This is a genomic window from Enterococcus sp. DIV0174 (assembly GCF_050529065.1).
Taxonomy (GTDB): domain Bacteria; phylum Bacillota; class Bacilli; order Lactobacillales; family Enterococcaceae; genus Enterococcus_B; species Enterococcus_B thailandicus.
In genome coordinates this window covers 748,876-806,546 of record NZ_CP172881.1, presented here as the reverse complement: position 1 = coordinate 806,546, position 57,671 = coordinate 748,876, and the positions used below count along the sequence as shown (strand labels likewise).

The following is a 57,671-nucleotide window of genomic DNA, read 5'->3' as shown; positions in this document are numbered from 1 at the left end:
CTGCTCTCTGCACTTCATCCTATTCAATAACTATGAAACACTAAAGGTGCTGGATATGAACAAAATTATGTCTTATCTTTACTCAACGTATTAGCTTAATGAAAAAGATGAACGATGTTAACCTCCATCTTTTACTACTTTAGTATAGCTGTTTTACTGAATTGTTTTTATCATTTATTTAATTTATTTTTTAAATTGTTGACAAAAAAACACCTTGGAAACAGCTACTATTAACTTAGTCATTTCGTCACCCAAAGCTTGTCTATTTTCACGGAAACAATTACAATTAAGCAGTAATGTAGAATGCATAGAAGAGTGGTGAAACAGACAATGGAACTATTTAATTTGCTAGAAAAAAATGGCAAAATCCAAATTTCGATCATTCATTATTTGTTAGATAAAAATTTAACGGCAGATATTCCTAAGTTACTGATTGATTTAACCATTACTTCTTTTCTTTTTAATAACAATGTTGAAGAGTTGACTTTTATCCTGAACGACTTAGAACTTGATTTAAGTCTTGAAGTCGATCACGAACAAAATCAAGTCACTTTAAAAAAAAGCAATCAAACAAGCTTGGATAAACTTTACTATTATTACTTGCAAGAATCAATCAAGTATCAGATTCTAAGGCATCTCTATTATCATTCGTCCTATTCTATCTATGCGCTATCTCAAAAGTTTTTGATTAGCGAGGCCGCTGTTTACCGTCACATCACGGGACTAAATCAGTTGTTGGACGAATTTAATCTTAAAATTCGTCGAGGGAGAATAACTGGCGATGAATTACAAATTTGCTACTTTTTCTTTCAGTTGTTTTGGAACTCTGTCCCTTTAGAAGAGATACAAGGAAAAGAAAACGACCATAATAGTCTGTTGTTTGTCTCTTTTTTAGAGAAAAAATTAAAACAGCCATTTGGTAGCACAACTCGGCTGAAATTATATCTTTGGATTCGAATCTTAAAGAAACGAACAAAAAAATTAAATAATCCTCCTTCAGTTGAGTCAATGACCATGCTGAGTGATGATTATCTTGATGATCCTGTCTACCAATTAGTTCGTGAATCTTATTTTTTATCTGTTAGTCCGTCCGCTGAGTTTCAGTTTGAGTACAAAGCGACTTATCTCTACTTGTTTATTTCTTCTCTATTCGTTATAGAACGCAGTAATCGTTTCTTGCTTCAATCTGATGACTGGCCAACATTTAATACAAAAGTTATCGAGTTGAACAAAATGGTTGTTCAGCACGTAAAAACAGCTTATCAAATTGACTCGGCTGAAATTGATTCACGATTTATCCAAGAGTGGAAGTATTTCTTAACCCAGTTACACAGTACGATTGTTTATTTCAAAGGAAATATCACCTTTTTTGAAGAACAAATGCTATTTGATCGATTAGTTAATCAATCAATTTTTACGCCAAATTTTGAACTGGTTCAGCAAATTATTCAAGAAACCGAAGACATTCTCGGTTTTTCTCTGTTGGAAACGACAAAGCAATTAGTTACCCGAATTCACCTTTATTTTATCAATCAAATGCGACGCTTTTCTAAGTTGACGATTCAAATCGGTGTCTTTTGTAGTCGAGACAACTTACAAACAAATATCATGATGGAAAGTATCAAGAACGAGTTCGATACAAAATTTTACATCCATTGTGAAGAAGCTGAAGTTAAGAAAGACTACGACTTATTGATTTCAGACTCCGCTTTTGGAATACAACAATTTTCATTTAAAGATTTATATATCATCAATGATTTTAAAACCCAAGCGGATATCCAAGCTTTAACTCGTTTATTAAAAGACTATTCAAAGAAAGAAGGAATATAATTGAAGGTCATCGTTATCGGCGGCTCACACGCTGGGATTGCCGCTAGTAAATTTTTAAAAAAATTAGACCCAACAACTACAGTATGCCTAATCGAAAAATCAAACGTACTTGGCTTTATACCAAGCAGTATCAATTTAATTTTTAAAGGGTTGTTTTCAGCCGACGAAATGGAAAAAGGGGAAGTTGGTGACCAAGAGACCCTTGAACACTTAGGAATCCAGTTATTACTTGAAACGACCGTTACAAACATTGATTTGAAAAAGAAAGAAGTTTTTTATCAAGATAATGCAACTAAGCAAATTACTACAGAAACATTTGACAAACTGATTTTAGCCATGGGTTCCGATCGCTTTGCGCCATTGATTCCAGAATCAGAGGCGGTCCATTCAAGCATCATCACCTACAAAAGTCGCGCAAAAACCATTGAAGCTTATCAAAAAATCAACGACAGCAATCAAATAGCAATCGTTGGTGCTGGCTTAATTGGCCTGGAACTAGCTAGCAGTCTAGCTACAAAATCGACTAAAAAAATTACAATCATCGAGCAAATGAATCGCCCAGTATTTCGTTATTTTGATGAAGAAATCACTGATATTTTGCTACAACACATTCCTGAATCCATCGATTTACGATTATCAGAAAGTTTTAATCAATGTCAAACTGTCAAGATTGATGAACGTGAGCAATTAGAAGTTCAATTCTTCTCAGGACAAACCAAGCTGGTTGATGCTTGTGTCTTTGCCGTTAATCCCAAACCAGAAGTTGCCTTAGTTGAGGGTCTGGTGGATCTTGATTTCGATCAAACCATTTTAGTGAATGACTTTATGCAAACTTCTGATCCGGATGTCTATGCCATTGGTGATTTAATCAAACTGCCTTTTGGCTTCCATGGTGAACCAGCCTATCTCCCACTGATTGGTAATGCGCGAAAAACAGCACTTGTAGCTGCTAGTCATATTACTTTAGCAGATCCTAAGCCAATTCCAACCTCACAGCGATCGATTGGAACAGAAATTTTCGGCGTCTTTCTGGGTAGTTCTGGAATCACTCAAGACGAGGCTGATTTTTATGGATTAGAAACTTCGTCGATTACCAAAACTTATACGCACTTTTCGAACTATCATCCAGTCAAAGATTTCTTTGTAACCTTCAAAGTGCTGTACGATACGAAAACGAAACAGTTATTCGGTGCTCAACTGATAAGTAACCAAAAAGATATGTTGGACCTACTCAATGTTTTGACGCAAATGATTGTCGATCAAACCAAGGTGGACGACCTTGTGTTTTCTGAACTTTATTACAATCCAAAGCTGTCGCCTTCAACTAATTTTTTGGCTGACCTTGGTTTAGAATCTTTACTCAAGTAAAAAAAGCAGTAACCCTAATCATTTTGTTTGGGGTTGCTGCTTTTTTGACAAGGTAAAACCTCCAAATAATACGTAATTAAATGAATATTAAACCTTCTAATAAAAAATAAAATACTAAAAAAACTGCCAACAAAGTTCAGACATCTGACTGTCCAACTTCGTTTGCAGTTTTTTGTATAGAATCTTATTTCGTTTCTGTTTCCGATTCTTCCTCTTTTTTCCTTCTCTTAAGAAGAATAATCCAGAAAATTCCTAGCAGGATTACTGCAAGGAGAATTCCAAAGACTAGATAAATCCACATTGGAATAGTTGCTTTCTTACCGGCATCAATCGTTGCTTCGTTGATTTCTTTCGCTTGTTTATCTGAAATTGTGAAGTTTTCATCAAAAATCCATTCATTGTCTTTCGCATCTGTCACACGCAGATGCAAGCTGTATTCACCCGCTGTTAATGGTTCTTTTTCCCAGTCAATTGCAAAACGATAGTTTGAGTTTGGTGCTAATTGCATATCATTGTCATAAGTAACATGACGCACTTCTTTGTTCGTTTTACGATTTTTTACAGTTGCTTCATATTTTAAGTGACCATAAGCATCCATAGTTGGATTGTCTAAAATAGCTACTACACTCGTTTTTCCAAATGAAATAGCAGGTTCCACTTTTTTTAATGTTAACTTTCGTGGTACTTCTGTATCTGTTTCCGTTAATTTTAAACCTAAAATATAACCATAACTATTGACAATCCCTTTTTGGTCTTTAGCTGTTTCTTTCACTACTTGAATTGCTGCTAAAATTTGACCATCAAATTGGTCTTTTGGCATTGTCAAAGTAATCGGTACTTCTTTGCTACTCTTTTTAGGAACAGTTACTGTATCTGCTACTTTGGCAATCGAATCAATTGCGTAAGGATAATCATTTTTCTCTGATTCTTTTTTCTCATTGTAATCAATAAATCCTTGGCTATTTGTGTATGCTTGATTGATGTTGATTTTATACGTTGAATCCGCGTTGGAAGTATTGTTGATCTTCACGTGAATCGTTTGTTCTTGTGCTGGTTCCATTCGTAAATCAAAAAAGCTTTTTTCTTTGTCGATTTGGTTCTCTGGAATGACTGCTTGGATATCATAGCCGACTTCACCAGCATCTTCTTGTGCAAATGTTGGCAATGGTGCTGTCAAAAGCAAACTCAACAACAAAAGGAAACTACTTACTATCTTTCGCGACTTCTTTATTTGTTTGAACATTCTTGATTTCTCCTTATTTTAAACATTGAATAAAGAAGCCGCGCAAATGCGCAGCTCCTCGTCATTCGTTCATTTATTACTTGTTGTTACTAATTATTTTGCGTCTGCTGTGTTGTATAGTTGGTATTGGATGCTTCCAGCTAATGTATCACCTGCAACTAATACACGATCTGCATCAGTAAAACCGATTGACACATTGTCAACAGCTGTTTCAATCAAACCAGTGTTGTTTGCAGCTGTTTTAGTAGCTTCAGCTTTCGCTACGATTCCTTCAGCACCTGTTGCAGCAACTTCTGTTCCATTAATTTGGAATGAATCAACGGTAAATTCTTTTGAATCAGAAGAACGAGTTAATTTATTAGAAGCAACGTTGGCTTTAACAGACCATTCACGATCGATACGGTCATTGAAGACTTCGATTGTTTCATCTGTTAAATCAGCAGTCAAGTTATATGTTGCATTTTGTAGTTTTGATTCGAAGTTATAGGCAGCTGGTACTTTTTCCAAAGTTAACATTTTTTGATCTGGATCTGTTGGGTCAAGAGGATCTGTTGGATCGTCGTTATCAGTGATGACAACTTCTGTAGGTGTTTCACCTTTTTGATCGACTACTTCTTGTGCTTGAACACTTGTTGCTCCTAAAGTTGCTAATACCATTGCGCTTAATGTCATACTTACGATTTTTGTGTTTTTCATTTTAATAATCTCCTTTAAATTTGATTGTTATAAAAAATTAGTTATAAAAACTAATCTATTTCCGGTGTATTTAACAAAGTAACTAATTGTTTGCCAACAAACTCCCCAGTAGGTAAATCCGCTGGCAGTTCCAAATGAATCTTTTGTTTATCAATTTGATAATAGTACTCAGTTGATTGAGAAGAATAAGCTTCTAAGATTGTCCCAGCCTCATTTGGATCGGCAGCGATTTTCTGCGGTGTAGCCTGAACGACTTCACCGGATTGATTCGTGCTTAATTTTCCTCGTCCGAGTAATACTTTCACTTGGTATTCTTGACCGTTTGTAAATGTTGAAAGCTGATAGGTCAATTGCCAAGGGCTTTTTTTATTTTCCCGTTGGTCCCTGACAGCAATCAATAGGTCACTAGTTGCTTGAATCTCTTGTTCGTGAGCGGACTTTTGATAGGTTCCAAAAGTTGGCGCAGTCACTTTTTCTAACTTGATTGGGCTTTCCACAATCGTGACATTCATCGGTGTCTGATCTTCTTCTCCTAAAATTTCTTGAGCAAAAGCTGGAGTTGGGAGCAAAAGACAAAGTAGTAATCCGATGAAAAGAAACTCAATTCGTTTCTTCATCTTCGTCTCGCCTCCTTCTCAACCAGAAAACCAAGAACACCACTCCGATGAATAATGTGCCAATAAACGAAAGAATAAATACGCTAGTTTCGTTGGTCTTAGGCAGTAATGAATGATTATTATTTCCACCTATTTCTCCAGGTTGTTCATTTTTTTCATTGACGATCCGAAAAGTGACCTGCTGTTCATCCATATCAAAGTTAGGTTGTTCGCTAGCCATTGTGTTGGTACTGAAAAGAGCAAGACCAAATAAGATTGTTAAGCTTTGAATGATTTTTTTCTTCATCTACTCGCCCCCTACTCTGGTTCTTCCGTATCATACAGACGCCATTTCACCGTTGCTTTATTACTATAATCGCCGACACGCATATAATTATCACTTTGAAGTAAGACACCTTCTGATTCATTCCATGTTTTAGTCGTCATAAAGTCCGTTGGTGTCACGTCCCCTTTGCGCATAACAAGCACAGGGTCTGACATGATTGTTTGTTCGGCACTTGAGGCATCCTTTTTAAAGACGAAATCAAATGGTGCAGTAGCATCTGTCAACTCAGCCTGTACATATAATGACCAAGTTGAGGTATCTTCGCGACTGTCAAAGACACTGAGCGTCATTGGGTTCCCGCTATCCCTAGCCAAGGTTCCTTTTGATTCACTCGCTTTTCTTCCCGTCCAACTCAACATGTCTGGTGCAGTCTCAAAGGAAAGCTTTCCAGTAACATCTAATTTCAATTTCAACGTTTGAACTTCGTCGCCACGTTTCATGGTAATCGTATAATCGTTCACCCCTGGAACAATTTTATCTGCAGGAATATGCCAGCTATGGCTATTAAACTCGGTTGAACCTGTTGTGACAATTTGAGCGAACTCATTTGTTGCATCAGGATCATTTCGATTGATGGTGAAATTTAAAATATCACCATCATCTTCATCTTTCCAATAGAACGTTAAATCATAACCATCCGCTACTTCTGAGCGATCTTTTGTTTCTGTTTTTTCAGTCACTACATTAGGTGTTTCCCAAGATAAAACTGTTGGGTGTTCCGGTTGTGGTACAACCCAGTAGGCTACTTCATCACTACTAAAGTTAGTAGCTGTATTGTTCCCAATTTCTGTTCCAGAAATCTGACTATCATGATATGTTTTTGTAGGTTCACCTTTGTTCTTCAATTTTGTTGTATAAGATAAGTTTAATTTTTGTTCAATAGATGTGAGTGGCTTTGGTACATTCAGTCCTTTATCTGCAAATGTAACAACAACATTTCCATTCTCATCAACAGTTGCTGCCCCCGTAGTTGTTACACCATTGAACTCAGCTTTTACATTTGAAACGCCCTGACTAATGTCATATAAAGTCGGATCAATGAAAGAACTCCAAGTTTTAATGAAATAGCCTGCCTCAGTATCAGCTTTTAAAGTAAAGGTTGATTTCAAGGTTACTTCATTGCCGTAGTTAGCTGCGGGTAAATCTTTTGAATAGCTTTCACTATCGTTTTGATCGACTACGCTGGCACCTTCTGATTCAACATCATTAGTCACCTCTGCATCCATATCGACTGGAACTTGAGTAAAGACAAATTTTGTTTGACCACTAGATGCCCCATTTGCTGCGGTGAATCCCCAGTAAGCTTTGTTGTCATTATTTGCTAAATCTAATTCTTTTTTCATATCTGCAAAAGGAATGGTGGTTGGGGTTGTTTGCGCTCCTGTAACAGGATTTTTTAAATAATAAGAAAAGGTTTGAGCTTTTACATCAAAATCATAACGAAATTCGTACCATGTATTATCTCGAACATTATCCCCAACAACACCATTCAGTGTCTTTTTACCGCGATGATAGATATTTGCTGTATTTCCGCTCCCCCACCTTTCATCACTTAACCAGTTATTAGAACGATAACTATAAGCAAGATTGGAAGGAAACGCATATGCCATATGCGGTGTATCCGTATCCTTTCTATCATAAAATGAATCACCAGAGTTATTTGTATACAGGTCAAACTCCACTGCTACTGATTTTTTAATTGCAAATCTTTCAGGAGTTCTTAAAGTCAAACCTTCCAAATATGCATTTGTTCCGCCATAAACACCTAAGTTTTGTCCATCAGAATTTGCATTTGCTGTCGTTAGTGCCTGATCTTCTGCTGCATCATTATGCATGACAAAAGCAAAACCGTCTGCTTGTTCCGTTCCAAAGTTAACATAGGTTCTTCCGTGAAAATCTTGATTGAAGTCTAGGCGATATTTTTTTATTGACCAAACGCCTACAGCTCTTTGTGTTCCAGCAAGAGAAATTTCATCATAAGGCATCCCATTGTTCTGATCAGATGGGCCGGGTTTAACTATGTCACCTACGCTAAAATTCGGGTCGTAATGTCCATCCTTATCAGGTCGGCTCTTTCCAACGGTTGAAAAAATACCGTCTAATTGAATCGCACCTTTTGGAACAACTGGATTTCCGGTTCCTAATCCTGCTCGTGCTAAGCTACTTCTTGCCGCAACTGCCGGTGCACTTGCTTGCTTAGTCGTCGATGAACTTGTCGACTCTTTCGCTTTTACATTAGTTGATTTTGTTTCAGAGTTAGTTGAAGTTGTGCTTGTCGTTTCCGAAGAGACTGCACTTTCAGAAGATTCGGTTCCAGTTGTGGACGTTGTTTCCGTGCTTGTCGTGCTTTCTTCTGTTGTGTTCGTTTCCTCGCTACTTGTTTCTTCTGTTGCCGTAAAAGAAAAATCATACGTTTCTTTCTGGTTCAATAAAACTTGTTCTTCCCCCTCATTTATCACTGGGAAAATTTTCAACGTGTAATCGAATTGCTGGGGAATTTTTTTCGTTTGGATCTCGAGTTGCATTGTTTGAGCTTGCTGATTATTTTCACCAATTTGATAAATACCATTTTTATCTGGTTGTACTTGTTGCTCTTTATCTGGTTGGTAAACACTAAGCACATCAGTAGGTTCAGTAACAGTGAAAGTCATTTGTCGATTCATTTCAGACGATGATTTTTCAATCAATACAGTCCAAACAAGATTACCAGATTCGACTTGTTCAACTTTTTGGAGCGAAACATTGCCAACTTGGTTCTGATTTTCTTGCGCACTCTCTGTTGCCACAGCCTGAACGATTTCTGGCGAAGCCAACATTGTCGGTGCAATGAATAGTGAAACTGTTGCTTGTAAGACCAACATTTTCGTAAACTTTTTCACTTTTTCTCCTCCCTTCTGCTCATTTTACTGTTTTGATTTTGTGCATAAACGAATTAAGCACACAGAACATTGTTTTATTCTATATGCTTAGTATATTTATTTTTTCTGTAAATTTTTATCAGATTTTTTTCATTTTTTTAAAAAACGTGAGAATTTTATTAACAAAACGTTTCAAAACCAGCCTTAAAACGACTAATATAAAGTAAGAGAATGCTTCTTCCACTCATTGAAAATGAACGTATATCTGGTTTTTTTCACAAAAAAGGTCGTGTATCTAAATGAAAAGAAATACGCAAACAAAAGAAAAAATCAAAAAATCGTTTATCCAGCTCATTAACGAAAAGGTTTTGAATCAATGACAGTAAGTGACATTGCAAAGCAGTCTCAGATCAACAGAGGAACTTTTTATCTTCATTACGTCGATAAATATGATCTAATGGAAAAATTAGAAATGGAAGCTATTTATGACCTCAAACAAATTTTGTTATTAGATACAAACCCTAAAAATTTGGAAGATCCTATCCAATTGATTCCTTATGAATCTATTTTGCACGCACTTATCTACATAAAAAATGATTTTGAGTTTATTCAGGCTTTAGCTAGTGAAGGTGGCGATCCACATTTTATGCAGATGGTCAAAGATATTTTAAATGAACTGGTTCTTTCAAAATTAGATAAGTCCAAAAGTCTTCAATTTTCTCGTAAAAATTTACCCGACGATTACGCCAAAGAAATTTTATTATCCAGTATTGTCGGCGTTGTCAATTTATGGATCAAAAAAGGTGGAGAAGAAACACCAGAACAAATTGCGACTATTATTACCAAAGCAAAAGAAATCTCCCCTTATGAACTTTTACTTTAAAGCACAAGTCTCTTGAGAGTGAGATAAAACTGGAAAACCGGTCATTCTCAGCACATTTTTCAATTTAAAAAACGTCTAAAATCAACGTTTTCAAAATGAATTTTAGGCATTTTTTCTATTTTGGCTACTTTTTCCAGACTAAAGATACTCTTTGTAAAAGCAGAGTCCAATTTAATACAAAAAAAGAGTCCTTGCTTAAGCAAGGACTCAGATTTGTCGAATAATAAATTAACGACGGATTTCTTTGATACGAGCAGCTTTTCCGTGTAATGCACGTAAGTAGTACAATTTTGCACGACGTACTTTACCATAACGAACTACTTCGATTTGAGCAACACGTGGTGTGTGTACTGGGAATGTACGTTCAACGCCCACTCCGTTAGAAATTTTACGAACTGTGTAAGTTTCGCTGATTCCAGCACCACGGCGTTTGATTACAACACCTTCAAATAACTGGATACGTTCGCGTGAACCTTCGACAACTTTCGCGTGAACACGTACAGTGTCACCAGGGCGGAAAGCTGGGATGTCAGAACGTAGTTGTTCTTTTGTTAATTCTTCGATTAATGGATTCATGTTTTCTTCTCCTTATTCCAAACATTCTTATGAGTGAACTCACAGCGGAACATCGTAATAGTTAAGTGCTTTGCACTCACCATAAAATATTATCACACTATCAAATGAGTGTAAAGTAAATTTTCATGACAAACAGTATTTTACTGCTCTGCCTCTTCTTGCTGGATTTCAGCTAAAAATTTCGCCATCTGCGGTGTTAGTTCTAAGTCAGCTAGTAGATCCGGGCGTCGTTGAACGGTTCGACGTAACGATTCTTTTAATTGCCACTCTTCAATCAGCTTATGATTACCATTCGTTAATACATCAGGGACTTTCATTCCTTTAAATTCAGCAGGTCTTGTGTACTGCGGATGCTCAAGTAAGCCAGTAGAATATGAATCTGTTTGCGCAGAAGTTTGATTTCCTAACACATCGGGAAGTAAGCGAACAGTGGCATCAATCATAACCATCGCTCCAAGTTCTCCCCCAGTCAAAACGTAATCACCCAACGAAACTTCGTCTGTTACCAAGGTTCGGATTCGTTCATCATATCCTTCATAATGACCACAAATAAATACTAACTGCTCTTCTTGCGAAAATTCTTCTGCCATCGCTTGATTAAATTGTTTACCAGCTGGGTCTAACAAAATCACTCGCTTCTTGACAGTTGGATTTGCTTCATCAATTGCTTTTAAATTGTCATAGATTGGTTGAACTTTCAATAACATTCCAGCTCCACCACCATAAGGGTAGTCATCGACTGTTTGGTGTTTGTTATCAGAATACTCACGAAAATTAGACACATTGATGTCTAGCAATCCTTTATCAACAGCTTTCCCAATAATTGATTCACCCATAGGACCTTCAAACATTTTAGGAAATAGGGTCAATACATCAATTTTCATCATCAATCAACCCTTCTGGAATTTCCACATGGACTACTCCATTGGCTACATCCACTTCCTTTACGACTGATGCAATATAGGGAAGCAACAAATCTTTTTTCTTTTCACGTTGAACTACCCAAACATCATTTGCTCCAGGAGAAAGGATTTCTTTTACTTTTCCAAGTTTTTCGCCAGCCTCATCCAAGACCTCTAAGCCGATGATCTCATGGTAATAAAATTCATTTTCTTCTAGCGCTGAAATTTCTTCTTTTGACACCTTTAAAATGCCGTCACGATATTTTTCGACATCATTGATTGATGGGTGTCCTTCAAAACTCAACAAATCAAAATTTTTATGTTTACGATGACTTTTGATAGTCAATTCAACCGGTGCTTTTCCATCTTGGAACAAAGTTAGCTGTGCACCCTTTTGGTAACGTTCTTCAGGAAAGTCAGTCGTTGAAATAACACGAACTTCACCCTTTAAACCTTGAGTATTGACAATTTTTCCAACATTTAGATATTCAGTCACAATTTTTCCTCATTTCTTTTTTCTCTGCTTCATTTTAGCATGGGCGTTTAGTCAATTCTAGTTTTGTTTTTCAAAATGAATTCTTTTTTACTTTTATGTCAAAAAATAGAAAAATACGGGACATAGATTGAACTCATTTTGTGTTCTACCCACGTTTTACGTTTACGGTTGAATAAGGTAATCTTTGCGATAGAAACTTTTTAAGGACATCATTCTTTCGTAGAAAGCAAAAAAAACTGTTTCGAAAAAATTCGAAACAGTTTTTGATTATTCCTTATCATCAACGATATTTAAACGAACCTTTTTAGGCGCGTTAATTCGTACACCGTAAACGATAGTCCGAATTGCTTTGGCAACTCGTCCTTGTTTTCCAATGATACGACCAATATCTTCTGGTGCTACAGTTAGATTGTATTCATAAAAATCTTTCGATTCAACGACCTCTAACCGAACTTGATCAGGATGAGTGACTAACGGACGAACGATTGTTAAGACTAGCTCACTTAAATCTTTCATATCCGCTCACCTTATTTCTTTGAAAATTTAGCTTCGTGGTGTTTTTGCATAACGCCTTCTTTTGAAAGGATGTTACGAACTGTATCTGAAGGTTGTGCACCTTTTGATAACCAGTTAAGAACTAAGTCTTCTTTTAAAACTACTTCTGCAGGGTCTTTCAAAGGATTGTAAGTACCTACAGTTTCGATGAAACGTCCGTCACGAGGAGAACGTGAATCAGCTACTACAATACGGTAAAAAGGACTCTTTTTAGAACCCATACGTTTTAAACGAATTTTAACTGCCATTATTTATTTCCACCTCCATTGATTTATTCACAAGATGTAGTGTAACAGTTTTTTTTTACCCTGTAAAGCTTTTTTTCTTTACAGTCTCATAAATTCCTTTTTTTTATTGATTGTAGACACTTTTTTCGATTATTTTTTTGGATCTTTAAATAGCAAGTGTTTTTATTTGCTCGTTTTACTTATTTTTTGTAAGATAGTTATGAAAGATAATTATTAGGAGGTTCTATTTATGACAAAAAAAATTGGCTTTTTTATTGGAAGTTTAAGAGAAGATTCTTATAACAAAAAGGTTGCTGAAGCTTTCGCAAGCTTACTACCTGAAGGCTATGAAAGTGTCTTTGTTAAAATTGATGATCTTCCTTTTTATAATGAAGATCTTGAAACACCAGAAAATGCACCGGAAGCTTGGACTCGTTTCCGTAACGAAGTAAAAGATTTAGATGGTGTTATTTTTGTTTCACCTGAATACAATCGTTCAATTCCGGCAGTCTTGAAAAACGCACTAGACGTTGGTTCTCGTCCTTATGGTCAAAGCGTTTGGGATACAAAACCTGGTTTAGTTGTTACTGCTTCTCCTGGTGGAATCGGTGGATTTGGTGCTAACCATATTATCCGTCAATCTTTAGTCTTCTTAAATGTGCCAACACTTCAACAACCAGAAGCTTACATTGGTAATATTGCAAACTTGGTTGGTGAAGATGGAAAAATCATTGATGGTACGATGAAATTCTTTGAAACAATTGTGAATGCGTATATTGACTTCTTGGAAAAATTGACGAAGTAAAACAAAGGTTGTGAAAGAAGTGTACGGCTCCAATAAATAAGAATAAATTTTCAGAAATTGCTTCTCAAATTTTCGTGAAATTTATTCTTATTTTGAAGGAGTTACTTCTTGAACACCGTGGATAAAGGTTGTGGCTCAAAGCGCTTAGCTCCGACAAGATAGCGAGCAATCACTCAAAATAGCTCTTCATATTTTGAAGTGGATGCAAGCTATATCGAGGAGTTGCTTTGGGAGCACCGTCGTCGATAAAGGTTGTGGCTCAAAGCGCTTAGCTCCGACAAGATAGCGAGCAATCACTCAAAATAGCTCTTCATATTTTGAAGTGGATGCAAGCTATATCGAGGAGTTGCTTTGGGAGCACCGTCGTCGATATAGGTTGTGGCTCAAAGCGCTTAGCTCCGACAAGATAGCGAGCAGTCACTCAAAATAGCTCTTCATATTTTGAAGTGGATGCAAGCTATATCGAGGAGTTGCTTTGGGAGCACCGTGGATAAAGGTTGTCGCGCAAAGCGTTCAGCTTCAAGCAATTCAGCAAAAAAAGTTGTATGCCAAATAAAAATTTGGCATACAACTTTTTTATTTTTTTCGATAATGTAATTCAAGAAACTGACCAAATTGTTGTGCACCAACATATTTTAGTCTTTCTTCATAGTCACCGGGTTCAAATAAGCGAATTCCCTCACCGAGTAAGACTGGTGTGATTTGAATCCACCATTCATCAATCAACTGTTTTTCTAACAAAGGTTTAAGCAACGAGCCTCCACCAACAATCCAGATGTCCGAGCCAGATTCTTGTCGAAGGTTTTCTACAAACGAGGCAGGATCATCATTGATTACTGTCGCGTCTGGCAGAATCAATGATCGATTTCTCGAAAATACATAATTTTTCTTTTCCGGGTATAACAATTCTGTACCTAAAGATTTCTTAGCTTCCTCATATGTTTTCCGCCCCATAATCGTTGTATCAATTGTTTCATAAAATGCTTCATAAGTTGTTTCCTCACCTGCCGGCGTATCAAATAGCCATTGTAAATCATCTTCTTTTGTTGCCAGATAACCGTCCAAACTAATAGCTCCGTAAAAAACGATTTTTCGCATATGTCTCTCCTTCACTTCGGATTTTTATCAATCAATTGATTCGTCTTCTTGAATCGTTGATTGCTTTACTTCTGAATGTCTAAAGCAATCAATGACATGATCATTAATGATTCCAACTGCTTCTAAAAATGCATAAACCGTGGTACTACCGACAAATTTAAACCCCTGTTTCTTCAGTTCTTTAGTGATTTTATCAGATAGTTCACTCTTTGTCGGAATTTCTTCTTGTGTTTGATACATATGATTCACCACTTCACCATCAGAAAACGACCATAAAAAAGTAGCAAAGCTTCCGAATTCTTGTTGGATTTTTTGAACGGCCTTAGCATTATGAATAGCAGCTTCAACTTTTCTTCGATTACGAATAATTCCTTTATCTTGAAGCAAAGATTCTATTTTATTTTCGTCATATGCCGCCACTTTTTCTAAAGAAAAATGATCATACGCAGAATCAAAAGCTTCAGTTTTATTTAAAATCGTTTGCCAACTTAATCCTGCTTGGTTAATATCCAGCATTAGCTTGCGATAAAGTCGTTGATCATCATATTCCGGAACACCCCAAATCGTATCATGATACTCTTTCATTGATGCCGTGTTTTCTGCCCAAGAACATCGTTTCATTTTCCTTACCTCCACTTTCCTTCATTAACAAAAAAGCTATGACAACATTTCAATCAATCGTTTGTCATAGCTCAAATTCATTCAATTCAGCAATTGCTTATTTACGTTTTTTCTTTTTCTTCTTGTTTTTCTTAACCATGCGATTCATCGCCATTTTTCCAAGTTTTCCTTTGACTCCTGTACCAAACATTTGGTCCATTCCCGGAATATTCATGTCACCTTTCGACATTTGTTGCATCATTTTACGGGATTCCTTGAATTGTTTAATCATGCGGTTTACTTCTACTACACTATTTCCTGAACCAGCAGCGATACGACGACGACGGCTAGGGTTCAACAAATCAGGATTTTCTCGCTCGGCAGGTGTCATTGAGTAGACCATTGCTTTTTTCCGTTCTACATCTTTTGGATCAACTTTTACGTTTTCAATCCCTGGTACTTGATTCATTCCTGGAATCATTTTAATTAGATCTTCTAATGGCCCCATTCCCATTACTTGATCCAGTTGTTCAATAAAATCATTGAAGTCAAAAGAATTTTCCCGCATTTTTTGGGCAAGTTCTTCTGCTTTTTTCTCGTCATAATCTTGTTGCGCTTTTTCGATCAGCGTCAGCATGTCACCCATACCCAAGATTCGGCTGGCCATACGATCTGGATGGAAGACTTCAAGATCTGTTAATTTTTCACCTGACCCAATAAATTTGATTGGTGCACCAGTTACTGAACGAATAGATAACGCTGCCCCACCTCTGGTATCTCCATCAAGTTTTGTAATAACAACCCCAGTAATACCTAGTTGTTGATTAAAACTGTCAGCTACGTTGACCGCATCTTGTCCAGTCATTGCATCAACAACCAAGAGAATTTCATTTGGTTGTGCAATTTCTTTGATTTGCTTCAACTCATCCATTAAGAGTTCATCAATGTGTAAACGACCAGCCGTATCAATCAAGACATAGTCATTTTTCTTTTCTTTGGCAACTTCCATTCCTTGACGAACGATTTCAACTGGACTGACATCTGTTCCCATATCAAAGACAGGCACATTTAATTGTTGTCCCAAGACTTTTAATTGGTCAATCGCTGCAGGTCGGTACACGTCTCCTGCAATCATCAATGGTCGTGCTTTTTCATTTTTCTTCAAAAAGTTTGCTAATTTCCCAGCAAAGGTCGTTTTACCAGCCCCTTGTAACCCGACCATCATAATAACAGTTGGGACTTTTGGTGACTTGATTAGTTCTGCTGTTTCGGAACCCAAGGTAATCGTTAATTCCTCATCAACAATTTTGACGATTTGTTGTGCTGGTGACAAGCTTTCAAGAACTTCTACTCCAACAGCACGCTCCCGCACACGTTTCGTGAAGTCTTTGACTACTTGTAAATTGACATCGGCTTCCAATAAAGCCAAGCGGATTTCCCGCATCATTTCCTTGACGTCAGCTTCTGATACTTTTCCTTTTTTTCTTAATTTTCCCATCGCCTGTTGCAGACGTTCTGTTAAGCTTTCAAATGCCATTTTTCTTCATTCCTTTAATTAGTTTCTAGTTTGTTACTCTTCGATATCTTGAATTTGCTGGATAGAACCAATCAGTTCATTATCTTTTGGATAGTGCTCGGTGACATAAGTCATCAGTTGTTCCAAGGCTTGTTCACGCACGATGTAATTTGAAAAAAGATGCAGTTTTTTCTCGTAGTCTTCTAAAATTTTTCCAGTTCTCTTAATATTATCATAAACTGCTTGTCGACTGACTTGATATTCTTCTGCAATTTCTCCAAGTGAAAAATCATCAGCATAATACAGTTCCATATAATTCATTTGTTTTTCAGTCAATAAGGTCGAGTAAAATTCAAAAAGTGCGTTCATTCGATTTGTTTTTTCAATTTCCATTCAACTCACCTCATTTATCTTCGTAATTTCTTGCTGTTGTGCTAACCAATCTTCATCAGATAGAACGCTCATCTTCTGTTGTAAAAAATAGGCAGTTGCTACGCCTACACCCTCTGTTAATGTACCAGAAAATGTACCGTCATATATTTGACTACTACCACAAGAAGGACTTTTTGCCTTCAAAATGAGTTGATCAATCTGTTGTTCTTTTAATTTTTGCCAAGCAAGAATTGCACCTGCCTGATATTCTTTTGTCACATCGACACCTTTGGAAGTTATGACTCTTGCTTTCCCATTCCAAACGTCAAACCCATCTCCGCCGACAATTTCTGCTGGATCTCGGGGAATCGGTAAGCCACCCAAAACTTCTGGGCAAACCATGATGGCTTCGTGTTTTTCAACCAATGCGACAAGTTGCGAAACAGCTTTTGGCTGCCCATCATAACGACATAACACACCGCCTAAGCAAGCACTGATACCAATCATTTGAATCGCTTCCTTTCCTTCCAACAAAGTGCCTAATTATTATACCATTTATTGAGTTGGTTACATAGCCCCTCCCCTTGATTCTATGCTAAAATAGGAAAGCATGAATATGTTTTAAAGGAGCGCTTATGAAAAAAATCTTAGTTGTTGATGATGAACCTTCCATCGTCACTTTATTAACCTTTAACCTAGAAAAAGAAGGCTATCAAGTTACCAGTGCAACGGATGGACGCGAGGGATTAGAACTTGCTTTAGATCAAGCCTTTGATTTTATTATTTTAGATGTGATGCTTCCTTCAATGGATGGCATGGAAATTACACAGAAGCTTCGCCAAGAAAAAAATGATACACCCATTTTGATGCTAACCGCTAAAGATGATCAGATTGATCGAATTTTAGGCTTAGAAATTGGTGCCGATGATTACCTAATTAAACCATTTAGCCCACGCGAAGTATTAGCTCGAATGAAAGCCATCTTTCGTCGAATGGAACCTCGAAGCAAGCCTGCTGAGGAAGAAGAGCCAGAATATTTAACAGTTGGTCAAATCATCGCTAACTTAACTAATTTTCAAGTCACTGTTGACGGTCGTTTGATTGAACTGACTCCCAAAGAATTTGAATTGTTAGTTTACTTTATGAAACGAAAAGATCGCGTAATTGATCGAGACACCTTGCTCGAACGTATCTGGAATTTTGATTTTGCTGGTCAAAGTCGAATCGTCGATGTTCATGTCAGTCACCTGAGAGAAAAGATCGAACGTGATCCAAAACATCCTAAATATTTAGTAACTGTCCGTGGATTTGGGTACAAATTTCAGGAGCCTCGACTATGAAAAATTGGAAAATTTTCTCAAGACGTATCCTATTCTTGGTCGTTTTCCTAACAGTTTTTATTGGTAGTTGGCAACTGATTTCAAATTATTTTCAACAGCAAATTATTGAACAACAAGAAGAATACTTGACCAAGAAAGCACAACTATTAACGCGACAACTTACTTGGGCAAATCCTGACTCAATGGAAAACAAAGAAACCTTGACAGAATTTGTTCATCAATCTTCTGAACGAATCACGCTACTAGATGCTAATGGCAATGTTTTGTATGATACCAGTGATGATGACCTGACAGGTAGCCGTAACACTCGTCCCGAAATCAAAGCTGTCCTTGACGGTGGGCGATTGGGAAGTTCCTTACGTCAAAGTGTGACTTTAAATGAACAGCTTCTCTATGTCGCTTTACCGATTAAAGAAAATGGTCAATTAAAAGCCATGATCCGAATTGCCGAGCCAACAAGCGGATTTTTACCACGCACAGAAAATTTTCGTCGTTGGGTATTCTTGTTCTTTCTTCTTTTCTTTTGCATCCTTTCAGGAATGATCGCCTATTTTGCTTATCAGCGAAATGAACCTTTGCATACCGTACTACCTGTGTTGAAAAAAATGGTCAACGACCCCGAAGAAACAGAAGTCATTATGCAAACTTCAGATCAATGGGAAGAACTTTATCAAACAATCAACGCACTAAGCGAACAAATGAGTAATATGTATCGTGCTTACGCAACCACTGAAGAACAGTTGTACACGTTGCTGAACGAATTAATGATTGGCGTCTTTCTAATTGATTCCGAATCGCATTTACGTTTACTAAATCCTAAAATGCAGATGCATCTTGGGGTTACGACTTATCTGACCTCGCAACCTTATGCTGAGGTCATTCAAGAACCTCAGCTAATCCATTTGATTCATCAGGTTTCTGCTACGAATCCGTTAGTTCAGCAAGAAATCAAATTAAGTGAAGGCAATCAAACGTTGGACATCAGTTTACGTTACTTTATCAATGCAGATGGAACTGGACAAATTCTTGGCGTAGCTTATGATTTAACCAAAGTTCGTCGGCTCGAAAAAGTCCAGAAAGATTTTGTTGGAAATGTTTCTCATGAATTAAAAACGCCGGTTACTTCATTGATGGGCTTCACGGAAACACTTCTTGATGGTGCCAAAGATGATCCAGAAACATTAACTACTTTTTTAGAAATCATGCAAAAAGATGCTCGTCGTTTAGATCAGTTGATTCGCGAAATCATTCAGTTATCTAAAGATGGTGAAAATTTATATGAATCACAAACGATTTATCTAGAATCTTACTTTGAACAAATTATTCAAAGCTACCAACCCTTTATCAAACAGAAAAAATTAAGTGTTAAACTGCTGGGGAATAATGGCGCATTTACCATTCAGTCAGAAATTTTATACCCAATTATCAAAAACTTGATTGAAAATGCCATCCAATATTCAAAAGAAGGTGGCCAAATTATTATTCGTTATCGTGTAGATGATCACTTATGGTTTTCTGTCCAAGATTTTGGAATTGGAATTGATCAAGAAGACCAGGAACGAATTTTTGAACGTTTTTATCGCGTTGATAAAGCACGCAGCCGACACTCTGGAGGAACAGGTTTAGGTCTAGCAATCGTCAAAGACTATGTCAAATTATTACACGGCACGATTACTGTGGAAAGTCATCCCGGTGTGGGCTCCACTTTCGAAGTTACTTTATGAAGTGACTAACATGAAAAAAACAGCGACGAGAATCGATACGATTTTCGCCGCTGCTTTTTTTCATATTCTTATTTGATTTCTCCGTTAACATCACGTTCAACTTTCATTGATGTGATTGGTAGATAACCTAGATCTTTAACTGGTCCTTCTTGGACATCTTCACTTGTCATGTAATCCAAGAATTTTTGAACAGCTGCGTCCGGTTTTCCTTTTGTATACATATGCTCATATGCCCAGATTTTCCAGCTATTGTCTGCCACATTTTTTTCCTCTGGTTTCACATCATCCACGCTCAAAGCTTGAGTTGTTTCATCCAAGTAAGAAAAGGCAAGATAACTGATTGCTCCTGGTGTTTGTGCAACGATTTGGCGAACCGTTCCTGACGAATCCTGCTCTTGTGATTGCACAGGTGTTTCGTCATTCAATCCCCATTTTTCAAAAGTAGCACGAGTTCCACTACCATTTGCACGGTTAATCACTGTGACTTTTTGATCTTTTCCGCCAAGTTCTTTCCAGTTTGTGATTTTTCCTGTAAATAAATCAATCAATTCCTGTTGAGAAACATTTGTGACGCCAGTATCTTTATTGACGATTGGTGCCATTCCGACAACAGCCACTTTATGGTCAACCAATTTAGTTGCGTCGATTCCATCTTTTTCTTCTGCAAAAACATCTGAGTTTCCAATTGTCACGGCGCCGTCTGACACTTGGCTTAGCCCTGTGCCACTTCCGCCACCTTGAACAGAAATTTGATAATTTGAGTTTTCTTGGGTAAAGCTATCTTGTGCAGCATCAACTAATGGCTGCAATGCAGTTGAACCAACTGCTACAATTTTTACTTGTTCTGAACCTGCTTTATCTGATTGCGCAGTTGAGTCGGTACTTGTACCTGACGAACCACAACCTGCTAATAAGAAACCAATGATGCCTAAAGAATACCATAATTTTTTCATTCAAATACTCCTCTCTTAGTTACAAGTAAAGTGTAACAAGCTACTGTAAAGCTCAGATATGGATGTTGTAAACAATTCGTGAACTTCTGTAAATTTCCTGTAAAGTTTAAAATCTAAAATAAACCAAAAATAATTATGTTTATCATTTTACAAACAAAACGATAAAATGTTAATACAAATACAAACAAGGAGGTTTTTATATGGAAACTGAATTACTTTATGAACAACAAGATTATTTAAATGGCTGGACAATTGAACATGAAACTTATCAGTGCCTTTATTGTGACGTAACTTTTCAATTTGAAAAAATTTATCCAGATTTGACTACGCCTAGCGCACTTCAAACCGCAAAAGGAGCGATCACACAACATCTTCGGTTGGCACATGGTGGCCCCTTGCATGCCCTACTTCAATTATCTAGAGAATCGTTAGGGTTATCCGAAAGTCAATACGAAATCATCCAACTGTTTGAAAAAAATTTAAGCGACACTGTGATCGCTCAGCGCCTAGGAATCTCCCCATCAACGGTAAGAAATCATCGATTCAAATTAAAAGAAAAAGAGCGCCAAGCCAAACGACTGACTGCTCTTATGAAGCTTTTACCAGCAAGTGGTCAAACATTCATTTCACCTCACACAGGTGCGCGAATGCTAGATGAACGATACAACATCACGTCTGCTGAACAGGAAAAAATCTTACAAACTTATTTAGATGATAATGACTTTATTCAAACTTTTCCAAGTAAAGAAAAAAGAAAAATCATTCTCTTAAATTATTTAACACAAAAATTTGATCCGAAAAAAAATTATTCCGAGCGTGCAATCAATGATATTTTGAAACAACACGTCGAAGATTTCGTTTCGACTCGCCGCTACTTAATTGAATATGGATTTATGCAACGTACAACTGATGGAAAAACATATTGGCTAAATCAATAAAACTTATCCTTTGTTGTCACCAACGTTAAAAGAGATGTGAACAAGTGTACTGCCCAAAAACTTAGACTTTTTGGGTTCACTACAAAGCTCACATCTCTTTTTTAATTGCCTTTTAAACTTTATTTATACTGTTATTTGATCAAAAGAAAGCCAATTTTTAGAACAGTTTTCAACACTTTTTTAAATAGAAGAAACTATTTCTGGCGGTCTTGTCTTCTCAGTTCAACGAACAAATACATGATTACTGAAACAATAAATGACGCAGCCGCCAAATAAAATAATGGACGGATTGTCAAAAAATACATAGCGGAATAGTCGGATAAGTCTTTCAAGCCACTTTGGCTAAGTCCTGTTGGCCCAATAATCATTCTTGGTAATAATGCAAACATCGACGTAAAAATCAACATACAAGAAAAGTAAATCAGCTTCCAATTATAATTATTAATCAGAGACCTTGGTATCAACAAACTAACACTCACTAGCAAATAAAAAATAGTTAATGTTGGAAAATTACGTGCTACTAAAAATCCGCTTCCCTGAATCAAACCTAACACCTCGGCTCCTTGAACGATTGCATTCACCCAAGTAAACGGAAGCAAAAGAAGTGGAAAAAACCAAAAAAATAAATAACTACGTCTACCCATGATTTTCTGTCTCATTTACTTCCTCCCCAAAATAAAAATTTCTTGCCTATCACTATACAATGTTCTCTCTAAAAAAATTAGGGGGAAAAACTTTTTTTTTAGAGATAAGGGAATGAGAGTTTATTCATTTAACCTACAAATTGTGTGATAAGGTTTGCTTAATGTTTTTTTTCTTTTTAAAATATAACTATACTAAAGGTTTTTAAACAAGTATAAGGAGGTTTTTAGTTATGTTAACAAAATACCTGTCAAAAATTTTTTTGCTGCTGTTCCTGATTCCATACTTGTATCTTGTGTTATTGCTTGATTTTCATTATCACTCGGTTTCCGGCTTCATTTTTCTGATCTTTCTCGCGATCCTTGGTGGATTTCTGATGAGGATCAAAGGACAAATGCGACTGCTACTTGTTGGAAATATCATTTCCACTATTGTTTCTTACATATATTCTTTAAAATTTTCTGACTGGCAACTTTTCTATCAACCTTTTGAACCGACACAGCTTGTACTTATTTTCGGGCTTCTTTATTTAGTTCCTCAAGCATTTGGCGCTTTTTGGGCAACTCTCTTTACATATTCGAAACAAAGTCGTAACCAGAAAATTTCACTTTCGACAATTAGAAAGAATTCACAAAAATAGTCTTTCATCTTCACCCTTTTTAATCCGCAAAAAAACAAGAGAGCTGCAACTAATTAGTTGCGACTCTCTTATTTTTTATCCTTCATGAATATAAATTTTCTTGATTAGCAATTTATCAAAAACAGGAGAATTTGCTTCTTGTTCCCCAATAATTTCTGCAATAACGGATTGGTCCTGTTGTCTTTTTCGTAATTGATAACTGATTTTTCCAGTTTCATTTAGTTCATCCAACATGGCAACGACACCGCCAAATCCTGTTTTCTTCGTGATAAAGCCAAGTGAAACCATTCGTTCATCTAAATTTTTTGCTACGATTGGCATTCCTGTAATGAGTACTTTTTGAAGTGTTTCTACCAACTCTTCCATTCCGGCTACCGCTGATGTCACAGGTGGTTCATTGGTTGTCGCTGCAGTTGTTTCAAATGATGGTTTTACCTCGGCAATCATCTCTGACATTTGCTGTTTGTTTGCTACTTTTTGTTCGCGTAGATCATCTAATTCTTGAACTAATGCTTCATATTGTTCTTGAGTCAGCATAACACCTGCCACTTTTTCTCGGTTAAAAATATATACACCAGTCCCGGCTTCTCTTGCTTGAGCAAATACATCCATGGGGGATCGTTTGACTTCTGTAATTGAAGATGTTGGGACCTCTAATTTCTTTAATTCCAACGAAGTTCCCTCCTTTTTTATCAAGGTTATTATAGCATAGCACAGTAAATTTTGGTTTTATTCATCGAAGATTCTATAATTTTAGCGAAATCCATTCGTCAAGATCCTTTAACAGTTGTTCCACGCCAAGAGAAGAATGGTAAAAATAAGTTTTCTGTTCTTTAGAATAAGCTAACGGTGAAAAATGATCGGTAATAATCAAATCTGCATAATGTGGTGGTTTACTTCTCGTACACACATGAATAGACGTCCGTTTACGATGACGAAGCGCGGTATCCAAAATTCTAGCTAACCGTCTTGCTTCTTCATGGTCAAAACGAAAGAGTAAAACAATTTTTACAGAGGGTGGATGCACTTCTAAGTATCCGCGTTCTTGCATTGTTTTTAATAAATTTAGGCCCCAACTAACAGATGGATGCGTCAAGGCTTGTTGAATTGCTAATCGAAATTGATGAAGTTTTTCTTTTGCATTAGGAAAAGTATTCAATGTTTGTTGATACTTCTGAACTTCTTCGTCCGATAAACGTTCCTGGATTCCAATTGAATAACGCAACCACTCTTGATAAAGAACTTGCGTGATTCTTTGCTTGTTGAACGTTTCAAAATCACTATTTAACCAAAAAAATGAATCTAATTTTTCGGTAACAATTGTCAGCTTTCGATAGTCTTTCGTTTGTTCTAGTCGTTCCCAACGCTTTTTGGTAATCACATTACAACTTAATCTCACAATACACAGATAGTTTTTTTCTTTTACGGATAGCTTTTGTTCTTCTCGAAAAAGTAGTTCTGGAAACAATTCAAAAAACATCGTTTGGTTGTCTCCTAAAATTTCCACTGAAGACAATCGTTTTCGTTGCTTTAACAAACGAATAAAAATTTCCGAAAAAGCTTCTTCTCCATCATCAACAAAAAAATGTGGAAAATCTTTCAAAAAACTAAAGAGTAAGTAACGAACCTTCCTCTCTGAACCAAAAATCTGTCCTTTTTTATAAGAGAAAGAAAGGTGATACTCTCCCAACCATTTTCGCAAACGTTCTTGTGTTGGTCGATCATAATTTTCTTGATACTTTTCTTCCAAAATTAAATCTTTCAACAATCGAAATGATGCAGAATGAATCAAAAAATCAAATAGCAGATAAGGTTCACTGTATCCTAAACTATAAATCAGCCGTACCGACTTTTTCTGGTAAATCAGTTGTACAGGAAAATCAATTACCTCTAAACGCCTTAAATGTCGATCAATTGTCTTGACATCGACACCTAATTTTTCTGCAAGATCTGCTTTTTTCCAAGTCAGATCTTTCATTTGATTCATCAGCAAAAATAAATTTTGTGAATTTTTTGATAACAATTTTTGCCATTTCATATGTTTTGGTCCAGCCAAGCTACGATCCTCTACTTCTCTGTATGCTTTTTTCGCAGGGATATCACAAAATTTTGTGGAAAATCATTTTTTGGCTAAAACAGTTGCCTCCTTTTTTGCACACATCATTAGATCACTGAGAAGAGAAACCTGTCGTAATAAACTACGCAAAAAGCTTCAACAATTTTTTATTTTCTATTTATTTCATTAAAAACTCATTTATTTTTTAATTTAGATCGATAAAACATACTATTTTAAGCAAAACTGCTTTGCTTGTAGGAATGTACGGCTTCCTTTACAATGAAAGAAACAAGTTTTTTTATGAGAAGGTGATGTGAAAAATGAATAAAAATAACGAAAATACAATACATGAAGTAAAAGAAAAAGTCGATCATTTAATAGCCGAGGTTCAAAAAGTCATCGTGGGAAAACAACAAATCATCGAATTAATGCTCGTTGCTCTGTTTTCTGGTGGACATCTTTTATTTGAAGATGTTCCTGGTGTCGGAAAAACATTACTTGTAAAAGCTTTGGCTAAAACAATACAAGGTGAGTTTAGTCGCGTTCAATTTACGCCAGACCTTTTACCGGGGGATATTTTGGGTTTTTCTTTTTATAATACAAAAACAAAGGAGTTCGAATTCCGTCCTGGACCGATTTTCACTACTATTTTATTAGCAGATGAAATCAATCGAACAACTCCACGAACTCAAGCAGCATTACTCGAAGCCATGGCAGAAAAACATATTACTATTGATAATCAAACTTATCCTTTAGATAATCATTTTTTCGTTTTAGCAACGCAAAACTCAATTGAATATGAAGGAACTTATCCGTTACCAGAAGCACAGCTTGATCGATTTTTATTCCGTTTACACATTGGTTATCCTTCTTTTGAAGAAGAACTGTCTTTATTATTGGAAACACAAGAACAGTCTTTAGCGACATTAAAAGTCATTTTCACCAAAGAGACCCTCACTTCTATCAAGCAAATTGTCTCAACAACGTATCTTGACCCTTCAGTCGCACGATACGCGCTAGAATTAGTCACTGCTACACGCAATCATCCAGCAATTAAATTGGGTATCAGTCCACGTGGTAGTTTAGCCTTTATTCAAGCGGCTAAATCCCACGCAGTCATCAAGGGGCGGACATATGTTGCACCAATAGATTTTCAAGTTCTCTTGCCATTTGTTTTTAAACATCGTCTATTATTTCATGATCGTTCGTTGACCGATGAAGAAATTGAGTTACTCTTAGCAGAAATGCTCAAACAAATCCCAATTCCGGTAAAATAGTTATGAAAAAGTACTGGAATTACCTCATTAATAGCAGTATTTTTTTAATATATTTTTTATTTTTACTCTTCACGCTTTTATTTAATCAACAATTTGGCTGGTTTTTAGTCATTCTCTTTACCTTATACATTACTTTCAGTTGGCTTTCCTTAAGCAGACGACTATCAAAAATCAAGCTGGTTCTCACCGTTCCTACACTTGTTTATCGAGACAATTCAATAACAGTCAATGTTCGCATTGCTAAGTCACAAGTCCCAACACTTTTTTTACCACGCCTAACATTACATTTTCCAGAAGAATTTATACCAGAAGCACAGACTTTTTTGATGATTTCAAAAAAAGAACAACAACAATCAGTCATTTGGACGCCACAACAAAGAGGAATTTTTGAAACAATTTCAGTCCAATTCATCGCTTATGATTATTTAGGTTTATTTCGAAAAAGTAAAACAAAACAGATAATATTCACCCCCCTAGTCTTACCAAATAACACATTACCTGAAGCACAAAAATTAGCGCGCTTTTTGACACGTAAACAACAAAAAAACAACTTCTTACCTTCTCAAAATCTTGCTGGGATTCGAGAGCATCGTCAAGGCGATTCGTTAAAACAAATTGATTGGAAGCGTTCCGCTTACTATCAACAATGGCTTTCTCGTGAGTATGAGCCTGCTGTTCAACAAACTGACTTAATCTGTTTCTTTTGGGGAACGGCAACAAATTTTGAAAAAATGCTTGATTTATATTTTTCCTTTTTAGCTTCTTATGACCAGAAAACTTATCCAAATCAACTGATTTTTGCTAAACAGAAGTATCAAGGTACACAAATTTCTCCCGCTTTCTTTGCGCAGTTACGTGCTTTAGATGATTACCTACAACAACCAGACCTTAGTGTCCGTGATTTCAAGGAGATACTTCTGTTTGTTCCAGAACTCTCTCTAGCAGTCCATGAACAACTTTCAACTTGGAGAAAGCAAGCCATCAACGTTATCGTCATTTATTTTGAAAATAATCAACTATTTATACAAGATGGGAGTCAACGAAAGTTTCCATTAAAAAAACTTAGTTAGGAGGTGCTCAAGTTGAATCTTTCGGCGAAAAAATGGTGGCGAAGCTTTTACGCCTTCTTTCTATTAAGTGCAGGCGCTCCAACTTTTTTAACTGCGAATGATCTCACCACAAGTTTACCGTTGATTGCTACTATTGGTATCTTCTGTCTGATTATCCGACTGGTTTCTTCTAAAATTATTCGAGTAATTTTAGCTTTTTTTGCTATCTTGGTTAGCTTGTTTGTTTATTTTCCTCCAGCAACAGTCAGAAGTAATTGGTTTTTTGAGCTGACAAGCCAAATCCAATCCGAATTTAACGAATTAGTCACCAATCAGTTCCATTACTTTCCTGAATTGCCAGCATTCATTCTCATGTTATGTCTTGTTTATTTATTAGCTACTCTAACCATTGATTATGACTTATGGGCGCTTCCCTTTCTAGCACTGGTGCTTTATTTCATGATGTTAAGTATTTTCCGCGAATTTGATTTGTTAACTGAGTGTATTTTTATTGTTATCATTTTATTCAGTTATCTTTTCATTCGTCAGTTATCATTACTTCCAAAAAAGAGTAACCGATGGCTCTTCGTCTTCTTTGCTACGGTTATTTTGCTTGGCTCGCTGAGCATTAGTGCTTGGATTCCTACACGATTACCTGAAGTTACACAAATAATTGAAGCAAAGAGCGCTCCTGTCAGAGAATTCTTCAACAAACAAGGACTGTATGCCAGAATTCGTACATTTCAAGAAGCAGGACGTTCAAGAACTGGATTCAGTGAAAATGATGAAGCTCTTGGAGGACCAATCTACGATCAAACGGACATCGTTTTTACGGCAGTTCAAGAATCTGGTCATTATTATAAAATCCAGAATAAAGGAGTCTATACTGGTACTGGTTGGACAGAAAATAGTCGAGATTCTTTTAAAATAAACGAGTTGCCACACCAATTACTCAATTATCCAGAAACAATCGTTGCTGAACCAACTACCCTTCAGTTGACAACAGAAGAACAGACTTTTCTTCCCTACTCTTATGGAAATTCTAGTCTTACGGCATTTCCATTAATGCAGGATAGTGCGTTATTTTTCTTACCAGATACTCAACGTTTTGTCTTAGATAAATCATCATCATTCACAGCGACATTCACTATTGCCAATCTTTCTTATACTTATGAGATGTTAGTCGATAGTGTTTTAACTGGTGCAGATCAAGCAGAACATCAAACAGAGCTTCAGCTACCAGAAAATTTACCAAAACGAATAACTTCTCTTGCTGAAGAAATAACAACTACCAAAACAACCTTACTCGATCAAGTTCTTGCAATCCAAGATTACTTAAAAAGTAGTGGCGAATTCCGTTATTCAAAAGTTGATACACCACACACACCTGCAAATCATGACTATGTCGATCACTTTTTATTTGATTCTAAAGTTGGTTATTGTGATAATTTTTCTTCGGCTATGGTAGTTTTACTGCGTACACTTGGTATCCCTGCACGCTGGACAAAAGGTTTTACTATGGGTTATCAAACAGGTAGCCACAGTAATGGGCTCAAGGAATACAGTATTTTAAATAGCAATGCTCACTCTTGGCCAGAAGTTTATTTTCCTGGCTTTGGTTGGTTACCTTTTGAACCCACACCAGCATTTGCAAACCCAGCAACTGCACAAAGTGAGCAGGAAACGACTCCCACAGCCGTTCCAGAAAGTCAGTCACAATCGTCAGCAGCCGAAACGACAGCAGTTTCCTCAACAACTGGTTCAGAGGCAATAACTTCAACAGAAGATAACCCTATTTTTTCTGATACAACAATCGCAGATAGGTCTTTATGGAAATTCGTCGTTTTCTTTCTATTCATATTTTTGCTCGTCCCATTACTCATTCCTTCCTTTCGTCAAAAAGTTCGTTGGCACATTTTTTATTACCAAGTGGCTTTTTTCGCTTCGGATAGTCAAAGAACCTATCAACAATTGCTAGCACATGTAGAAAAGCTATTTCCAAGACAACGTGCAGAAAGCTTACAGGACTACAGTTATCGTGTCGAAAAGGCGATTTCAATGTACCAACATTTAATCAAGCTAACCAAAAACTATGAAGAAACTATTTATGGACAAAATCAAGCGATGCATTTTGATAAAGAAACTTATCTGACTATTATTAAAACAATCAGTAAATCACTTCATTTCTTTTCTAAACGAAACTAAATTGTTCATGCTACTAAAAGACAAGTGGTTTTCACTTGTTTTAGAAATTAGAAAGAGACTGGAACTTGATGAGTCCCAGCCTCTTTTTTATCTGATGTAATGGTCGAACTTTTCATTACGCAACTTGTTTATCGTAGCGTTCCACATTTTGTTTGATTGCGCCAATCATTTTCGCATCGTTGATTCCTGTCACGGTTTGGATCAGTTCCTCGATATTTTTTGTTTGCTTCATTTCATAAAGTTCGCAACTTTGTTCATCGTTTGGATCATAATAGTTAAAAATAATACCCATCGTCGCAGTCAAATGTGGTGAAACAATATCTCTTTCTTTTAATTCCAAGATTGGTCGAGTAAAGCGTTCTTGATTTCCTAATTTTCTTAAAGGTGTCCGCGCAACACGACTAATTGCATCGGAAATATATTTGTTTTGGAAACGTTGAATAATTTTTTCAATGTATTGCTCATGCTGCTTTTCATCAAAGCCCCACTTCGCAATCAACAGATTTCCTGTTTCATACAACACAGATTTTAGTTGTGCGACAACTAACGCATCTTGCATTGCCTCATCAATCGTTTGATAGCCTAGCAAAGCACCCGTGTAAGCAGCTGTTGCATGTCCAGTGTTCACGCTGAATAGCTTGCGTTCAATATAAGGTTCTAACTCGGCTACATAAAGGACACCTTCCAATTCGATTGCTGTGTTTTTTCGTTCGTGATCTGCAATCACCCATTCTTTAAAAGGTTCAACTTGAACAAACAGCGGATCCTCATGTTTTTGTAACGGAACGATTCGGTCAACTGCTGCATTGGGGAAACCAATATACTTCTCTAAAAAATCAACTTGTGATAAATGTTTACGGACTTCTTTTTCTAAAAATGCTGAACCACCAATCATATTTTCGCAAGCAATGATATCTAAAGGTGTTGTATTCTGTACTTTTTCTCGTTGCTCAATCCCTTTAGCAATCAATTCTGCGATAAAAGGCAAAATGTTGGGTCCAATCGCAGTTGTCACTAAGTCTGCTTCGCCAATCGCAGCAATTACGGCTTGAGGATTTTCTTGATTATTGATTCCAGAAACATGTTGGACTTCAATTCGTTTCTTTGACTCATCCGCAAGTTCGATAACATATCCGTTTCTTTCATTCAACGCATCAATGATTTCACGATTGACATCCACAAAAGTAATGTCAAAATCATTTTCTGCTAACACTTCACCGATAAATCCACGTCCGATATTTCCTGCTCCAAAATGTACTGCTTTCATCTTTCTCTCTCCTTATGCAATCGCTAAATTTTCACAAACCTCTTCTTTACTTAATGCATCTGCTAACTGAACAACGTTGTCAACATCACTACAATATAAGGCTATTTGTTGAACTAACGCTAAATGTTCTTCTCCGACACCTGCGATGCCGAATAACACAGTCGCAATTTTTTCCTCATTTTCTGTTCCAAAATTGACTCCCTCGGGTACTTGTACTACACAGATACCAGATTTCTTAACATATTTTTTTGCTGAATCTGTCCCATGAGGAATAGCAATAAAGTTTCCCATATAGACAGATAACATCTCATCACGTTGAATCATTGAGTCGATGTATGCTTCATCCACGCAGCCCGCCTCAACTAACTTTTCTCCGCAATAACGAATCGCTTCTTCTTTAGAAGCAAATGCTTGGTTTAATTCGATCATACTAAAATCTAGTGCTTTCATCGTTTTCTCCTTTTTTAAGCAGATTTTTTAAGCTGTTGCGCAATGGTTTCGTAATGTTTGATTTGAACCATGCTTTCAACTGGTAAGTGAAGAGCATTTGGTGCAAGCTCTTGAATTTCTTTCGTCAAATGTTCTTTAGCAAGTACCAATGAATGTTCATCATCAGCTAATTCATCAATCTTGATTTTTTTTAATGGAATTTGAATATCATTTTTTTGAAGCACTTCCTTTAAGACATTGATTCCCATCGTTGCCGATCCTGCTCGTTGGTCGTGGACAATCACGATTTTTTGGATTTTACTCATGTCTTGTGGTCCGATTTCGATTGATGGTTCGTCCATTAGTTCCCTAGTTTCGGTTGTTTCTTTTTGGCTTAATTGTTGGATTACCTCGTCATATCTCGGTGAATTCAAGAAGTTTTCAACTGCAACAAACTGTGCATGTGGTGCTTTTTGTTTTGCTCGTTCTTGCAATTCAACTTGGGTAATGATTAGCGTCCCTTCTTCATCTACTAACTGACTAATCGCTTGATTTGTCACGGTTTGTGGAAGACCAGCTTTCTGAACCATTTTTCTTAAAATTGAAGCTCCCATTGCACTTGAACCCATACCTGCATCACAGGCAAAAATAATTTTTTTAGTTGATGAAAATGCCTCTGGACGAATAGTCAAGCCTTTAGCAGTTTGTTTGGCTTGTTTCATTTCTTGAACCGATTGCTCAAAACTTTCTGATTCTTCTCGAGCATCTGCCTTTAAAATAACTACAGATATTGCAAATGAAACGATGGTTGCAACTCCAATACCTAATAACACTGGTAGATAAGAACTAAGTGGTGCCATTGCTAAAATAGCAATAATTGATCCGGGTGAAGCTGGCGCGCGTAGTCCTGCATCTAATAATTGGAAAATGAGACTTCCTGAAATTCCACCTGCAATTACCGACAAGAACAAAAGCGGTTTCATCATAACGTATGGAAAATAGATTTCATGGATTCCACCTAAGAAGTGGATAATGATTGCACCGGGTGCAGAAGATTTTGCTGCGCCTTTGCCAAAGAAAGTAAAAGCTAATAACACACCTAAGCCAGGGCCAGGATTGGCTTCTAATAAGAACAAAATTGATTTGCCTGCTGTTGCGACTTGCTCTGTTCCAAGTGGTGTTAAAATGCCATGATTGATTGCATTATTCAAAAATAAAATTTTCGCTGGTTCGATAAAAATATTCGTAAGTGGAATTAAGTGCGCGTTTAAAATAACTTCTACACCTTGGGCCATCGCTTGTGTCAAGCCATCCACAACTGGACCAATCCCGGTAAAACCAACTAGGGCTAAACCAAAACCAATCAATCCTGCTGAAAAATTATTAACTAACATTTCAAATCCTGATTTAATTCGTGATTGAAATACCTGATCGAATTTTTTTATTGCATAACCGCCCAAAGGCCCCATAATCATCGCGCCAAGCATCATTGGAATATCTGTCCCCACGATGACGCCCATCGTTGCGATGGCTCCGACAACTGAGCCTCGATCACCTGCGATTACTTTTCCACCAGTGTAACCAATCAATAGCGGGATCAAGTAAGTCAGCATTGGACCAACCATTGTCGCAAATTGTTCATTCGGTAAATAGCCATCTGGAATAAATAAAGCTGTTAGGACACCCCATGCTATTAGTGCTCCAATGTTGGGCATCACCATACTAGACAAGGTACTTCCTAATTTTTGAACACGTGCTTTCAGTGAAACTTTTTCTTTGGTATTCATCGTCTGCTCCATTTTTTTAGCTCCTTTTCTTCTTTATGGCTTAATTGTATCCGCTTACTAAATACATAAATAGTCGTACTTTGGCACAAAGGTTTGTGCCAAAACATGGAGAGTATAAAAAAAGAGCACGACGATTGTCGTACTCTTTTTTCAAAATAAACGGTGTTCCAGAAGTAACTTCTTCCAAATAAGCTCAAATTGCTTAAAAATTTGAGAAGCAATTTCTGGTAATTTTTTTATTTATTGGAGTTGAACACTTCTTTCACAGCCTTCTCCTCAGTGTTCCCAAAACAACTCCTCCATATAGCTTGCGTCATTTCAAAAGATGAAAAACTATTTTTGAGTGCCTACTCGCTATCTTGTCAGAGCTAAGCGTTTTGCGCCACAACCTTCGCCTCGGTGTTCCCCAAGCAACTTCTCGAAATAATTCATAACTGTCCAAAAACATGAAAAGCTATTTTTGTCAGTTGTTCATTATTTTTTCGAAGCTGAACGCTTGGCACCACAACCTTCTTTTACAGTTCACTAATATTCATTCATTTTAACTATAAATTTTCACTCAAACTTAGTGGTGCTTTTTTCCAAAATTGCTTGCACTTCTGACACAGTTTTCGCATCGCTTAACGCAATCACTTGTTCAATTTCCGCACAAAAAAATGCCAGTTCTTGTAACATTGGTAATTGCTGTTCCTTTTTGAAGGTAACCGCAAATAGAATTGTGGCAATTTTTGGCTCTTCTTTAGTTCCAAAGTTAACCCCATCAGGCACTTGGATAAGTGAGATGCCTTCTTTAACTACCAGTTCTTCGTTGCCATGAGGTAGGGCAACAAAGTTACCAATATAAACGCTCATCAATTCTTGACGTTCGATCATTGATTCAGTGTACCCCGCTTTTACCCAGCCTTGGTTAGTTAACCATGCCCCAATATTTGTCAGCGCATCTTGCCAATCACTGAAAGTTTGATTCAATTGAATTCTTTCTGTGGCTAATTCCATTTTTGTCTCCTCTCCGTTTCTTTTTTCATTCCTTTACTTTTTCATCTCATCAATCAAAATTTTTGCCAACAATTGATAGACGATTGCTTGATTACCTGACTGAAAAATTTCTAAGTTCAAGTCATTCATAATCATTGCTGCACTGATTTTTCCTAGTAAGCGGCTATCTGTTTCCTCAATTGGTGAGGGAGCGAGCATTAGCATCATTCGTTCAAGCGTGATTGATTGCTTGTCCATTCCTTCAATTGTGATTGGTTGCTTCAACTCGAAGATACAAAAAACTGGAGCTGCCACTGCTGAACTAGATGTGTGAAACAAGCCCATAGTTGTTTTAGGAATCCCAATTGGTGATTGTTGATACCGTCGCATTAATTTTTCTTGGACGTCTTTTTCATCTGTAAGTAAATTCGTTGGTAAAAAAGAAAGAACCTGCTTTATAATCTCACTTAGTTTGTCTTCATTACTGATTTCTTGAATAAAAAAGCGAGAAAGTAACTGATTGATTTTTTCCATCACAGCTAAAGTTTGTTCGTATTGATCTGCTAAAATTGGCTCAGATGTAGTCGTTTTTTCTGCTGGCAAAGGATGAGCGCTTCTCACTTTTTGAAAAGCTTGTTTCAAACGTTTGATTTCATCTTCTAACAATAAGGGTGACACCAACAAATAATTTCCTGTGTATCCCGGTAAAATGGAAGTCGAAATGACCACATCATATGTTTTTTTAAGATTTACTTTTTTGATATCTGCAATCCGATAAAATTCCAGTTGACTAATCGAAGGAAAATACCGTTTCAAGCGCATTTCTAGCATACTAGTTGAGGCCAAACCACTTGGAGAAAAAGCGGCAATACGGATCGAACTTTCTTTTGGACTACGTTCAAGTGAACTAGCAAAATGTAAAACCATATAGGCAATTTCTTCATTGGATAACTGTTTTTCTTGAAAGACTTGATTAACTGCGGATCGAATGGCGGTAGTCAGTTCCTCGTATTGAACCATGATTTTTTCAAGAATCGGATTCGTCAACGTTTCTTCTTGCAAAATCGCTCGAGAAAATACCCCAGACAAATGTGTTAGTAACATTTTATAAAGGCTTTCATCTTCATAAAAACGTACATCTGTTTCTTCGCTAACTAATGTAATCAGCTGTTTTACTAGATAAGCAAGCTGTGTATCAAAATGTTCATCAAAGAAATCTTTATCAAATGAATTAGAAAAATCATTCAACAAACTTGCAAAAAAGACAATTTCATTCACTGGATAAAGTTGTTGGCTTTCTTTTCCGATAATAGCAAAAAGTCGCTTGGCGATTTGTAAAAACTCTTTATTGGCTAAACCTAAATATGTTTCATTCGTCAAAAACTGATTTTTTTTCACCCGATCCATCGTCAGCGTCAATATCAAAATCAGATGTGCTAATTTGCGGTCACTCAGCTCATTTTTTTTGCCAATCAGCTCTTCACTAATCATCTTTCTCACTAAAAAGAAATTTTCTAACTGAATAAATTGAAAAAAATAATTTGAACTTTTTTGTTCTTTCATCAGATGAAACAATTCATATTCATTAATTTCCAATTCCAACACATTCGCCGCCAATAAACGTCGATATTTTTCTGGGCCAACGATTTCATATCCTTGGTTACGAACAATTTTTAAAGGCAAGTGTTCGATACTTGCTTCAAGTTGCTTGATATCTGCATAAAATGTTGTATTACTGACTAAATAAGTTTCCAAAAAATGTGCTAAACTCAACGGCTGTGCTGTCAATAAAATCGCTAATAAAATCGCATGTTGTCGCTCCAATGTCGAAAGCTCTTCGCCACCTTCATCATTGATTTCTGCTAATAGTTTCGACTTGGTTTCAGTTGTCGCATCAATCAAGAACGAACCACGCGTTACTTTTTTTAATTGCGCATCAACTGCTTTCAACGATAAAGCTAACTGATCTAGCTCACGATAAACTGTTCGCTTGCTAACTTTTAAGACCGTCATCATTCGATCTACGGACACTGGTGTGGAACTGTGTAACAACTCACTAATCAATTGTTTTTCCCTTGTGGACAAGTACATGCTCAACTCCTCCTTTCATCCATTGTTCATAGGTTGTTGTTAAAACGAAATGTTCAACTAAAACAATCTTGGAGAGTTCTGCTAACTGGGGATACTTGTGGAAGAAAGCAGTTGTAGCAACATAAATGGTTTCTTTTTCGCCTACTAACTGTTCAATTGGTAGCTTGCTAATGGAAAGTGAGCGTCCCTGTTTCTTCGCTAATTGTGCTAGGATCGTCATGCCCATCGTTTGTGAGCCTCGAATATTTTCAGCGTATAAAAACACAACCTTTTCAGTTTCGTTTCTGTCCATTTCTATGGCAATTTCTGCGGATTTCTCCATGTGAGTAGTTGTTAAAAGAAAGCTTTTAATCTTTGGTAAAGAATTCTCTACTTCCAAAAAGTGATCCAAGGAGAGAATTTGGCTATTTGGTGCTTGCTGTTGTGCGAGCACTGTCAGTTCACTTTGAACAATAATTAGTTGATCTGGTTGATCTTTGACTTGATAAATCGAAGCATAATCAACGCTTGCAGGTAAGTTTGCGACTTGTAGTTGTTTCTTTAATAGCGCAGCACCCATCGCACTTGAGCCCATTCCCGAATCACAAGCAAAGATAATTTTTTTATTTTTCGCTAGTTGCATTTCTTCACGTTCCTCATCATTTGACTTTTCTTGTTCAACATTCACTGCTTCTTTCCTTAGTAAAAACAATGCACAACTAAACGTCACTAGAATACTCACTAAAATACCAAAGCTAACGGCTAAAAGCTGATTTGTCGGCGTATTCGTCAAAATAACGATTAATGAGCCCGGTGAGACTGGCGCACTTAACCCTACATGCAATAACTGAAACAGAAAGGTTCCGCTAGCACCGCCCAAAATGACTGCCAATACAAGTTTTGGTTTGATTAATACAAAAGGGAAATAAATTTCATGGATACCACCAATAGCTTGGATCATTAGCGCACTCCCTGCATTGGTTTTGGTTTCTCTTCTTCCCTGAAAAAGAATCGCAAGCAACACACCAATCCCAGGCCCCGGATTCGCCTCCATCAAGAATAAAATTGATGAGTTTTCTTGTTGAGTAAATTCAATGCCAAGTGGTGTCAAAATTCCATGATTGATAATATTATTAAAAAACAATACTTTGAGTGGTTCCAACAAGACATGAGCTAACGTAAGCATTTTCATTTCCGTCAACCAAAGAATAGCTTGTGAAATCATTTGGCTAACCGAAGAAATGAGAGGCGTAATCACAATCATTCCCAGCAGACAACATACACCACCGATGATTCCTACAAGTAAATTATGAATCAACATCTCGTATCCAATCGTAAACTGTTCTTTAACTTTATTTTCAAAAAAATCATACACTTTTCCTGCTAACGTTCCCATAATCATGGCTCCCACAATTTGTGGCGCAGTTGAACCAACAATGATTCCTAGCGTAGCAATTGCGCCAACAATTGCTCCACGTTGATTTCCAGTAATTTTCCCACCTAGATAACCAATCAAAATCGGTAATAACAAATGAAGCATCCACTCGCTCACTTCATTCAGCCTCTGGGCTAATTCTCCAGAAAAATAAGGCGTTAGAAAAGAAAGAAATCCCCAAGCAATAAAAATACTTAGGTTTGGCATAATCAATTGGCTCAATTTATGTCCAAGTTTTCGTAGTCCCAAGCTTTTGGTCGTTATGTTTTCTACCAAGTGATTTTCCTCCCCACTTCCTTACACTTCAGGATGATCATCTGAAGAGTCACTATTAAAGTATAACAAAGAACCCAAAGCGTCCACAAAATTTTTATGTAGTTCACATCTAATCTATTCTTTTTTAGAAAACTTCTTGACATATAGTTAGGTACCGAACTATAATCGAAACAAGAAAATAATTCGGTACCTAACTAATTATTTTTGTATGAATGGAGGTTCTACAAATGAGTGAACTTTTACAAAAGTCGAAAAAGAAAATCCACGAAAGTCAAACACTTTCATTAAAAGAAATTGAAAAAGTAAAAATCGAGCTTGAAGCTAAAGCACGATTATTTCAAACAAGCTTTGGATTAATCAAAAAAGGAGTGATGGCCTAAGCTCATCACCCCTTGGTTTATCTAACTTATTTGATTTTCAAAGTCAACGCGTTCAAAGCAACTACGACTGTGCTGAGTGACATCAAGACAGCACCAACAGCTGGGCTTAATAAAATACCAATTGGCGCTAAAATCCCGGCAGCCAAAGGAATTGCGATAATATTGTAGCCTGCTCCCCACCAAAGGTTTTGAATCATTTTTCTTCTTGTTTGTTTTGCTAAATCTAAGAAATGCAAAATATCATTGGGATTACTATTGGTTAAAACGACATCTGCTGAATCAATTGCCACATCTGTTCCGGCACCAATTGCCATACCGATTGTTGCACGAGCTAGACTTGGTGCATCATTGATCCCGTCACCAACCATAATGACTTTTTTACCTTGTTGCAAATAATTTTGCACGATTTTCTCTTTATCATCAGGCAACAATCCCGCATAAAAATCATCGATTCCTAAATAATGTGCTACTGCCTGAGCAGCACTTTCATTATCACCGGTCAACATGACTGGTGTGATTTTGCGATCTTTCAATGTTTGGATAAATTGTTTTGCTTCTGGTTTCACGACATCACCTAGTGCAATCATTGCCACCAATTGGTCTGCTAAAAGTAAAAAGCTAATCGTATTTCCTTGTTCTTGATAACTGTGGAGTAACTCTGGTTTTACAACGAAGCCAAGTCGTTTGATTTCTTTTTCATTCACGATTTTGACTTCCTGATTGTTCACCGTGCCAGCTAAGCCAACACCTGCTAAATTTTTCAAATTTTCAGCTTTAGCTGGTGTAATTTTTTGCTCTTGCAGATAGCTCATGATCCCGATTGCTAATGGATGGTTGGCATTTGCTTCTAGCGCACCAATCATTTCAAGTGCTTCCTGTTTCGTTACAGAATCAGTTAGCATTTCAACACCTGTGACCGTAAATTTTCCTTGCGTCAAGGTTCCGGTTTTATCTAACATGATGACATCCAAATCAGTGGCTTGTTCTAAAGCATTGCGATTTTTCAACAGCAAGCCGTTTTTTGCAGCAATTGATGTTGAACGAGCTACAACTAAAGGAATTGCCAAACCTAGTGCATGGGGACACGCAATAATAAAGACCGTCACCATTCGTTCTAACGCGGTAGGTAAATCGGCAACAACTAGCCAAATAATAAATGCTAAGATCCCTGCAATCAACGCAACGTAAAACAACCACTTAGCAACCTTGTCTGATAAAGATTCTAATTTTGATTTTTCACTTTGTGCTTTACGAACCATTTCCATTACTTTCGCAAGGTATCCATTTTCACCTGTACCCGTAACTTTGATTTCAATCGTGCCTTCACCATTGACTGATCCGCCAATTACGCGGTCATCAACTTGTTTTTTGACTCCTTTTGATTCACCCGTAACAGCTGATTCATCGACAATCGTATTTCCTTTGATGATGATGCCATCTGTCGGCATTTTATCTCCTGAGCGTACGACTAGATGATCACCTTCATGAACTTCTTTCAAAGAAATTGTTTCTTCCGTCCCATCTTCTTTGATTCGCTTAACTGATTCAGGCAATAACTCTGCTAGCTTTTGCAACGCATTACTTGCATTTGAAACAGCATTCATCTCAATCCAATGGCCCAGTAACATAATGACGATTAAAGTAGCTAATTCCCAGAAAAAGTCCATCACATGTGCATGTGGGTTAACTAAATTCGCGATAAAAGAGTACAAACTATAAATATATGCAACAGAAATCCCCATTGCAATCAAGGTCATCATTGCCGGACTCTTTTTCTCTAATTCCATTTTGGCACCACTTAAAAATGGTTGACCACCATAAACAAAGAGAATCGTAGCTAAAACAAGGACAACCCATTCAGAACCAGGAAAGCTGATTTGAAAAGGCAGTTCCAAGCCCATCATTGGTGACAAAAGAATGATTGGAATAGCTAAAACAAGGGACAACCAAAATTTCTGCTTAAAATTCCCCATATGCATGGAGTGATCCATCCCACCCATATCGTGGTCATGCATATGTCCATGCATTGAATGATCCATTCCGCTCATATCATGTTCGTGATTCATTCCTTCATGCTTCGAGTGATCTATCCCACCCATATCATGCTGATGCTTTTGCTTGTCCATTTCTTGCTTTTCATGAGCCTCCTGACTCGCTGAATGCTGCTCATCGTGAGACATCTGATCCTGCATCATTTTTTCATGATCGTGTTTCGACAATTCATTCTGTTTTTCTGATTCTTTCATCTCGATCCCTTCTTCACTTCAATTATTTTTTCATTTTTCGATTCAAACTCAATGAATTAAGTAGCACACTGACTGAACTAAATGCCATCGCGCCACCAGCGATAATCGGATTCAACAAACCAAACGCAGCAAATGGAATCCCAATTGTATTGTAAACAAAAGCCCAAAAAAGATTTTGTTTGATTTTCTTCAACGTAGCACGAGATAGGTCAATCGTTTGCTCAACAGCCATTAAATTGCTATTCATCAAAGTAACATCCGCTGTTTCCATGGCAATATCCGTTCCACTTCCCATCGCTAAACCAACATCAGCTAAAGCAAGAGCTGGGGCATCATTGATTCCATCACCAACCATGCCGACTTTCTGACCCGTTTGTTGTAATCGTTGAACATAAGCGGCTTTCTCATCTGGCAGTACTTCCGCAAAAATATGATCTGAATCAAGCCCTACTTGTTTACCAATCACATTAGCAGCAAGTTTGTTGTCACCCGTCACCATGTACACTTCGATTTTTTGTGCTTGAAGTTTTGCAATTGCTTGTTTTGCTTCTGGTTTTACTGCATCAGCTACTGCAATCAATCCTAAAACTTGCTTCTCATCAGCCAAATACATGACTGTTTTTCCTTCTCGTTCTAAGTGTAGCGCTTGTTCTTCCAATGACGCAACTGATAGGCTTAATTGAGCTAAGCGTTTTTTTGTCCCAGCAAAATATTCTTGCTGATTGATTCTCCCACTGATTCCGGCGCCCGGATGTGCAGTAAATTCACTCACTTCATAAGGAGCAATCCCGTTTTTTTTGCTATAATCATTGATTGCTTTTGCTAAAGGATGCTCGGAAGCTTGTTCCAAACTATGAAAGAGTTTAACAACTTCTGTTGAACCAATCACATCAGTTACTTGAGGTGCTCCTTGTGTAATCGTTCCTGTTTTATCTAATAAAATACTCGTAAGTCCCGCCGCTTCTTCTAACGCTTCGCCGCCTTTAATCAAAATACCATTTCGTGCGCCGACACCTGTTCCAACCATAATTGCTGTTGGTGTTGCCAATCCTAAGGCACAAGGACAAGCAATCACTAAAACGGATACGCTGTGAATCAAAGCCAATTGCCAATCACCTGTAAGCCATCCAGTTAAAACCAACGTAAAGAAAGCAACAACTAAGACTACAGGTACAAAAATACCAGAAATACGGTCAGCAATTTGTTGAATTGGTGCCTTACTTCCTTGGGCATCTTCTACCATTTGAATGATTTGAGCTAACACGGTTTGACTACCGACTTGGGAAACTTGAATTTGTACTAGACCAGTCGTATTCACTGTTCCTCCAAAAACGGCGTCACCAAGATGTTTTTCCACCGGCAAACTTTCCCCTGTCAACATGCTTTCATCCATCGCACTACTTCCGTAAATGATTTTCCCATCTGTCGGAATTTGCTCACCAGGGCGAATCACTAAACAATCTCCCACTGTAACGTCTTCGATCGCAATCGTTTCTTCGACACCATCAACTAATTTCTGAGCTGTCTTCATCTGTAGCGACATCAATTGCTTGATAGCATCGCCTGTCTTGCTTTTGGCTGTATGCTCTAAATATTTTCCTAATAAAATCAAGGTGATGATCATACTGCTACTTTCAAAATACAAATCATTGGTTGTACTTGAAAAAAATCCGTTATAAATGCTTAATAGAAAAGCAGCAGTCGTTCCAAGAGCGACCAAAACATCCATGTTTGGTGCCTTGGTTTTCAGTGCATGATAGGCACCTTGGTAAAAACGTGCACCTACGTAAAACTGGACGGGAAATGCCAGAAGCAGTTGGACCATTGGTTGATGGAAAAATTGAACAAGTGCGCCATGATTTCCTAACACCATGGCAATCATTGATGCCATTAATGGAAAAGTTAAGAGTGCGCTTAAAAATAAATCTCGTTTCATTTTTCGTAAGTACGCTTTTTTTTCTTCAGCAATTTTTTGTTTGTGTTCTTCGTCATATAAAATTGCGCCGTACCCAATTTTTTCGACACTTTGAATCAATGCCTCAGAAGAAGTCTCAGCATATTTGACACTTGCTTTTTCCGTTGCTAAATTGACCGTTGCCGAAATCACTCCTGGTTGTTCTTTTAATTCTTTTTCCACTCGTGCAGAGCAGTTTGCACAAGTCATACCAGTAATCACCAAGGTAGTCATTTGTGGTGTTTCAGTCATTCAATCACCTCTGCAGGATATCCTAGTGCTGTAATTTTTTCTTTGATTTGGTCTGATTGAATTTGACTTTCGTCGAATTTGACCATGCCCTTCGCTTTTTTCAGATTTACTTTTACCTTTTGAACACCTGGTAATGTTTGAAGTGTTTCTTCAACCTTTGCTACACAATGATTACAGCTCATACCTTGAATTGAAAATTGTTGTTTCATCCTAAATTCCTCCTTATGATTTACACGTACATTGTCCGGGGATACAATTGCAAGCAATTGTTGCCACTGGTTCTTTTTGTTGCAACTGTTCCATAATTTTATCGATATCTGCTTGTGTCAAAGTGGCTTCTTCCACTAGGTCAGCAATCGTCTCACCAACTTTTTTTGCACAAATATGTGAAAATAAATTTTCTGTTGCGCTACGAACCGTTTCCATTTCAGAAACTGCCGGATGATAAATAAATTTTTTCCCCTCTTGCTGCGTCCACACAACTTCTTTTTTCACTAGTCGGCCCAGTAACGTTTTGACAGTAGCAGCTTTCCAGTCCATTGAATCCGCTAAAATTTGAGTGATCTCTTGCGCAGTCGTTTGGTTCAATGTCCAAATCACTCGCATTACTTCCCACTCAGAATCACTAATTTTAACAGGCATTTTCGTTTTTACCATTGCTTTCACCCCTCTTCGTTTACACTTGTAATCTTTAAAGACAAACTTAGTTTACAACTGTAAACAAAAACTGTCAACTCTCTTTACTTCTTTTTTGCTCGATTAATTTTTGAAAGAAAATTTTTTGATCTCTTTTGCTTTTTAGAATGATTACTTGTAGTTCATTGGGTTGCTCCTGCAAAATTTGTTCTAGTCTCACTGCTTGGTTGTTGGGAAATCGCCAAATGTAGAGAAGAAAATCTAAGTATTCTCGATCAAATTTTTCCTGAAATGTTTTTGGCATATCTGGTCTAGAATCTGGATTATTTTTTCGTTTGATTGAACGAGAAATTACTCGAAACAAGGACAGTAGACGTGGTACTTTTAAGAGGATAAGTATGTCCGCATGTTGGAACCGTAAGTCACTTGTTCCTAAATAATTGCCATCCACGATCCAGTTTTCATTTGTGCGGATAAACTTTTCTTGCTCTGCCTGAAACCAAATTTGAGCCTCTTCGCTATAGTCTGTTTGATGCCACAAAAAATCCAGTGGCAATAAACTGGCTCCTGTTACTTGTTGAAGTTTCCGAGCAAATGTTGACTTCCCTGAACCAGAATTGCCCATGATCAAATAATTCATTGATAAATCCTCCCTCTCTATTTTCTTGATTTCATTCCTACTTATGAATATGTATAGTTTTTACGATACACAAAAAAATAGGATCTGACAAACTAATCACTAGTTAGCTTGTCAGACCCTATGGCAACTTATTCTTTCACTTTTATTACTTAATTACTGAATTATGCTTGTGGAATTGTTTCTGATACAGGAACTTCTTTGTTCTTATCACGACGTGCAATCGCAGGTAAGATCATTCCTAGTAAAATCAACACAATTGGTGTAATGATATTTGAAATCAATTGGAACCACCAAGCTTTTGGATCAGCTGCGTATTCGATTTTTGGAACCATACCTAAGATACAAGCAAATGCTGTAAATGCAAAACACCATGCACCGAAGATATAACCGATTTTAGGATTCTTAACAAATTTATACTCTGAAGTGAATTTTTTATATGCTTTATTCAACATCATGTAAGCCAAGAATACCCATAGATAACGCATTGGCATTACAACTGAGTTTAAGTTAGTCAACCATTTAACTAATTCATTCATGTCTTTGATACCGAAAATTGGTAGTAAGATAATGATACTTACTAAAATCCCTGTTAAGAAATAACCGTTGACCAAAGTCCCTTTACGATTACGTTTACGCAACCAGTTTGGTACGAACTCTGGATCAGCATCAGCTAACAAGATTTTTAGTGGCGCGTCAATTGAGAAGGCCAAAGCAGAAATTTGCCCAACCATATTTGTTAACGCATAGATAATCATTAGTGCATTTCCAATTCCATAGTAATTACCTAAAATTTGGAAGGCACTGTAAGCACCATTTGCCATTAAGTCTTTGGGAATATTGTCACTTGCAAATAGCATACCCATTGCAACTGAACCTAATACTGCACAAACACCAACCATTGCTGCTAAGAAAATCATTCCTTTTGGAAATTCTTTTGCAGGATTTCTTGTTGAGTTTACGTAAGGAGAGATTTTTTCTGCTCCACCTACTGCGAAAACTAACATTGAAACGGTTGTGAAGTAACTAAAATCAAATGTCGGAATATATGTTTTCACTTGATTCATATGTGGTGTAGCAAATTCCATTGTTGGATTGATGAATGGTGCTGTCACTGCTAGTAAGATGAATAGTAATGACATCACGAACATCGCAGTTCCTGCTAATCCACCGATTACTTTCAATGTTGATAATCCTTTAGTTGATAAGTATAAGAACGCTAAAAAGATTACTAATGAAATAATAGCAACTAATTGAACAGACATCGTATTCACGATATCTCCATTTCCTTGGACTGCCCAGCCAGCGGCAATCAAAATTGCTTGTGGTTTTTGTGCCAAATAAGGAATATGCACAACCCAATAAGTCCATGCAGCGTAATAAGCTAGTCGTTTATTGGAAGTTGTATTTTCAACCCAAGAGCTTACGCCACCTTTACTATCTTTAAATGTTGAACCTAATTGGCCAACAATCAAAGCATAAGGAATAAAATAGATTGCAAGAATCAATAGCCAAGAAGTAATAACGGAAATCCCTTGTTGTGCATAGTTATTCACAACATTTCCCATACCCCAGACCATATTGAATGCAATCAATGCAACTGTGAACCAGCGCAGTTGTTTGTCGTTCATTGTCTCTCTCCTTTGATATAAAGTATCTATTGCACCATGTAATAATAATCACTTTTTTTAACTGTCGCAATAGTTTGTTATTTTAAGTGTGCATTCTTTTATCATAAACACATCATTTTAAAATTATTTTTTCATCATAAAACCAGAAAAATATTTTTTGTTCAAAAAGTTTTCGTCTTATGATACTTGCAAGACATAATTTTCTGAAAAATGAAAATACATTTTTGTTTGCTGCGACTTCTTTTAAAATTACATGAAAAAAATCCAAGAGACCAGCAACAGTGATCTCTTGGATTCGAACATACGTTATTTTTTAGAGCGATAACAAAACTTTTTTACGCATATTTAATTTATCAATATTCATTCATTTAATTTTTTCACTCGCAAACATCTCATTGCATTCAAAACAGCAATCACCGTTACCCCGACATCTGCGAAAACAGCATCACCCATTGAGGCAAAGCCTAATGCACCAAGTAGTAAAACTAGAACTTTCACACCAATTGCAAAGACAATATTTTGTTTTACAATTCGTAATGTCTTACGAGCTACTCGCATCGCGTCTGCAATTTTTGAAGGTTCATCGTTCATGATTACAACATCAGCTGCTTCAATTGCCGCATCGCTTCCTAATCCGCCCATGGCGATTCCGACATCTGCTCTTGCTAAAACGGGAGCATCATTGATTCCGTCACCCACAAAAGCTACTTTGCCAGAACTTTTTGCAAGAATCATTTCTAATTTGTCAACTTTATCTTGAGGAAGCAATTCACTATAAACTTGATCAATTCCTACTTTTTTACCTACAGAATCAGCAATCTTTTTCGCATCACCTGTCAACATGACTGTTTCTTTGACGCCAGCTTTTCTCAACTTATTCATTGTTTCAATTGCATCCTCTTTTAGTGCGTCTGCAATCAATAGGACGCCGACATATTTTTGATCAATCGCAACATAAAGTAATGTCCCAACTTCTTCACTCGTAGAAAATGCAATTTGTTTACGTGCCATCAATTTCTGATTACCAACTAAAATATCATGAGCATCAATCACTGCTGAGATTCCCTCACCAGCAATTTCTTCTACTTGTTCACTTACCAATAAAGGACCTTGGTAAGCAGCCAAGACTGATTGAGCGATTGGATGTGTAGAATATTGTTCGGCACTCGCTACATATTGCATAAAAGTTGTTTGATCCATCGTTGTTTCAATTGTTTGAACTGAGAATTCACCTTTAGTTAACGTCCCCGTTTTGTCAAAAACGACTGTTTCTGTTTCTGCAAGTAGTTCAAGGTAGTTACTTCCTTTAACCAATACCCCAATCTTACTTGCGCCACCTATCCCACCAAAGAAACTCAATGGGACAGAAATCACTAAAGCACAAGGACAAGAAATAACTAAGAACGTCAATGCTCGATAAATCCATTCAGAGAATACGGCACCAGGAACCACTAATGGTGGCACAATTGCTAACAATACCGCTAAAACAACTACGATTGGTGTATAGTAACGCGCAAATTTAGTGATGAAATTTTCGGCTGGTGCTTTCTTACTACTAGCATTTTCAACTAATTCCAATAACTTACTGATTGTTGATTCACCATAAGTTTTCTCAACACTCATTACGATAGGTTGATTTTTATTGATAAAACCGCTGAGAATCATTTCTCCACTGGTTACTTTCCGCGGAACAGATTCTCCAGTTAAGGCAGAAGTATCAACCATAGATTCACCTTCAATAATCTTTCCATCTAGTGGGACTCTTTCACCAGGCTTGATTAAGACTTGTTGTCCTAACTCAACTGCTTCTGGTGAAACATTCTTCCAGCCTTCAGAAGTTTGGACACGGGCTGTATCGGGGCGAATGGCCATCAGTTCACGAATAGATCTTCGTGATTGTTTGACCGCAAATCCTTGGAAATATTCACCTACTTGATAAAATAGCATTACAGCAACTGCTTCAGGATATTCGCCAATAATCATTGCACCAATTGTCGCAATCGCCATCAAAAAGTTTTCATCAAAAATCTGACCCTTGGTTATATTCATAACAGCTTTTTTTATTACATCAAAACCAATTAATCCATAAATAAGGAGATAACCAATTAGGCGAACAATACCAGTTGGCGAGAACCAAATCAAAAGGCCCATTCCTAATGCAGAGATAAGAATACGAAGCAAATCATTTCGACTATTATCATGCTCATGATTATGTCCGTCTCCGTCTTGGTGATTATTTGTAATCTCACTAACCGCCACATCCGGTTCGATTTCTTTAATTGCTTGCTTCGTTTTCGTTTCAACTGTTGCTAAATCTGCTTCGTTTGCAACAATTCGCAACTTACCAGTAGTAAAGTTTACATTTGCTTCCTTCACACCTTCAATTGTCTGTACTTTTTTTTCAATTTTCATTGCGCAATTTGCACAATCTAAGCCATCTAATCGATAATCTTTATTCATTTTCTTTCCCTCCTTGCAATACACATGAATAACTCTTCATAAGTAATTATAAATGAATGTGCATTCATATGTCAACTGGAAGCCTTCTCTTTTTTTCTTTTATTTGACATTTTTCTTTTCTTGTCAAAAATAGCGGACAAAACGATTTCCGTTTTGTCCGCTATTTGATCGTTACTCAAAATAATAGTGATTACTTGGAACAATTTCTGCTCCAAATGGCATCAATGCCAAACGAGCTAATTTGAATGATTGCTTACCAAATGGGATTCCCACAATCGTAATGCACAAAATCAAGCCACTTACAACGTGTGTTAGCGCCAAAGGGAGACCTGATACAATCAACCAAATCAAATTGACAATCAATGAAAAACCACTTTGATGATAAACGACTTCTTTTCCAAATGGAGCAAAAGATAGAGAAGCAAGTTTAAAACATTGTAACCCAATTGGGATTCCAACAATTGTTATACACCATAATACACCGGCAATCAGCCAGCCAAGTCCACCAACTAATCCACCAAAAATAAACCATAAAATATTTCCTAAACAGCTCATACTATTCTCCTTTGCCAAAGTTACTTGAATCTATTATCGCATAAAATGCCAAAAAGGAAGCATGAAAGTTTCGTCATGCTTCCTTTTTAAACTCTTTTTATTAAGTTGCGTTCTTATTTAAAGTGTTCCTAAAGCAACTTCCTCCCAGTAAGTCTAAATTTCACAAAAATATGGAAAACTATTTTTAGAAAAGCATCCTTATTGCTTGAAGCTAATCGCTTGGAACCACAACCTTTATGGATAAATACGGTTCAACAAACGAGGGAATGGGATTGCCTCACGCACGTGATCAATTCCTGAAATCCAAGTAACCGTACGTTCTAGACCCAAACCAAAACCTGAATGAGGTACAGAGCCATATTTACGTAGGTCAAGGTACCAAGAATATTCATTTTCATCTAAGCCATGTTCACGAATTTGTTCTAGTAAAAATTCGTAATCAGTTGCACGTTCACTGCCTCCAATGATTTCGCCGTAACCTTCTGGCGCAATCATATCTGCACAAATCACAACATCTTCACGTGTAGGATGTGGTTTCATGTAGAAAGGTTTGATTGCTTTTGGATAGTTCAAAATGAAAACAGGTTGTTCAAATGAATTTGCAATAAACGTTTCGTGTGGTGAACCGAAGTCCTCGCCCCACTCAATATCATCAAATCCATTTTTCTTCAATAGTTCAATCGCATCATCATACGTGATACGTGGGAAAGGTAATTTAGTATAAGACTTCAAGACTTCTTTATCACGTTCCAGTACATCTAAAGCATAATCACAATTATCTAAGACACTTTGTACTAAGAAAGCCACATATTTTTCTTGGACTTCCAAGCTTTCTTCTTGATGAGTAAAGGCCATTTCTGGTTCAATCATCCAAAACTCAATTAAGTGACGACGTGTTTTTGATTTTTCTGCACGGAATGTTGGTCCAAATGAAAAGACTTTTCCAAATGCCATTGCAGCAGCTTCCATGTATAATTGACCACTTTGAGAAAGATACGCTTTTTGATCAAAATAGTTTGTTTCAAATAAGTCGGTTGTGCCTTCTGGTGCTGAACCAGTCAAAATTGGTGGATCAATTTTAACAAATTGATTCGCATTGAAAAATTCGTACGTTGCACGAATGATTTCATTTCTAATTTGCATAATTGCATGTTGACGTGATGAGCGCAACCATAAATGACGGTGATCCATCAAAAAGTCTGTACCGTGTTCTTTCGGTGTGATTGGATAATCATGACTTTCACCAACAACTTCGATGTTAGTAATGCCAATTTCATATCCAAATTTTGAACGGCTATCTTCACGAATTTCACCAGTAACAGTGATTGCTGTTTCTTGATGTAAGTTCTTAGCTGTTTGGAAAACTTCTTCTGGTACCTCACTTTTGACAACTACGCCTTGGAAAAAGGCTGTTCCATCTCTTAATTGAAGAAAGGCAATTTTTCCGCTTGAGCGCTTGTTAGCAACCCATGCACCAATTGTCACAGTTTCTCCTACATGGTTTTTCGAATCAATAATTTGAATTTGTTCCACGAATGACTCTCCTTTTTTCTTCCTGTTTTACTTTCAGGATTCATTTTGACTTTTACTCTCAATAAATTGAGCAATCCTTAACACAGCTTCTTCAAGCGTTCCAAGATTTGTCGCATAGCTCAAACGAACATTTTCACTTGCACCAAATCCTTCACCCGTAACTAAAGCAACGCCTGTTTCTTCTAACAGATCTTCGACCCATTCTGTCACATTGCTATACCCACAAATAGTTAACGTTTCTTTCACATTAGGGAACAGATAGAAAGCGCCTTGCGGTTTCGCAAGTTTGACTCCTGGCAATGCTGCCACTAATGGATACAAACGGTTGAGACGTTCTTCAAACGCCTGACGCATTTCTTCTACCGTATCCTGTTCTCCTCTTAATGCCTCAACTGCAGCATACTGACTGACTGCTGTTGGATTGCTAGTCGATTGTGATGCAATCGTGATCATTCCGTCAATGATTGCTTGATTACCAACTGCATACCCAATCCGCCAACCAGTCATGGCATATGTTTTTGAAACACCATTGATGATAATTGTTTGTTCACGAATTGCTTCACCTAATGTGGCAATTGGAGTAAATTCATTGCCATTATAAACTAAACGACCATAAATATCATCTGCAACAATCAAAATATTATTTGCAACGGCCCATTTTCCAATCGCCAACAGTTCTTCTTTGGTGTAAATCATCCCTGTCGGATTAGACGGTGAATTAATAATCACCGCTTTCGTTTTCTCAGAACGAGCAGCCTCTAACTGCTCCACTGTCACTTTGAACTCATTTGCTTCTTCTCCACGAACAAAGACTGGGACACCTTCGGCTAATTTGACCTGCTCCCCATAACTTACCCAGTAAGGAACAGGGATAATTACTTCATCTGAGGGATCAAGAATTGTTTGAAAGAGCGTGTATAAGGCAAACTTTGCTCCGTCAGTAACAATGGTCTGTGAAGATTGATAATCAAGTTGGTAATGCTGTTTTAAATAATCAACAATTGCTTGGCGCAACTCTGGAATTCCAGCAGTTGGTGTATAATAGCTTGCTTTCCCATTTTTGATTGCTTGGATTGCAGCTTCCTGAATATTCTCAGGTGTTGCAAAGTCTGGTTCACCTACTGTTAAGCTTAAGATATCTCTACCTTGGGCTTTCAGTGCTTTTGCTTTGGCTGCCGCTGCAAGTGTTACAGAAGGCTCTAAACGTTGTGCTCTCTTAGATAGTTCCATCCTTTTCATCCCTTCACAGTTAAATATTTTGAATGGTTTTCACTTCATCGCCTGATTCAAATGTAATAAGGTAATAACTTAATGAATTGTCCGTACCTTTAGCGACAACTTCCCAAACAGGCTGATCTTCAAAAATCCCTAGTGTTGCTTTTTCAATTACGGCTTCTGGATGTGCTTCTTGGATTTTTTGTTTGGCTTCTTCTTCTGTTAAACCTTTATTTTGATCCAAGATTTTCACCTTATCACCAGATTTTGGAATGACGACTACAATTTTTTGATTTTTGTCATTCGTCCCCATTAGTGAAAAATAAGTTTTTTCACGCGTATACCAGTAAAACTGATCGACATTTTCCAAATTCGCATATTTTTTTGCAAGAGCTGTTGCTTCTTTTTCCGCCTGTGCATAAGGGCGATTTGATCGCAAATAAAAAATCGAACTAAAGACGATTACTGCTAGTAAAAATACGATCAAACTAAGCAACACGCGATTAATGGTTCTTTCTCTTTTTGATTCTTTCTTCAAGGATCGTCGCTCCTTTATCTTCATTGCATTTCATTATACCAGATTTTTCTCTCAAAATAGGAAGATTACTTTGACTTTATTCTTCGTTTTTTGTTAAGAATTCACTGATTTCTTGGTAGATTACATCAATTGGTTCTTCTTGGACTTTTACTTTTTTCGGTAGAGAACGTAAAATTCTTCCACCATATCTTGCCGTTAACAACCGACGATCTAAAATCAATAACACACCACGATCAGTTTCAGTCCGAATCAGTCGTCCCAACGCTTGGCGTAATTTCAAAGCTGCTTTAGGCACTGATTCCTGATAAAAAGGATTGATTCCTTCTGATTCAAGATAGGCATTTCTAGCTTTTACCATTGGTCGTTTTGGATTATCAAAAGGTAGTCGTGTGACAACAACAATTTGGAGCGCATCTCCGGGCAAGTCGACACCTTCCCAAAAGCTATCAGCACCAAAAAGGACACTCATTTCTGACAACATGAATCGCTTCAATAATTTTTCGCGACTTCCACCAAATCCTTGTGCTAATATTTCTCTGCCTTGTTCCAGCATTCTCATATGCATTTTTTGATAGACTTGTTGCAAAATATCATGCGAGGTGAACAAGACTAAAATAGGTCGCTGTTCTCGTTTAATCAATCCCGTTAGTGTTTTGGTCAAGTATTCGATATATTCCTGACTTGTTACCTGATTCACTGCGGGTGCTTCTGTTGGCAAATAAATTCTGGCTTGGCTTTCATAATCATATGGTGAGGCAATTACTTTCAATGGTGTGCCTTCAATACCCAGTCGTTTTGAAAGATAATTCCGATCCGGTCCAATTTTCAAAGTACCACCAATGTAAAGAATGTGTTGATATCTTGGATACCAAACTGTTGTAGGTAATAACGCTGCTTGAAAATCATGTAGATGAAACATCAATTGCTGTGGACCAGTTCCAAGCACGACCCAGTGAATCAACTGTTCACGCCAATCTTCCAACCATTGCTCCATAAATTGTTGTTGCGTATCTAATTGGTCAAATAAAGCATACAAATTGGCTAGATCCAAGCGCATTTGATTTGACCAGCTTTCTTGAATGATTTCCAAACTTAATTTCAATTGTTCATGAAGCTGATAAATTTCCCGATAGAATAATTGCAGATGATCAATCGCAATCCCTGCCTCAAATGGTAATTCATCTAATAATTCTTTCGTTACCATGACCTCTTCTTGATGACTGTTTCCGTTTTGGTTCAACAACTCCGTCAGACCTTCTGCAATCGTGAACTGTGCCTCACATAAAGAAACTAATTCCTGCCGGTAAATCTGTAACCAACGAGTCACTTCATGATTATCTGGCAAATAACTGCTCATGCGATCAAACAATTGCCCTTCATCATTCAACTGCTGTACTTGTTTATAAAAATGTGCCACACTCAATCTTCGATCATTGATTTTCTCAGCAATTTCAGGCAAATGATGCGCCTCATCAATCAACAAATAGGGGCTCTCAGGTAGTAATGGCTCTTTACGCAACGTTTCTTGGACTAAAAATGCATGATTAACAATCAAAAAATTACTTTGTTTTGCTTTTTTCAATAAAAAGCGAACAAAATCTTGTTCGTAAAATGGCTGATTTGGTGCTAAAAAATGAACGCCACGATGAGCAATATCGTGGAAAAAGACATGGTTCAAATTCGTCAAATGTAATTCATCTAAATCACCGGTTTGTGTTTGTGTCAGCCAAACTAAAACCGACATTTGATACAATGCATATTGTTTTTGACTTGGTGCTTCGTTCAGTGTCGCTTTCAACCGTTGAAGATCAATATAATGACGAAAACTTTTGATGATTGTTGCTTGAATCGGTTGATCCAGTAATTGGTTTAGCAAAGGAATGTCTTTCTCGACGATTTGTTGCTGAAGGACTAGTGAAACAGTACTAATAATAGCTGGTTTCTCAGGTGTTGCCAAATAGCTTAGTGGTAACAAGTAGCCAATCGTTTTCCCCATTCCAGTCGCAGCTTCGATCATCAAGTTTTTTTGTTCCTCTTTTTTAGTGAAGTGATCATATACTGCATTCATCAAACGATTTTGTTCTTTACGATACATCAATGTTTCGCCAAACATTCGCTCTTTTGCCTGTTTTTTTCTTGGATAAGTTTGTTTACCGTAGTGAACCTGGGAAAACAGCTCCACTTGTTTCTTCTGTAGTGCAATCCCATCAATAATCTCAATCGAATCATCTAATGGCTGGACTTGCTGTTTCATCTCTTCAACAACACGTGCGATGAATCGGCTCGTATCCATCCCAGTGTATTTACTTAGCCGAACGATTTCTTCCAACGTAACTAATGGCAACTGACGCATGCGTTCTTCAATCAGTAAAAGGAGCTGACCAGTCACTTCCGCATCGCTGTCTGCCTGATGTGGATTTTCATGAATAAATCCTAAACTTTCAGATAAATCGCTCAAGCGAAAACTTGGTTCTGTTGGTAAAAAAATCTGCGCTAATTCAACCGTATCAATCCCCGGAATCTTTAATTCTGGAAGACCACACCGCATCAATTCTTGATTCAAAAATTTATAATCAAAGTAAATATTATGTGCGACAAATACTGTTTCTGCTAAGAGATTGTAAATCGTCGGTGCGACATCTTCAAAATAAGGCGCACGCTGGACGCGTTGGTTCGAAATTCCTGTTAAATGTTGGATTTGTTTTGAAATCTTTCGCCCCGGATTAATGTCGATCGAAAAGCGGGAAGTAATTCGACCAGCTTCAATCATGACGCAGCCAAATTGAATAATACGATCTTCTTTTGGGTTCGTCCCAGTCGTTTCAATATCGACGACTGCATAAGTTGTTGGTTTCAAAATAATTTCCTCTTCTCTTGCCGCTTCATTTACTTTTTTAGTACGGGTGTTTCTTTTGAAATTATACTACAAAGAAGAGGCTGCGACAAAAGTGTTTCACCTTAAAAAGAAAGAACGAACGTTCAAAAATGATTCACACTTTTTTTATCCACCTTTTCTTCCCTTCTCAAAGATTTTTTTCCTTGCTGGCTAACTTTCGTAACAAAAAAAGGCTGAGAATTTTTATCCTAGCCTCTCCCTTTTATTTTTTCTGTAAAAAATTGAATCGTTACTGATTGGATCAAAAAAAAGAATCAACTCTGACACAATAAAAAAGCTTGGAATAATTATCAAAAGATAACTACTCCAAGCTTTTGTTTAATTTATAGGTTAATTAAGCTTTAGTAACGTTAGTTGCTTGAGGTCCACGTTGACCTTCTTCAACATCAAAAGTTACTGCTTGGCCTTCTTCTAAAGTTTTGAATCCGTCGCCTTGGATAGCTGAGAAATGAACGAATACGTCGTTTCCGTTTTCTGCAGTGATAAATCCAAATCCTTTTTCTGAGTTAAACCATTTAACTGTACCTGTTTCCATAATAAAAATCCTCCTTGTGTTTCAAACACATATTTTGCAATTACTTGTATGGTGAATATCTGGAAGATGTTTATTTGAAACAAGCTACCATAATTACCGAACAGAAACTACGACTATTAATATACCATACATCTATTGGAATAGCTAGAATTTTAGAACATTTATTTAAAAAAACTCCATTTTTTTCACAATTCCCACCTTAAGTAGAACTCGAACAATTTTCTTTGAAGTTTTTTGATTATTAAGAAAGGAAACGGATACGCAAAAAAAAAGAACAAGAAGCCAGCGTAACGTCTGACTTCTTGTCCATAGTAAAAATAAGAGAAATAACACAGCAAGCCTTTTCTAATACTTAAAAGCAGGTCATTCTTAACTGTTCTTTGTGCACTATTTTCAGCCTTATTTTCGTGGTCAAATCAAAAATCCTTTTTGTTATCTATTAAAGTGGATGGGCTTCATTCGCGCCCTTTTTCTCGGTGTTCCCCAAGCAGCTTCTTCGACAATAAGTCTTTTTTTCATAAAAACATGAGTAGCTATTTTTAGAAAAAATTCCTTATTGCTTGAAGCTGAACGCTTGGAGCCACAACCTTTCTCTCGGTGTTCCCAAAACAACTCCTCCACATAGCTTTCATCCACTTCAAAACATGAGATGCTGTTTTGAATGGCTGCTCACTATCTTGTCGAAGCTAAACGTTTTGTGCTACAACCTTCCTTAATAGCGCAAAATTGCCACCAAACTCTTTTCATCTGGCGATTCTTTTTGATCTAAGATAAAGACTTGTCCACCAGTTTCAATGACATCATCCGCCAATTGATTTAAAACTTGACGGCGATCATATTCCGTTTCCGGATCTTCACCAAAGCCATCGACTAAATTAGAAGTTGCAATAAACAAATGCGAAATTTTACCTTCTTTCGCCGCTGGAACAATATCCACTAATTGATCAATGAATTTTTTATCCAACAATTTGTTATAACTTTCAGCTTCTTTATCTGCCAATTCTTTTGACAAACGTTGCGCGCCAACCTCAATATCTTTTAATGACAATTGCGCTGGTGAAGCTGAGACAGCAACATCTGAACGATAGTCTGGATTTTTTGCTACTTTTTTGAAAACAGCTTGATTTTCAGGTAAGGCAAATAAATAAATTGGCCATTTTTCTGGATTTTCAAATGTATCACGTAAATAATTATCTACCGCTTGATAATAGTTAATCCAATCGATTTTGACTTCTTCATCTTTCGTGCTGACTCCATGGAACGTCACACCTTCTTTTGAATTCCCTGCTTTACCACTCGTAATAAAGTTTAGATTTCCACCTGTTAACTCGTCGCCCAAAGCTGTTACGATATCTACTGGTGCATCTTCTGGTAATTCGATTTCTTTGACCAACTTGTTGCTTACTTCATACAACTTCATGGAATCGCGATTCAACCCTAATAAATAATAAGAATAGTTGAATTGCGCATTTTTAATGATTGCCAATAAATAAGGTAAATCACTAACATAATATTGATCATCAACTGGAATACTTAAACGGTAAATATACGATTGCTCTTCATTTAAGACAACTGCCACACTTTTTGTGCCACTACGCCAAAATGAAGCATCATTTAGGATTTCCTCAATCTTTTCTTTAAATGGAGTCCACTCATGTTTTGAGTATTTTTTTTCAAAACGTTTTTTGGCTTCTTTCGCAAAATTTTTAAATTTGATTTGATCTTTTTCAACATCTTGATGTGAAACGTGTGTATTCAACATAATTGTTACAAACGGACCTTTTGCACCTTCTGAAGCTAATTGAGACAACAATTCTTTATCGATTTTTGTCATAAACGCATCCCTCCTAAAAAAATCATTCCTACATTTAAAGTCTACCACAACAATTTTTTTCAACCCAATAAAACGAATTGCAACCCGCAAGCGTTTTCTCATTTCTCAATAATTCATGTTTTGTTCACATTTAAACCATTCTTTCCTCTAAACTTCTCAGCAAATGATTCAAAATTTACTATTATGATTAAGTTATCAAATAGAAAAACTTCAAAAAATGGATTGATCACTAACTTAAATGAGGTGAAAAAGATGCAATTACTAATTATTTTTAGTTTATTGAGTATGATGAGCTTATTCGCATTTGTCGCTAGTCGTGTCGTTGAACTTGACCCACAA

General features: G+C 37.0%; 51 protein-coding genes. 12 read left to right on the top strand and 39 right to left on the bottom strand.

Annotated elements, in window-relative coordinates; translation table 11 throughout:
• The first annotated feature begins 303 nt into the window (after window positions 1–303).
• Together IGJ93_RS04010 and IGJ93_RS04005 are read left to right on the top strand one after the other, a co-directional pair.
• Complete coding sequence (locus tag IGJ93_RS04010; protein ID WP_082294031.1) at window positions 304–1,830, top strand: helix-turn-helix domain-containing protein; 1,527 nt, start codon at window positions 304–306, stop codon at window positions 1,828–1,830.
• Window positions 1,831–3,198 carry an NAD(P)/FAD-dependent oxidoreductase gene (locus IGJ93_RS04005; RefSeq protein ID WP_095803483.1) on the top strand — a complete coding sequence of 456 codons (1,368 nt, stop codon included), beginning with the start codon at window positions 1,831–1,833 and terminating at the stop codon, window positions 3,196–3,198. It begins immediately after the preceding gene.
• A gap of 184 nt (window positions 3,199–3,382) precedes the next feature.
• On the opposite strand, the gene IGJ93_RS04000 is transcribed toward IGJ93_RS04005, so the two are convergent.
• From IGJ93_RS04000 to IGJ93_RS03980, 5 genes are all read right to left on the bottom strand, one after another.
• A complete protein-coding gene (locus tag IGJ93_RS04000) occupies window positions 3,383–4,441 on the bottom strand; it encodes a DUF916 and DUF3324 domain-containing protein (RefSeq protein ID WP_075491395.1) in 1,059 nt (352 codons plus the stop codon).
• A gap of 93 nt (window positions 4,442–4,534) precedes the next feature.
• Window positions 4,535–5,137 (bottom strand): hypothetical protein, encoded by a 603-nt coding sequence (locus tag IGJ93_RS03995; protein WP_071869128.1) that lies wholly within the window; start codon window positions 5,135–5,137, stop codon window positions 4,535–4,537.
• A gap of 50 nt (window positions 5,138–5,187) precedes the next feature.
• Window positions 5,188–5,754 carry a hypothetical protein gene (locus IGJ93_RS03990; RefSeq protein WP_218658131.1) on the bottom strand — a complete coding sequence of 189 codons (567 nt, stop codon included), beginning with the start codon at window positions 5,752–5,754 and terminating at the stop codon, window positions 5,188–5,190.
• Window positions 5,738–6,040 carry an LPXTG cell wall anchor domain-containing protein gene (locus tag IGJ93_RS03985; RefSeq protein WP_270346741.1) on the bottom strand — a complete coding sequence of 101 codons (303 nt, stop codon included), beginning with the start codon at window positions 6,038–6,040 and terminating at the stop codon, window positions 5,738–5,740. The genes IGJ93_RS03990 and IGJ93_RS03985 overlap by 17 nt, the downstream gene beginning before the upstream one ends.
• A gap of 11 nt (window positions 6,041–6,051) precedes the next feature.
• On the bottom strand, window positions 6,052–8,958 hold the full coding sequence (locus IGJ93_RS03980) for a lectin-like domain-containing protein (protein WP_430597012.1): 2,907 nt from the start codon (window positions 8,956–8,958) through the stop codon (window positions 6,052–6,054).
• Window positions 8,959–9,313: 355 nt separating this feature from the next.
• On the opposite strand from IGJ93_RS03980, the gene IGJ93_RS03975 reads away from it, so the two are divergent.
• Window positions 9,314–9,820, top strand: a complete 507-nt coding sequence (locus IGJ93_RS03975; RefSeq protein ID WP_244897493.1) for a TetR/AcrR family transcriptional regulator — start codon at window positions 9,314–9,316, stop codon at window positions 9,818–9,820.
• Window positions 9,821–10,048: 228 nt separating this feature from the next.
• On the opposite strand, the gene rplS is transcribed toward IGJ93_RS03975, so the two are convergent.
• The 5 genes from rplS to rpsP form a co-directional block, all read right to left on the bottom strand.
• The gene (gene rplS / locus IGJ93_RS03970) at window positions 10,049–10,396 is read right to left on the bottom strand and encodes a 50S ribosomal protein L19 (protein WP_067483995.1); all 348 of its coding nucleotides are present in this window, start codon (window positions 10,394–10,396) and stop codon (window positions 10,049–10,051) included.
• 140 nt (window positions 10,397–10,536) lie between these two features.
• On the bottom strand, window positions 10,537–11,280 hold the full coding sequence (gene trmD / locus IGJ93_RS03965) for a tRNA (guanosine(37)-N1)-methyltransferase TrmD (RefSeq protein ID WP_067484148.1): 744 nt from the start codon (window positions 11,278–11,280) through the stop codon (window positions 10,537–10,539).
• Window positions 11,270–11,794: a ribosome maturation factor RimM gene (gene rimM / locus IGJ93_RS03960; RefSeq protein ID WP_067483993.1), complete on the bottom strand. Its 525-nt coding sequence runs from the start codon at window positions 11,792–11,794 to the stop codon at window positions 11,270–11,272. The genes trmD and rimM overlap by 11 nt, the downstream gene beginning before the upstream one ends.
• 267 nt (window positions 11,795–12,061) lie before the next feature.
• Entirely contained in the window at window positions 12,062–12,310 is a 249-nt protein-coding gene (locus tag IGJ93_RS03955; protein WP_067483991.1) for a KH domain-containing protein, read from the bottom strand.
• Window positions 12,311–12,321: 11 nt separating this feature from the next.
• Window positions 12,322–12,597, bottom strand: coding sequence for a 30S ribosomal protein S16 (gene rpsP / locus IGJ93_RS03950; protein ID WP_005875628.1), 276 nt, complete (start codon window positions 12,595–12,597; stop codon window positions 12,322–12,324).
• A 229-nt stretch (window positions 12,598–12,826) separates the two neighbouring features.
• Between rpsP and IGJ93_RS03945 the strand changes: the two genes are divergently transcribed.
• Window positions 12,827–13,381: an NADPH-dependent FMN reductase gene (locus IGJ93_RS03945; protein WP_067483989.1), complete on the top strand. Its 555-nt coding sequence runs from the start codon at window positions 12,827–12,829 to the stop codon at window positions 13,379–13,381.
• 576 nt (window positions 13,382–13,957) lie between these two features.
• Here the strand turns inward: IGJ93_RS03945 and IGJ93_RS03940 are convergent.
• The 5 genes from IGJ93_RS03940 to IGJ93_RS03920 all read right to left on the bottom strand — a co-directional run bounded on the left by IGJ93_RS03940 (window position 13,958) and on the right by IGJ93_RS03920 (window position 17,474).
• Window positions 13,958–14,479, bottom strand: a complete 522-nt coding sequence (locus IGJ93_RS03940) for a dihydrofolate reductase family protein (protein ID WP_285701111.1) — start codon at window positions 14,477–14,479, stop codon at window positions 13,958–13,960.
• Between the two features lie 27 nt (window positions 14,480–14,506).
• The gene (locus IGJ93_RS03935) at window positions 14,507–15,100 is read right to left on the bottom strand and encodes a DNA-3-methyladenine glycosylase I (protein ID WP_285701109.1); all 594 of its coding nucleotides are present in this window, start codon (window positions 15,098–15,100) and stop codon (window positions 14,507–14,509) included.
• 97 nt (window positions 15,101–15,197) lie between these two features.
• Window positions 15,198–16,616 carry a signal recognition particle protein gene (ffh, locus tag IGJ93_RS03930; RefSeq protein ID WP_430597011.1) on the bottom strand — a complete coding sequence of 473 codons (1,419 nt, stop codon included), beginning with the start codon at window positions 16,614–16,616 and terminating at the stop codon, window positions 15,198–15,200.
• Between the two features lie 33 nt (window positions 16,617–16,649).
• Window positions 16,650–16,988 (bottom strand): putative DNA-binding protein, encoded by a 339-nt coding sequence (locus IGJ93_RS03925; protein WP_071869132.1) that lies wholly within the window; start codon window positions 16,986–16,988, stop codon window positions 16,650–16,652.
• Window positions 16,989–17,474, bottom strand: coding sequence for a DUF523 domain-containing protein (locus IGJ93_RS03920; protein WP_140444153.1), 486 nt, complete (start codon window positions 17,472–17,474; stop codon window positions 16,989–16,991).
• 128 nt (window positions 17,475–17,602) lie between these two features.
• Between IGJ93_RS03920 and IGJ93_RS03915 the strand changes: the two genes are divergently transcribed.
• Complete coding sequence (locus IGJ93_RS03915; RefSeq protein ID WP_067483978.1) at window positions 17,603–18,307, top strand: response regulator transcription factor; 705 nt, start codon at window positions 17,603–17,605, stop codon at window positions 18,305–18,307.
• Window positions 18,304–20,031, top strand: coding sequence for a sensor histidine kinase (locus IGJ93_RS03910; protein WP_067483976.1), 1,728 nt, complete (start codon window positions 18,304–18,306; stop codon window positions 20,029–20,031). Before IGJ93_RS03915 ends, IGJ93_RS03910 begins: the two co-directional genes overlap by 4 nt.
• A gap of 68 nt (window positions 20,032–20,099) precedes the next feature.
• Here the strand turns inward: IGJ93_RS03910 and IGJ93_RS03905 are convergent, their stop codons facing one another.
• Window positions 20,100–20,984 (bottom strand): phosphate ABC transporter substrate-binding protein PstS family protein, encoded by an 885-nt coding sequence (locus IGJ93_RS03905; protein ID WP_071869133.1) that lies wholly within the window; start codon window positions 20,982–20,984, stop codon window positions 20,100–20,102.
• A 200-nt stretch (window positions 20,985–21,184) separates the two neighbouring features.
• Between IGJ93_RS03905 and IGJ93_RS03900 the strand changes: the two genes are divergently transcribed.
• On the top strand, window positions 21,185–21,922 hold the full coding sequence (locus IGJ93_RS03900; protein ID WP_067483972.1) for a DUF2087 domain-containing protein: 738 nt from the start codon (window positions 21,185–21,187) through the stop codon (window positions 21,920–21,922).
• Between the two features lie 194 nt (window positions 21,923–22,116).
• On the opposite strand, the gene IGJ93_RS03895 is transcribed toward IGJ93_RS03900, so the two are convergent.
• Window positions 22,117–22,581: a hypothetical protein gene (locus IGJ93_RS03895; protein WP_067483970.1), complete on the bottom strand. Its 465-nt coding sequence runs from the start codon at window positions 22,579–22,581 to the stop codon at window positions 22,117–22,119.
• Between the two features lie 215 nt (window positions 22,582–22,796).
• On the opposite strand from IGJ93_RS03895, the gene IGJ93_RS03890 reads away from it, so the two are divergent.
• Window positions 22,797–23,204 carry a hypothetical protein gene (locus tag IGJ93_RS03890; protein WP_071869135.1) on the top strand — a complete coding sequence of 136 codons (408 nt, stop codon included), beginning with the start codon at window positions 22,797–22,799 and terminating at the stop codon, window positions 23,202–23,204.
• A gap of 75 nt (window positions 23,205–23,279) precedes the next feature.
• Here the strand turns inward: IGJ93_RS03890 and IGJ93_RS03885 are convergent, their stop codons facing one another.
• Together IGJ93_RS03885 and IGJ93_RS03880 are read right to left on the bottom strand one after the other, a co-directional pair.
• A complete protein-coding gene (locus IGJ93_RS03885) occupies window positions 23,280–23,876 on the bottom strand; it encodes a prevent-host-death protein (protein ID WP_067483967.1) in 597 nt (198 codons plus the stop codon).
• Window positions 23,877–23,949: 73 nt separating this feature from the next.
• A complete protein-coding gene (locus IGJ93_RS03880; protein WP_067484147.1) occupies window positions 23,950–25,242 on the bottom strand; it encodes a hypothetical protein in 1,293 nt (430 codons plus the stop codon).
• Between the two features lie 338 nt (window positions 25,243–25,580).
• Here IGJ93_RS03880 and IGJ93_RS03875 point away from each other — a divergent pair, with 338 nt between their 5' ends.
• The 3 genes from IGJ93_RS03875 to IGJ93_RS03865 are packed head-to-tail and all read left to right on the top strand — an operon-like array spanning window position 25,581 to window position 29,791.
• Window positions 25,581–26,537, top strand: a complete 957-nt coding sequence (locus tag IGJ93_RS03875; RefSeq protein WP_231885413.1) for an AAA family ATPase — start codon at window positions 25,581–25,583, stop codon at window positions 26,535–26,537.
• Between the two features lie 2 nt (window positions 26,538–26,539).
• Window positions 26,540–27,607 (top strand): DUF58 domain-containing protein, encoded by a 1,068-nt coding sequence (locus tag IGJ93_RS03870; RefSeq protein ID WP_368027111.1) that lies wholly within the window; start codon window positions 26,540–26,542, stop codon window positions 27,605–27,607.
• 12 nt (window positions 27,608–27,619) lie between these two features.
• Window positions 27,620–29,791, top strand: coding sequence for a transglutaminase-like domain-containing protein (locus tag IGJ93_RS03865; protein WP_311801572.1), 2,172 nt, complete (start codon window positions 27,620–27,622; stop codon window positions 29,789–29,791).
• 115 nt (window positions 29,792–29,906) lie between these two features.
• On the opposite strand, the gene IGJ93_RS03860 is transcribed toward IGJ93_RS03865, so the two are convergent.
• The 6 genes from IGJ93_RS03860 to IGJ93_RS03835 form a co-directional block, all read right to left on the bottom strand.
• Window positions 29,907–31,058, bottom strand: a complete 1,152-nt coding sequence (locus IGJ93_RS03860) for a mannitol-1-phosphate 5-dehydrogenase (RefSeq protein WP_095803476.1) — start codon at window positions 31,056–31,058, stop codon at window positions 29,907–29,909.
• Between the two features lie 12 nt (window positions 31,059–31,070).
• The gene (locus IGJ93_RS03855) at window positions 31,071–31,508 is read right to left on the bottom strand and encodes a PTS sugar transporter subunit IIA (RefSeq protein ID WP_067483960.1); all 438 of its coding nucleotides are present in this window, start codon (window positions 31,506–31,508) and stop codon (window positions 31,071–31,073) included.
• 14 nt (window positions 31,509–31,522) lie between these two features.
• Window positions 31,523–33,286 (bottom strand): PTS mannitol transporter subunit IICBA, encoded by a 1,764-nt coding sequence (locus IGJ93_RS03850; protein WP_284590762.1) that lies wholly within the window; start codon window positions 33,284–33,286, stop codon window positions 31,523–31,525.
• A gap of 543 nt (window positions 33,287–33,829) precedes the next feature.
• Entirely contained in the window at window positions 33,830–34,270 is a 441-nt protein-coding gene (locus tag IGJ93_RS03845; RefSeq protein ID WP_075491404.1) for a PTS sugar transporter subunit IIA, read from the bottom strand.
• A gap of 33 nt (window positions 34,271–34,303) precedes the next feature.
• A complete protein-coding gene (locus tag IGJ93_RS03840) occupies window positions 34,304–36,340 on the bottom strand; it encodes a BglG family transcription antiterminator (protein WP_430597010.1) in 2,037 nt (678 codons plus the stop codon).
• Window positions 36,306–37,961, bottom strand: coding sequence for a PTS transporter subunit EIIC (locus IGJ93_RS03835; protein WP_082904095.1), 1,656 nt, complete (start codon window positions 37,959–37,961; stop codon window positions 36,306–36,308). The genes IGJ93_RS03840 and IGJ93_RS03835 overlap by 35 nt, the downstream gene beginning before the upstream one ends.
• Window positions 37,962–38,257: 296 nt before the next feature.
• Between IGJ93_RS03835 and IGJ93_RS03830 the strand changes: the two genes are divergently transcribed.
• Window positions 38,258–38,410: a hypothetical protein gene (locus IGJ93_RS03830; RefSeq protein WP_169819337.1), complete on the top strand. Its 153-nt coding sequence runs from the start codon at window positions 38,258–38,260 to the stop codon at window positions 38,408–38,410.
• Window positions 38,411–38,436: 26 nt separating this feature from the next.
• Here IGJ93_RS03830 and IGJ93_RS03825 read toward each other — a convergent pair whose 3' ends face one another.
• The 14 genes from IGJ93_RS03825 to IGJ93_RS03760 all read right to left on the bottom strand — a co-directional run bounded on the left by IGJ93_RS03825 (window position 38,437) and on the right by IGJ93_RS03760 (window position 57,332).
• Entirely contained in the window at window positions 38,437–40,656 is a 2,220-nt protein-coding gene (locus IGJ93_RS03825) for a heavy metal translocating P-type ATPase (protein WP_376016103.1), read from the bottom strand.
• A gap of 22 nt (window positions 40,657–40,678) precedes the next feature.
• Window positions 40,679–42,862: a heavy metal translocating P-type ATPase gene (locus tag IGJ93_RS03820; RefSeq protein ID WP_071869141.1), complete on the bottom strand. Its 2,184-nt coding sequence runs from the start codon at window positions 42,860–42,862 to the stop codon at window positions 40,679–40,681.
• On the bottom strand, window positions 42,859–43,071 hold the full coding sequence (copZ, locus tag IGJ93_RS03815; RefSeq protein ID WP_067483947.1) for a copper chaperone CopZ: 213 nt from the start codon (window positions 43,069–43,071) through the stop codon (window positions 42,859–42,861). The genes IGJ93_RS03820 and copZ overlap by 4 nt, the downstream gene beginning before the upstream one ends.
• A 13-nt stretch (window positions 43,072–43,084) precedes the next feature.
• A complete protein-coding gene (locus IGJ93_RS03810) occupies window positions 43,085–43,519 on the bottom strand; it encodes a CopY/TcrY family copper transport repressor (protein WP_067483945.1) in 435 nt (144 codons plus the stop codon).
• 73 nt (window positions 43,520–43,592) lie between these two features.
• Window positions 43,593–44,138, bottom strand: a complete 546-nt coding sequence (locus IGJ93_RS03805; RefSeq protein ID WP_071869142.1) for a topology modulation protein — start codon at window positions 44,136–44,138, stop codon at window positions 43,593–43,595.
• A 161-nt stretch (window positions 44,139–44,299) separates the two neighbouring features.
• Entirely contained in the window at window positions 44,300–45,766 is a 1,467-nt protein-coding gene (locus IGJ93_RS03800; RefSeq protein WP_067483942.1) for an amino acid permease, read from the bottom strand.
• A 360-nt stretch (window positions 45,767–46,126) separates the two neighbouring features.
• Window positions 46,127–48,226, bottom strand: coding sequence for a heavy metal translocating P-type ATPase (locus IGJ93_RS03795; protein WP_411372637.1), 2,100 nt, complete (start codon window positions 48,224–48,226; stop codon window positions 46,127–46,129).
• Window positions 48,227–48,397: 171 nt separating this feature from the next.
• Complete coding sequence (locus IGJ93_RS03790) at window positions 48,398–48,781, bottom strand: YccF domain-containing protein (RefSeq protein ID WP_067483938.1); 384 nt, start codon at window positions 48,779–48,781, stop codon at window positions 48,398–48,400.
• 234 nt (window positions 48,782–49,015) lie between these two features.
• Window positions 49,016–50,314 carry an asparagine--tRNA ligase gene (asnS, locus tag IGJ93_RS03785; protein ID WP_067483937.1) on the bottom strand — a complete coding sequence of 433 codons (1,299 nt, stop codon included), beginning with the start codon at window positions 50,312–50,314 and terminating at the stop codon, window positions 49,016–49,018.
• A 33-nt stretch (window positions 50,315–50,347) separates the two neighbouring features.
• The gene (locus IGJ93_RS03780; RefSeq protein WP_270492731.1) at window positions 50,348–51,544 is read right to left on the bottom strand and encodes a pyridoxal phosphate-dependent aminotransferase; all 1,197 of its coding nucleotides are present in this window, start codon (window positions 51,542–51,544) and stop codon (window positions 50,348–50,350) included.
• Between the two features lie 19 nt (window positions 51,545–51,563).
• A complete protein-coding gene (locus IGJ93_RS03775) occupies window positions 51,564–52,091 on the bottom strand; it encodes a DUF5590 domain-containing protein (protein WP_071869146.1) in 528 nt (175 codons plus the stop codon).
• A gap of 52 nt (window positions 52,092–52,143) precedes the next feature.
• Entirely contained in the window at window positions 52,144–54,924 is a 2,781-nt protein-coding gene (locus IGJ93_RS03770; protein WP_071869147.1) for a helicase C-terminal domain-containing protein, read from the bottom strand.
• 373 nt (window positions 54,925–55,297) lie between these two features.
• Complete coding sequence (locus IGJ93_RS03765; protein ID WP_002288762.1) at window positions 55,298–55,498, bottom strand: cold-shock protein; 201 nt, start codon at window positions 55,496–55,498, stop codon at window positions 55,298–55,300.
• A gap of 712 nt (window positions 55,499–56,210) precedes the next feature.
• Window positions 56,211–57,332 (bottom strand): hypothetical protein, encoded by a 1,122-nt coding sequence (locus IGJ93_RS03760; protein WP_067483932.1) that lies wholly within the window; start codon window positions 57,330–57,332, stop codon window positions 56,211–56,213.
• Between the last annotated feature and the right edge of the window lie 339 nt (window positions 57,333–57,671).

Excerpts from the sequence above, each read along its gene's own strand:
- IGJ93_RS03995 (WP_071869128.1), bottom strand. The coding sequence starts at position 5,137 with ATGAAAAACACAAAAATCGTAAGTATGACATTAAGCGCAATGGTATTA.
- IGJ93_RS03955 (WP_067483991.1), bottom strand. The coding sequence starts at position 12,310 with ATGAAAGATTTAAGTGAGCTAGTCTTAACAATCGTTCGTCCGTTAGTC.
- IGJ93_RS03790 (WP_067483938.1), bottom strand. The coding sequence starts at position 48,781 with ATGAGCTGTTTAGGAAATATTTTATGGTTTATTTTTGGTGGATTAGTT.
- IGJ93_RS03775 (WP_071869146.1), bottom strand. The coding sequence starts at position 52,091 with ATGAAGATAAAGGAGCGACGATCCTTGAAGAAAGAATCAAAAAGAGAA.
- IGJ93_RS03895 (WP_067483970.1), bottom strand. The coding sequence starts at position 22,581 with ATGAGACAGAAAATCATGGGTAGACGTAGTTATTTATTTTTTTGGTTT.
- ffh (WP_430597011.1), bottom strand. The coding sequence starts at position 16,616 with ATGGCATTTGAAAGCTTAACAGAACGTCTGCAACAGGCGATGGGAAAA.
- IGJ93_RS03890 (WP_071869135.1), top strand. The coding sequence starts at position 22,797 with ATGTTAACAAAATACCTGTCAAAAATTTTTTTGCTGCTGTTCCTGATT.
- IGJ93_RS03855 (WP_067483960.1), bottom strand. The coding sequence starts at position 31,508 with ATGAAAGCACTAGATTTTAGTATGATCGAATTAAACCAAGCATTTGCT.
- IGJ93_RS03805 (WP_071869142.1), bottom strand. The coding sequence starts at position 44,138 with ATGAATTATTTGATCATGGGCAATTCTGGTTCAGGGAAGTCAACATTT.
- IGJ93_RS03780 (WP_270492731.1), bottom strand. The coding sequence starts at position 51,544 with ATGGAACTATCTAAGAGAGCACAACGTTTAGAGCCTTCTGTAACACTT.
- IGJ93_RS03795 (WP_411372637.1), bottom strand. The coding sequence starts at position 48,226 with ATGAATAAAGATTATCGATTAGATGGCTTAGATTGTGCAAATTGCGCA.
- IGJ93_RS03820 (WP_071869141.1), bottom strand. The coding sequence starts at position 42,862 with ATGACTGAAACACCACAAATGACTACCTTGGTGATTACTGGTATGACT.
- IGJ93_RS03840 (WP_430597010.1), bottom strand. The coding sequence starts at position 36,340 with ATGTACTTGTCCACAAGGGAAAAACAATTGATTAGTGAGTTGTTACAC.
- IGJ93_RS03825 (WP_376016103.1), bottom strand. The coding sequence starts at position 40,656 with ATGAAAGAATCAGAAAAACAGAATGAATTGTCGAAACACGATCATGAA.
- copZ (WP_067483947.1), bottom strand. The coding sequence starts at position 43,071 with ATGAAACAACAATTTTCAATTCAAGGTATGAGCTGTAATCATTGTGTA.
- IGJ93_RS03975 (WP_244897493.1), top strand. The coding sequence starts at position 9,314 with ATGACAGTAAGTGACATTGCAAAGCAGTCTCAGATCAACAGAGGAACT.
- IGJ93_RS03915 (WP_067483978.1), top strand. The coding sequence starts at position 17,603 with ATGAAAAAAATCTTAGTTGTTGATGATGAACCTTCCATCGTCACTTTA.
- IGJ93_RS03905 (WP_071869133.1), bottom strand. The coding sequence starts at position 20,984 with ATGAAAAAATTATGGTATTCTTTAGGCATCATTGGTTTCTTATTAGCA.
- IGJ93_RS03945 (WP_067483989.1), top strand. The coding sequence starts at position 12,827 with ATGACAAAAAAAATTGGCTTTTTTATTGGAAGTTTAAGAGAAGATTCT.
- IGJ93_RS03920 (WP_140444153.1), bottom strand. The coding sequence starts at position 17,474 with ATGATTGGTATCAGTGCTTGCTTAGGCGGTGTGTTATGTCGTTATGAT.
- IGJ93_RS03910 (WP_067483976.1), top strand. The coding sequence starts at position 18,304 with ATGAAAAATTGGAAAATTTTCTCAAGACGTATCCTATTCTTGGTCGTT.
- IGJ93_RS03935 (WP_285701109.1), bottom strand. The coding sequence starts at position 15,100 with ATGAAACGATGTTCTTGGGCAGAAAACACGGCATCAATGAAAGAGTAT.
- IGJ93_RS03990 (WP_218658131.1), bottom strand. The coding sequence starts at position 5,754 with ATGAAGAAACGAATTGAGTTTCTTTTCATCGGATTACTACTTTGTCTT.
- rpsP (WP_005875628.1), bottom strand. The coding sequence starts at position 12,597 with ATGGCAGTTAAAATTCGTTTAAAACGTATGGGTTCTAAAAAGAGTCCT.
- IGJ93_RS03875 (WP_231885413.1), top strand. The coding sequence starts at position 25,581 with ATGAATAAAAATAACGAAAATACAATACATGAAGTAAAAGAAAAAGTC.
- IGJ93_RS03810 (WP_067483945.1), bottom strand. The coding sequence starts at position 43,519 with ATGGTAAAAACGAAAATGCCTGTTAAAATTAGTGATTCTGAGTGGGAA.
- trmD (WP_067484148.1), bottom strand. The coding sequence starts at position 11,280 with ATGAAAATTGATGTATTGACCCTATTTCCTAAAATGTTTGAAGGTCCT.
- IGJ93_RS03925 (WP_071869132.1), bottom strand. The coding sequence starts at position 16,988 with ATGGAAATTGAAAAAACAAATCGAATGAACGCACTTTTTGAATTTTAC.
- IGJ93_RS03800 (WP_067483942.1), bottom strand. The coding sequence starts at position 45,766 with ATGAACGACAAACAACTGCGCTGGTTCACAGTTGCATTGATTGCATTC.
- IGJ93_RS03900 (WP_067483972.1), top strand. The coding sequence starts at position 21,185 with ATGGAAACTGAATTACTTTATGAACAACAAGATTATTTAAATGGCTGG.
- IGJ93_RS03835 (WP_082904095.1), bottom strand. The coding sequence starts at position 37,961 with ATGCCAAACCTAAGTATTTTTATTGCTTGGGGATTTCTTTCTTTTCTA.
- IGJ93_RS04000 (WP_075491395.1), bottom strand. The coding sequence starts at position 4,441 with ATGTTCAAACAAATAAAGAAGTCGCGAAAGATAGTAAGTAGTTTCCTT.
- IGJ93_RS03830 (WP_169819337.1), top strand. The coding sequence starts at position 38,258 with ATGAGTGAACTTTTACAAAAGTCGAAAAAGAAAATCCACGAAAGTCAA.
- IGJ93_RS03940 (WP_285701111.1), bottom strand. The coding sequence starts at position 14,479 with ATGCGAAAAATCGTTTTTTACGGAGCTATTAGTTTGGACGGTTATCTG.
- IGJ93_RS03860 (WP_095803476.1), bottom strand. The coding sequence starts at position 31,058 with ATGAAAGCAGTACATTTTGGAGCAGGAAATATCGGACGTGGATTTATC.
- rplS (WP_067483995.1), bottom strand. The coding sequence starts at position 10,396 with ATGAATCCATTAATCGAAGAATTAACAAAAGAACAACTACGTTCTGAC.
- IGJ93_RS03850 (WP_284590762.1), bottom strand. The coding sequence starts at position 33,286 with ATGGAGCAGACGATGAATACCAAAGAAAAAGTTTCACTGAAAGCACGT.
- IGJ93_RS04010 (WP_082294031.1), top strand. The coding sequence starts at position 304 with ATGCATAGAAGAGTGGTGAAACAGACAATGGAACTATTTAATTTGCTA.
- IGJ93_RS03985 (WP_270346741.1), bottom strand. The coding sequence starts at position 6,040 with ATGAAGAAAAAAATCATTCAAAGCTTAACAATCTTATTTGGTCTTGCT.
- IGJ93_RS03870 (WP_368027111.1), top strand. The coding sequence starts at position 26,540 with ATGAAAAAGTACTGGAATTACCTCATTAATAGCAGTATTTTTTTAATA.
- IGJ93_RS03760 (WP_067483932.1), bottom strand. The coding sequence starts at position 57,332 with ATGACAAAAATCGATAAAGAATTGTTGTCTCAATTAGCTTCAGAAGGT.
- IGJ93_RS03765 (WP_002288762.1), bottom strand. The coding sequence starts at position 55,498 with ATGGAAACAGGTACAGTTAAATGGTTTAACTCAGAAAAAGGATTTGGA.
- IGJ93_RS03845 (WP_075491404.1), bottom strand. The coding sequence starts at position 34,270 with ATGGAATTAGCCACAGAAAGAATTCAATTGAATCAAACTTTCAGTGAT.
- IGJ93_RS03880 (WP_067484147.1), bottom strand. The coding sequence starts at position 25,242 with ATGAAATGGCAAAAATTGTTATCAAAAAATTCACAAAATTTATTTTTG.